Below are 46306 nucleotides of genomic sequence, written 5' to 3' on the forward strand. Positions count from 1 at the left end.
CGCCACCGGCGTCAACGATCAGGACCTGCAGGCCCCACCGGCCGGCGACGGCCACCATCTGGCGCGGCGCGTTCGGCGGCAGCTGGGCTTCGTACGGCGTGGCGCAGTGGGAGTCGATGATGCCCCGCTGGGTGTCGACTGCTCGTAGGAGGCGTGGTCGAGGTGGTCCACCGGCCCCACCGTGGTGACCAGGTCATGCGCGTAGTCCACATTGCCGAAGGCCCGCCAGGCCACCTCGTGGTAGTCGTGCACGTCACAGTCGGCGTCGACGACGACGATCAGCTTCGACAGCGACAGCAGGCCGGCCCCCCAGACCGCGTTCATGACCTTCTGCGCGTGCTTGGGGAAGCGCTTCTCGATCGACACGATCGCGCAGTTGTGGAAGACCCCGGCCTCGGGCAGGTCGTAGTCGACGATCTCAGGGATCATCATCCGGATCAGTGGCAGGAAGATCCGCTCGGTGGCCTTGCCCATCGGCCCGTCCTCCTGGGGGGGACGCCCGACCACGATGCTCTGGAAGACGGGGTCGCGCTGCATCGTCATCACGTCGATGTGCAGGGCGGGGAACGGCTCGATCGGGGTGTAGAAGCCGGTGTGGTCGCCGAAGGGGCCCTCGGGGATCCGCTCCCCCGGCTCCAGCCAGCCTTCCAGCACGACCTGGGCGTTCGCCGGGACCTGGAGCGGAACGGTCAGGCAGTCGACCATCTCGACCCGCTCCCGGCGCAGGAACCCGGCGAAAAGGTACTCGTCGATGTCGGCCGGCAGCGGCGCCGAGGAGGCGTAGGTCACGGCCGGATCACAGCCGAACGCGATGGCGACCGGCAGCCGCTCACCGCGCCGCTCGGCGACCGCGTGGTGCGCGTTGGAGTCCTTGTGGATCTGCCAGTGCATCCCCACCGTGCGGGAGTCGTGCTGCTGCAACCGGTACATCCCGAGGTTGCGCGCGCCGGTCTCCGGATGCTTCGTGTGGGTCAGCCCCAGGTTCAGGAACGGCCCGCCGTCACGGGGCCAGGCGTGCACGCCCGGCAGCAGGTCCAGATCGACGTCCGACCCCTTGAGGACGACCTCCTGGCAGGGAGCCGTCCGGACCTTGCGGGGCGGCAGCGAGGTGAGCTGGGCCGCCTTGCCCAGAGCCGAGCGCAGGCCACCGAGCCCCACCGGCAGCTCGGGCCGCAGCAGCTCGCCGATGCGGGTGCCGATGTCGTCCAGGCGCTCGACGCCGAGCGCCGCCGCCATCCGTGCCTCGGTGCCGAAGAGGTTGATGGCCAGCGGCATGTCGGCGCCCTTGGGCTTCTCGAACAGCAGCGCGGGCCCGCCGGCACGGACGACCCTGGTGACGATCTCCGTCACCTCCAGGCGGGGGTCGACGGGAACCCGCACTCGGCGCAGATCGCCGCCGCGGTCGAGATGCGTCAGAAACGCGCGGAGATCCGCCCAGGCCATGACGTCCATCTTTGCAGCGTCGACCGGGAGCCGCCGGACGTACCCTGTCTGGAGACGCTTCAAGCGCCTGACGCGCCCCCCTTCGCGGCGAGTGAACATCGCCTTCGCCGACCGCTGGGACACGACATCCGGCCGGGAGGCACACTAGGGGCACACCAGGCGTCCATCTCAGGCCGCATGGATCCGGGACAGAACCGGCCGAACCTCGATGCGCGGTTGGGGGGCCACGGTCAGTGACCGGGGCTCGGAGCCGTCACCGAGCCGGGGCCACGCGCTGCCTGCGGCGGCCGGGTGAAACCGGCAGATCTTCGACCATGGGCACGCCGCGCGGCGATGCCACGGGGAGCCGAGCCGCGTACGCGGTCACGGCGTGAGGGAGAGGAGCGGTCGACCTGTGCTTGGTCTCGCGCTGACATTCCTGGTCATCGGTGTCTGGGCGTTCTCGGTCATCGACGTGATCGGCACACCCGCCCAGGCCGTGCGGGTCGTGCCCAAGCCGATCTGGTTGATCGCGCTGATCGTCTTCTTCTTCTTCGGCTCGGTCTGCTGGTTTCTGTTCGGTCGGCCGAGGGCCGCCTATGGCGTTCCCGGCTACGAACGCCACCGCGCGTCGGACCACCCGGCGTTCGGGGGCCGCGGGCCGTGGGGAACCGAGCGGCGAACCGCCGGCTACAGCCGCTCCGGGCTCTCCCGGGCCGAGATGCGTCGCCAGTCGATCCGCCCCGTCGGGCCTGACGACGACCCCGAGTTCCTGCGCGAGCTCTCCGACCGCATTCGTGGCGGGGACACCGAGCCCCCCAACGCACGGGGCTGAAACCCGGCAGGTGGGCGGCGCCCCCTCGGCGCCTCTCGGCCACCGCCCTGCTGCCCTTGCTGCCGGGCAGGAGTTGAGGATCGCGGTCGTTCTGGAGCCCGTCACAGCCTGGCATCGATCAAGATCGCTGGTCGGTGGACGGGGAGATTCACACTCCATGAACCTGACCGGGCCTTCGGTAGCCCGGCAGCCCCGCTTGGCGAGTCGCAAGTGCGAAGGATTTTGGTTGTTCCGACGACCGAAATCCTTTACTCTTGCGGGTCATCGGGCGAATCTCTGCCCCTTTTGCCGCTCTTGATGTGAATTGCCGGCGCTGCGCGATGGTGCGGGATCCCCCGGTGGGTGGCCGTGGAGCCCGAAGATCTGGGGTCAGACGCCCGCGTAGGAGTGCAGGCCGTTGATGACCAGGTTGACCAGGTAGTAGTCGACGAACAGGGCGCTGAACGCCAGCAGCGAGACCGCCGCGGCCCGCCGCCCACGCCACCCGGCCGTCGCCCGCGCATGCAGGTAGGCCGCGTAGATGACCCAGGTGATGAAGGACCAGGTCTCCTTCGGGTCCCAGCCCCAGTAACGCCCCCACGCCGCCTCCGCCCAGATGGCTCCGGCGATGATGGCGAACGTCCAGATCGGGAACGCGAAGGCGATGACCCGGTAGGTGATCGTGTCGAGCGTCGCCGAGGAGGGCAGCCGCATCACGATGCCACCACGGCTGCGCATCGCGCGCGACGTGTCGGCCCGGCCGGAAGCGACCTCGGCCAGGCGAGTCTCCCAGCGATCCTTGAGCAGGAACAGCACCGTCGTCACAGCGGACAACAGAAAGACACCGCTGGCGACGATAGCCCCGGCCACGTGGATCTTGAGCCAGTACGAGTTCAGCGCCGGGACGAGCGGGCCCGCGGCCACGTAGAGAACCGTCCCGGCGAAGCCCATCGAGAGCACGACCGGGACCATTACGAAGACCCCGAGCCACCGGACCGACTGGCGGGCCATCAGGACGAGGAACCCGGTCACCGTGATGAGGCAGATCATGGACGAGAACTCGTACATGTTGCCCCAGGGGACCCGGCTGGCCGCGATCCCCCGCGTGACCACCGAGCCGAGGTGCGCCGCCCAGCCGACGATCGTCAGGACGACCGCGATCCGGCCGATCCACGTCGACAGCCCGGAGGCGGCGGGGTCCTCGTCGACCGCCCCGCGACGCCGGGACAGGGAGCCCCCGTCGGCCCCGTCGAGCGCACCACCCGCCTTCAGGCCGGGCCTGCCGTCGCCGGACGAACCGGGGGTCAGGACGTCGCTCCCACCGCCGGTGGAGGCCGCGCCGACCAGGACCGCCTGCTTCGTCACAGCGGACGTCGGGCCGGCGACCTCCACCGATCCGGCGCCGTCGTCCTTCGCGGCCGCCTCCTCGGCGGTGGCGGGCCCGGCGGCCCGGCCCAGCCGGCTGAACGCGAACTCGGCGGCATAGCCGAGCATTCCGACTGCGTAGACGGCCATCGAGGTCCCGAACAGCACATCGGAAAGATTCGCCATGCCTTCATTGACCGGCATCAAGGCTCCCGTTCGCTGGTGGTGCTGGTTGCCGCGTCCGTCCCGGCCGCGTCGGTTCCGGCCGTACCGGTTCCAGCCGTGCCGGTCTCGCCCGGCACGGCATCGGCCCCGGCGGCGTCATCCCGCGCGGTGCGGTCTTTCGCGGTGTGATCCTTCGCGGTCTCGTCCCGCACGTTCTCGTCCGGCGCTGTCTCGTCCGGCGAGTCCGGCGCGGACTCACCCTGCGCCGTCTCGTCCTGCGCCGTCTCGTCCTGCGCCGTGTCGTCACGGATCGCCTGGGCGACGGTGGCCAGCTCGGTGGCGAAGCCCTGGGCGTCCGAGCGGGACAGCCCGCCGATCTCCACGGTGCAGCCGCCGCCGGCCAGCGGCGTCGCCCGCACCCACACCCGCCGCCGCCGCACCCGCAGGCTCGCGATCAGGCCGGCGATGATCGCTATGGCTGCTCCCAGCACCAGCCCCTTGTAGGGGTCGGACTTGGTCTGGAAGGTGGCGAACTCCCGCACGCCGTCCACCTCGAGAGACAGCCCGCCCGGCAGGCCGGTCAGCGTCCGCTGCTTCGGGTTGTTGGGCGCGACGACCTGGGCGATCAGGTTCTCGCCGGCCGGCCCGGTCATCGTGAACTGGGTCATGTCCCGGGTGTCGACGGTGTAGACGTTCTGCGGGATGCCCTCGTTGAGGTGCAGGTTGCCGACGAATCCGGTGATGGTGAGCCCCGGGGCGCGGGCGGCCGGGTAGGTCGAGACGTAGCCGTGGCCCGGGTCGAGCACCGTCGTCGGGGTGAACACGCCGCTGAACGCGAGCTGCTGCGGCTCCTTGAGCGCGCCGGTCGCGGGCAGCCCCGTGTCGGGAATCTTCACCGTGCAGGTCGAGGTGAACATGCCGTCGCGGGGGGTGCACGGCACGTACGACTCCCAGACGACCTCGCCGGACTTGTCACGCAGGACGAAGTGCGGCGCGTACCCGTGGCCGACCAGATAGATCTTCGCGTTGCCGATCTTCAGCGGATGGTTGACCCGCACCGTCGCGGTCTTCTTCGGAGAGTCGAGGTCCGCCGCATACGTGACGTCGGCTCTGAAGTCCGCCGGCTGGCCGTTGTCCTGGTACGTCGCCTCGAAGGTGTCGAGAGTCATCGAGAACGGCGGCAGATCCACCGGATCGACCAGCGCGCCGCCGCTGTAGGTGTCGTAGGCGATCAGCGTGTTGGCGAACCCGTTGCCGGTGATGACCAGGACGGAGCCCTGGTAGCCGAACCAGGAGCCGAGTCCCACACCGGCCAGCATCGCGACCAGCGCGAGGTGGAACACCAGGTTGCCGGTCTCGCGCAGAAAGCCCTTCTCCGCGGCCGCGGAGTGGTCGGGGCTTCCGTCGGGACGTCGGGCGTCAGCACCGGCGACCGCGACCCGGAAGCGGCGTTTACCCAGCACAACGCGGGCACGCGCCACCGCCTCGGCGGCGTCGAGCGAACTCGTCCAGGAGCTGCCGCCGGGCAGCCGACCCGGGCGGGCCGGCGCCTTCGGTGGTGCGGTGAACAGCGCCCGGGCATGCCAGATCACCCGTGACCACAGGCAGCCGATCAGCGAGATGAACAGCAGCAGATAGATGGCGGAGAACCAGGGCGAGCCGAAGACCCCGAACGCGGAGACCCGCTCCAGCCACGGAGCGATGGTGGGATGGTCGGCGATGTACTGCTCGACCCTCATCGGGTTGATGTTGCGCTGCGGGAAGAGCGACCCCCACACTGCGGCGAACGCCAGCAGGAACAGCAGCACCAGCGCCGTGCGCATGCTGGTGAGCTGGCGCCAGGAGCGCACGAGCAGCGCCACCGCGCCGGACCGGGTCCGCAGTCCCGCGGCGGCACCGGCGCCCGCCGCACCCGCACCCGCACCCGCACCCGCCGTGTCCACAGCCCAGGGGTTCCCAGCCGCCACGCCGCCGGCCGCCGGAGCGCCCGCGGCCGAAGCGCCTGGCGGGGCCGTGCCGGGCGGCGCCCACGGACTGCCCGCCGTGTCGGATGCGTCCGGTGTTCCGGTGGACGCGTCCGACACGGCGGGCGGACTGTCCACACCGGGCGACGGCGTGCTTCGCGGGTCCCTCGGGGCCGGCGGGTCGAACGCCTCCGGTGCTTCCAGCACCGTCGGGTCGTCTGGCATCAGCCCGTCGACGTGTCCGGACGGGGCGGTGGGGCGTGCGGTCACAGCGGGGTCTCCGAGAATCCGGGCGCGTACGGACGCAGCTGGTCGACGAGGTCGGTCCAGGCTCCGGTGAGCTGAAGCGCTCCGACCGCGATCAGCAGGGCGCCGCCGGCCAGCGCGAGAAGCCGGGCATGGCGGCGAACCACCAGCAGTGCTCCTGCGGCGCGGCGGAAGGCGAGTCCGACGACGAGAAACGGCACGCCGAGGCCCAGGCAGTACATGGCGGAGAGGAAGGCCCCGCGCTCGGCGGTGGCACTCGTCGCGGCCAGGCCGAGCACGGCGGTTAGGGTCGGGCCGATACAGGGCGCCCAGCCGAGGCCGAACATCACCCCGAGAGCGGGGGCGCCGAGAAGCCCGGGCGAGGGCAGACGGTGGAACCGCCATTCGCGGTTGGCCCACGACATCCGCGAGAACACGCCGGCGAACCCGAGCCCCATCACGATCGTCACCGCGCCGAGCACCTGGCTCAGGCCCACCTGATGGACCTTCAGCCACTGGCCGAGGCCGCCGAACGCGACCCCGTAGGTCACGAACACGATGCTGAAACCGAGGACGAACAATCCGGTGCCCGCCGTCACCCGGCCGGCTCGGCGGATGTCACCGACCCATCGCGGCCACCGGGACGGGTCGGCGCGGCCCGCACCGGCCACCGCCGACGTGCCTGCCGGCACCGATGTCTGGCTGCCGGCCCCGTCGACCGCCGCTACCGTGGCGGCCGCCGAGCCCTCCGCGGCCGCAGAGACCCCCGCGGCCACCGGAACCGGCACCGTGCTCGCCGGCACCGTGCTCGCCGGCACCGTGCTCGCCGGCACCGTGCTCGCCGGCGCGGCTCGATCATCCGGCGCGGCTCGCCGCTGGAGGTCCTCACCCGACAGGCCGGTGATGAAGGACAGGTAGCCGGGCACCAGGGGCAGGACGCAGGGCGACAGGAAGGACAACAGCCCGGCCGCGACGGCGACGGGTGCCGCGATCAGCAGCGGTCCGTCCGAGACGACGTCCACGACACCCATCGGGAGGTCAGGCCTCCGTCCGGAGCTGCGCGAGGATCTTGGTGAGGTCCTCGGGCACGACACCGCCGGTGAAACGCGCGGCGATGCGGCCCTCGGCGTCGAGTACGAGGGTCGACGGCAGCCCGATGGAGATCGGCCACCCCGCGGCGAGCGTGCCCAGCCGGTCGATGACGCTGTGGTAGGTGACCTTGAAGTCGCGGACGAACGCCCTGGCGCTGGCAGGCTCCTCCTTCTCGTCCACCCCCACGAAGGCGACATCGGGATTGTCGGCTGCCAGGGTCACCAGGTGCGGGGTCTCGGCCCGGCACGGCGCGCACCAGGAGGCCCAGAAGTTCAGCACGACGGGTTTGCCGCGCAGGGAAGCGAGGTCGAGCTGGTCGCCGTCGAGGGTCTCACCGGCGAGCTTCGGCGCGGCCCGGCGCTGAGCCGGGGCCACGAAGTCCTGCCCGGGGGCCTGTTGGACGAATCCGTAGCCCCCACCGCCGGTGGCGTCCACCTTGTTCGCGTCGGTGGAGCAGGCCGCCAGCCCGCCACCGGCGAGCAGCACGGCGGCGACGGCACCAGCCACCGTGGCGCGTGCCCGTCTTGTGTCCCGCACCCAGCCGAGGATGAGCCCGCTCCCTTCAACCCGCCGGAGTTCTACGACCAACTGTAGAACTACGTCTCCCAGAGTAGGTGCCCCGGAGGCCGCATGGGCCGGGGCTTCGCCGTCCGACCCGGGGCCGTCCGTCCCGGGACCTTCGTCGCTCCCCGCCGCCGGACCGGCACCGAGGCCGCCGCGACGCCACTGTGCGTGGGACTTCGCCCACTGGGGCGTGGGGCTTTGCCCGCCGGGCCGGCGCGATCCTGGTCAGCCTGAGGTCAGGCTGAGGCCACCGGCGCGTGGTCGATGACGAACGAGGCTGTGACATCCATCCCGGTACGTCCGGGTGACAGTGCGGTGGCGAGCCGGCGCCGGAGCTCGGCCGCGTCGGTGTGATGGCCGCTGGGGCCCATGCGAGCCAGCTCGACCAGTTCGTCCGCGGCCAGGTGGAGGGTGAAGGTCAGCGTCTCGGACGTCGGCTGGGCGAAGTGGCCGGCCAGCTCCGCCGCCAGGCGGTCCCGCTTGCCCGGGTGGATGCCGACCAGCCCGAGTGCGTCACGCAGCTCCACCAGATGATCGTCGCCAGGGGTCACCAGGAGCAGCGCGCCGCCGGGCCGCAGCAGCCGGCGCATCTCCGGCAGATTGCGCGGCGCGAACACGTCGAGCAGGACGTCGACGGAGGCGTCGGGCAGCGGCCAGCGGTCCGCGACGTCGAACGCGACCGCGCCGATGCGCGGGTGGGCCCGGGCCGCCCGGCGCAGCGCGAACTTCGAGACGTCCGCGGCGAGCCCGAGCCGGTCAGGACAGTCGTCCACGATCGCCGCGAGGTGGTGCGCCGTTCCCGCGCCGATCTCGAGTGCCAGCTCGGGGCCAGCCGCTGCCCCCGCCGCAGGCCCGGTGGGGCGGGCGGGGCTCGTGCCGTGGGTCAGCCGGGCGAGCTGGGTGAGCCGGGCGGTGAGGGGCGCGAAGTGGCCACGGCCCAGGAAGTCCGCCCGGGCACGGACCATCTCCGCGGTGTCCCCGATGACCCGCCTGGCCCGGCCGGTCCGCAGGTTCAGGTAGCCGGACCGCTCGACGTCAAAGGAGTGGCCTTCGGCGCAACGGAGCGCTCCAGGCGCCCCGGACCCGCCGGATGAGGGCAGGCCCGGTACGCCAGCCCGGCCCAGTGCTCCCGCCGGACCCGGGGCTCCCGCCGGACCGTCGGCGCCCGCCGGGCTGGGAGCGCCGGCGAACGGGCTCGCGCAGACCGGGCACCGCAGGCACCACAACGCTGAGTGGATCACCGCCGAGGCGAACCGGCCGTCAGGCGCCGACGGAGCCGGCCGCGTTACCCGTGGGCCCGTTGGGCTCGGCGTAGTCCACCCGGACGAGCTGATCGCCCCGGTAGACCGCGGAGGTGACGCTCGCCAGGGCGCACTGCCGCCGGTCCGGGCGATGCCACAGGTGCTGGCCCTCCAGCGCGCGCCGGGCGGTCCACACCGGCAGCTGATGGCTGACCAGGACCACGTGCCGCCCTGGGAAGGCGTCCCGCCACTCGGCGACGCTGGCCAGCATCCGCTGCGCGATCTCCGTGTACGGCTCACCCCAGGACGGCTTCAGCGGGTTGCGCAGCAGCTTCCACATCCGGGGGTGGCGCAGGACGGCGGGCCCGGCCTCGAACGACCGGCCCTCGAAAGCGTTGCGGCTCTCGATCAGCCGCGGGTCGATCTGGAGCTCCACCCCGTGGGCTTCCGCGATCGGCGTGGCGGTCTGCCGGGCCCGTTCGAGCGGACTCGCGACGACCACCGCGACGTCCAGCGCGGCGAGGTGCTCCGCGGTGACCTTGGCCTGCCGCTCACCGGTCTCGGAGAGCCGGTAGCCGGGCAGCCGGCCGTAGAGCACCTTCTCGGGGTTGAAGACCTCCCCGTGCCGGACGAGATGGACCGTGGTGAGCTCCGGCCCGCTCACGCGGCACCGCCACCGGCCGGCTCCGAGCCGACGGCGACCGCCGCGGCGGCCCGGGCGGCCGCCGGGGCCGCGGCGGCTATCCGTTCGACCGCCTCGTCGTCGTGGGCCGCCGAGAGGAACCACGCCTCGAACGCCGACGGCGGAAGGTAGATGCCCTCGTCGAGCATCGTGTGGAAGAAGGCCGCGTAGCGCTCGCTCGCCTGCTCCTTCGCCCCCGCGTAGTCCACGACCGCTGCCGCCTCGGTGAAGAACACGCTGAACAGGGATCCGGCGCTGTTGACCAGGTGCGGGACGCCCTGCTCGGTGAGGGCGGTGGAGACGATGCCGGCCACATCGGCCGCCCGCGCGTCGACGGTCGCGTAGACCTCGTCGGTGCAGGCGCGCAGCGTGGCGAGCCCGGCGGCCACCGCCAGCGGGTTTCCGGAAAGAGTGCCCGCCTGGTAGACGGGCCCGGCGGGGGCGAGCCGCGCCATCACGTCGGCCCGGCCGCCGAACGCCGCGGCGGGCAGGCCGCCGCCCATCACCTTGCCGAAGGTGAACAGGTCCGGCTCCCAGCCCTGCTGGGCGCCCTCCAGCCCCCACCAGCCGTCCCGGGAGAGCCGGAATCCCGTCATGACCTCGTCGAACACCAGCAGGGCGCCGTATTCGTCGCACAGGCGCCGCAGACCGGCGTTGAAACCGGGCAGCGGCGGGACGACGCCCATGTTCGCGGCGACGGCCTCGGTGATCACTGCCGCGATGGTGTCGCCGCGCTCGGCGAACGTCGCCTTGACCAGTTCGAGATCGTTGTACGGCAGGACGATGGTGTCGGCGGTGGAGGCCCCGGTGACGCCCGGGGTGTCAGGCAGGCCGAGGGTCGCCACGCCGGATCCCGCGGCGGCGAGCAGCGCGTCGACGTGGCCGTGATAGCAGCCCGCGAACTTGACGACCGTGGACCGGCCGGTGAATCCCCTGGCCAGCCGGATCGCACTCATCGTCGCCTCGGTGCCCGAGTTGACCAGGCGCACCTGCTCGACGGGCCGGATCCGCTCGACGATGAGTTCGGCGAGCTCCACCTCGCCCGGGGTCGGGGTGCCGAAGCTGGTCCCCCGGGCCGCGGCCGTGGTGATCGCCGCGACGACATCCGGATGGGCGTGGCCGAGGATCATCGGCCCCCAGGAGCAGACCAGGTCGATGTAGGACCGGCCGTCGGCGTCGACGAGCCGCGCCCCCTGGCCGCCGACCATGAATCGGGGAGTGCCACCGACAGCGCGGAACGCGCGTACCGGAGAGTTCACTCCACCGGGAACAACCCGCTGGGCGCGCTCGAACAGATCCTCGGACGCCGGTGCGGCAGATGGAACCACCATGCTCCGATCCTCGCAGGTCTCGCCGGCCGGCACGCGTCCGGCGCGGCAACCGAATCCGGTACGACCCGGCCGCGCCCGCCCAGCGGCCGGCCTGCCTCCGAAAGCAGCGGGTGCGTGCACGCCGGCCCGATCCGCCGGTGAGGGCAGCGAGACCTGTGACGGGGCTGGCTTACCCGAAGGCCGCCGGCGGACGGGGGTCTGCCCCGGCCGCCCACCGGCGGCGGCTCATGACGGCCAGGGCGCACCCGCGCTCCACGCGCCGAGGGAGCCGCGCGGATGACGCCGCGTGGGTTCCGCGACAGGCAGCCCTGGTCCGGTAACGGCCAGGAGCCTTGCCCGGCCGCTGGGTCGATGATATTCCGCCGCGCCGAACCCGGCTGAACGACGATGCCGCGCCCCGCCAGGCGAATGCGCTGGCAGAGCCGACCGCGGACGACGATACGGCCCGCCGGACAGTGATCGACAGGCATGGCTGTCCTAAGCGGCCTTCCTCACAGGAGCCACCCTGTAGGAGCTGGCTGCTTTCACCGGCGGCGGTTCCGTGGGCCGCCCCGGTTCACGGAACCGCCGCCGGAGCCTCCGCCTCCGCCCGCGCCCGCGCCCGCACCGGAGTCTCCGCCCGCGGCGGTCAGACGCGCCCGGCGAGGGTGTACCCGGCCTCCGCGACGGCGGCGCCGACCGCTGCGTCGTCGATCTCGCCAGTGCTGGTCACGATCACCCGGCCGCTGGCGACCTCGATGTCGACCGAGCTCACCGCCGGCAGCTGGGAGATCTCCTCGCTGACGGCCGCGGCGCAGTGGCCGCAGGTCATCCCGGTGACGTTGTAGGTGGTCACGATGCTGGTGACGGACATGGCGACGCCTCCCGTGATGTGCTCGCGTGCCCCGGACGATTCCGCACGGGACCGCGGGTTGCCGACGGGGAAAACCCTACGCCCATACCCTCCCCCCGTAGGGTATCGACCGGGGGTTGGCCCGGACACACGGCGCGTCGGCACCCGCTGGCGGTGCGCCTCAGCCCTCTTCCGCTGCCGCCGCCGCTTCCAAGCAAGGAGTGAGGATTCTGGCTGCTGCAGCAACCGAAATCCTCACTCCTTGCGGATTGCCAAGCGACTCCGCGTCCCGTTTGCACCTGTTGATGCCCTGGTGGACGCCGGAGCTCGGACGGACCTCAGCCCCGGCTCGCGAGCAGGCCCGCGACCTCCGTCGCCCAGTAGGTGAGGATGACGTCCGCGCCGGCCCGGTGGATCGAGGTCAGCGTCTCCAGGATGGTCCGTTCACGGTCGAGCCACCCGTTGGCCGCCGCCGCCTCGACCATCGCGTACTCCCCGGAGACCTGGTAGGCGGCGACGGGGACATCCACGGTGTCGGCGACAGCCCGAAGGATGTCCAGGTACGCCAGCGCCGGCTTCACCATCACGGCGTCCGCGCCCTCGGCCAGGTCCAGCGCCACCTCGCGCAGCGCCTCGCCGACCGACCGTGCGGGATCCTGCTGGTAGCCGGCGCGGTCACCGAACTGGGGGGCGCACAGGGCCGCCTCCCGGAAGGGGCCGTAGAAGCCGGAGGCGTACTTCGCCGAGTAGGCCATGATCGGGATGTCGGTGTGCCCACCACCGTCGAGCGCGGCCCGGATCGCCGCGACCTGGCCGTCCATCATGCCGCTGGGGGCGACCATCTCGACGCCGGCCGCGGCCTGGGCGAGCGCGATCTGGCCGTAGCGCTCGAGCGTCGCGTCGTTGTCGACGTCGCCCGCAGCGGTGAGCAGGCCGCAGTGCCCGTGGTCGGTGTACTCGTCCAGACAGAGATCGGCCATGATCACAATGTCGCCGCCGACCTCGGACACCAGATCGGCGAGGGCGAGCTGGACGATGCCGGCCGGGTCGTCGGCGGCGGAGCCGCGGGCGTCCTTGTGCTCGGGCACGCCGAACAGGATGATCCCGCCGACGCCAGCCGAGACCGCCTCCGCGGCGGCCTTGCGCAGCGTCGAGCGGGTGTGCTGGACGACCCCGGGCATCGACGAGATCGGAACCGGCTCGGTCACACCCTCCCGGACGAACATCGGCAGGATCAGGTCGGCCGGGTGCAGGCGCACATCGGCCACCATCCGGCGCAGGGCCGCTCCGCGGCGCAGCCGCCGCGGGCGTGCCGCCGGGAAGCCGGCGGGAAGACCCGCGGGCGGGCGCCCGGGTGTGCTGCCGGTGCTGCCGGTGCTGCCGAAGCCGCCGGTGCCGCTCACCGCCGGGAGCCTCGCCTCGGCTTGGGCAGCCGCGCGGCCAACGGGCCGACCTTCCCGAGCTCCTCCCGGTGCTCGGCGGCGAAGTCCGCCAGCGCGGTCACCAGCGCCGGCACGGACGCCTCAGCGGCCTGGACGTCCACCCGCAGCCCGAGCTCCTGCGCGGTGGCGGCGGTCGCCGGGCCGATGACCGCGATGACCGTCGTCTCGTGCGGCTTGCCGGCGATGCCGACCAGGTTGCGCACCGTGGAGGACGACGTGAACACGACCGCGTCGACCCTGCCCCCCTTGAGGGCCTCCCGGATCGGCGCCGGCGGCGGGGCCGCCCGCACGGTGCGGTAGGCGGTCACCTCGTCGACCTGCCAGCCGCGGTCCTTCACCCCGGCGACCAGGGTGTCGGTGGCGATGTCGGCACGCGGCAGCAGCACCCGGTCGAGCAGGTCCAGCGACTCGTCGAACTCGGGCCAGTCCTCGAGCAGGCCCTCGCTGGACTGCTGGCCGGAGGGGATGAGGTCGGGCCGGATACCGAAGGCACGCAGCGCGTCCGCGGTCGCCTCACCGATCGCGGCCACCTTGACGCCGGCGAACGCCCGCGCGTCGAGGCTGCGCTCCTCGACCTTCTCCTGCACGGCCTTCACCGCGTTGACCGAGGTGAAGGCAACCCACTGGTAGCGGCCGGAGACCAGGCCGGTGATCGCCCGTTCCATGGGGGCGGCGGTACGCGGCGGTTCCACGGCGATCGTGGGCACCTCCAGCGGGCTCGCGCCGTGGGCACGCAGCGAGTCGGAGAGGATCGCCGCCTGTTCCTTCGTACGGGGCACCAGCACCGTCCAGCCGAACAGCGCGCGGGTCTCCCACCAGGACAGCTTCGGGCGGGACCCGACCACCTGGCCGATCGAGATGACGACCTCGCTCGGCGGGGTCGCGGTAGCGTTCAGCATCGGGGCGGCGTCCGCCTCGATGCGGTCCAGCGTCGAGGCGACGGTGCGCTGGTCGGTGGTCGTTCCGTCCACGGTGACCGCGACCGGGGTGTCACCTGGGCGCCCGTGCTCGACCAGCGCGGTGGCCACCTTGCCGATCTCGGCGGGTGAGGCGGTGACGATCAGCGTGCCGGGTGCCCCGGCCAGTGCGCCCCAGTCGACGTCTCCCGGCGTGCTGGGCACACCGAGGCCGCCGAAACCGGTCGGGGCACCGAGCCCGAGCGGTGCGCCGAAGCCGCCACCGACTCCCAGCGGGCCGCCTCCGAGGCCCGACATCGGCCGCGCGCCGACGCCGAGGCGGGAGGTGCCGAACGGGGGCGGCGTGAGCGGCCCGACCGGCTCGCTGCCCCCGAACGGGGAGCCGCTGTTCACCGAACCCGAGGACGAGAAGACACCCGACGTGCTCGCGAAGGTCACCGGCGAGCCCGGCGCCACACCGGCGTAGGTCGCCACCGCGGCCGACGTGGAGACACCCGGGACGACCCGGTAGGGAATCTTGGCCTTGGCCAGCGACTGCGCGTCCGCGGCGCCGATCCGCGTCAGCCACGGGTCGGACGCGTACAGCCGGACGACCTTCTCCCCGGCCCGCGCCCGGCTCACGACCGCGGCGGTCGCGGCCTCGGCGTCCCGGACCGGCTTGGGAGCGTCGAGGTCGCCGATCTTCAGGACCTCCGCCGACAACGACTCGATCACGGCCGACGGTACGTCCGGGTCCGCGACCACCACGTCGGCGGCGGCGAGAGTCTCCACGGCAAGGACCGTGAGCAGCCCCGGATCATGGGGTCCGGCGCCCACCAGGGCGACCGGGGACACGGGCTTCTTGGTACGTCGGGTGGCCATGCTCAGCTTGTTCCCATCAGCGTCTGTGCTCCGGCGGACAACATCTCGTCCGCGAGGCGCTGCCCGAGCGCCTCCGGGTCGACGGCAGAACCGGTGAGTTCGCACCGCAGGACCCTGCTGCCATCCGGCGCCGCGACCACCGCCCGCAGGCGGAGGTCACCCACGGCGGGCGCACCATCGCCGCCTGTGGTCGGGCTCGAGCCGGTACTCGGGAGGACCCGGCCCAGGGCACCCACCGGAGCGGTACAACCGGCTTCGATGCCCGCCAGGAAAGCACGCTCGGCTCTGACCGCGACAGAGGACGGTGCGTCGTCGAGCACAAACCGTAGCAGCTCCGCGAGCCCCCCATCGATCGCCTGGCTCAGATCTGGTCCGCTCCGGACGTAGGATTGTCCGCTTTCCGCCAGCCCGCCACCAGCCGACCCACCACCAGCCGACCCACCGCCCGCCGGCCGACCACCAGCCGACCCACCACCCGTCAAAGCACTACCCGCCAACGGAGCCACGGCGGTGCCCGCCGTCCGGACGCACTCGATCGCCAGCGCACCCTGGCCGGGGGCGGGCAGGATCACCTCGGAGGGGATGATCTCGGTCACGGCGTCGAGGCGGTCGAGCCGGGCGAGGCCCGCGTGCGCGAGGATGACGGCGTCCACCTCCCCGTCGATGGCCTTCTTGATCCGGGTGTCGACGTTCCCCCGGATAGGGACGACGTCGAAACCGAGCCCCATGGCGCGCAGCTGCGCCGCCCGGCGCGGCGCCCCGGTGCCGATACGCGCGTTCGGGCCCAGCTTGACCAGCCCGCGGCCGCTGGGCGAGACGAGGACGTCCCGGGTGTCGACCCGGGGTGGGACGGCGGCGAGCACGAGCCCGTCCGGGGTGGCGGTCGGGAGATCCTTGAGCGAGTGGACGGCGAGATCGATCTCGCCGGACAACAGCGCCTCACGAAGCGCGCTCACAAAGACGCCCGTGCCACCGATCTGGCTGATCGCCCCCTGCGACCTGTCACCGTCAGTCACGATCGGGACCAGTTCCACCTGGCAGCCGAGCCGGGCCCGCAGTGCCTCGGCCACGTGCCCCGACTGGGCGAGGGCCAGCGCGGAGCGCCTGGTGCCCAGGCGCAGCGGGCGACGTGTGAGCCAGGCGAACGACCGGGCGTGCGATCGGGCGTCGGGCTCTCGGGTGTCTGTCACGTTCTCTCCACCAGATCCAGGTCAGGTGCGGAGACAATGGCCGGCACGTCCCGTGGAAGGTCGAACAGCTCGCGCAGCGCCTCGGCGTAGCTGTCACCGCCCGGCGCCTCCGCGAGCTGCTGCACCCGCACAGTGGGCGCGTGCAGCAGCTTGTCGACGACTCTGCGCACCGTGCCGGAGACCATGTCCCACTCACGGTTGTCAAGATCGGGCAGGCGGGTGCGCAGCCGGTCGAGCTCGTCGCGCACCACAGCCGCCGCGTGTGCCCGAAGCGCCACCACGGTCGGGGCGACCCGCTCCGCGCGCCGCCGGTCGAGGAACCCGCCCACCTCGGCGGCGACCAGGGCTCGGACGGCCTCCACGTCATGGGAGACCTGCGCCCCGTCCAGGGCGACCCTCAGTGCCTCGATGTCGATCAGGGTGACCCCGGGAAGTTCCCGAACCGCGGGGTCGATGTCCCGGGGAAGCGCGAGGTCGAGGAAGACCAGCGGGCGGCCGCCGCGGTCCTCGACGGCCGCGCGGACCTGGTCGTGGCTCACCACGTGCCCGGACGCCCCGGTCGACGAGATGACCAGGTCCGCCCGACCGATCTCGTGGGCGATGTCGCTCAGCCCGACCGCGCGGGCGTCATGGGTCTGGGCCACCCGCGCCGCGTGGGCGGCCGTCCGGTTCGCGACGACGACCTCGCCGGCGCCGGCACGGCGCACGGTCTGCGTCGCCAGCGAGCCGACCGCGCCCGCGCCGATGATCAGAACCCGGGCTCCGGCGAGCGGTTCCGCGTCGGCGAGCTCGACCGGTGCGGTGAGCTCGGGTCGCAGCAGGTCCGCGACGGCGTCGGCGGGATCGGTGCCGATGCCCGAGACGGGCACGGCGAGCACGTCGGGCCGACGGGCCTGCAGGTCGAAGGCCGCCATCCGGACACCCACCGAGACGATCGAGGCTCCCGCCGCGTCGATGGATGTCTCGCTGTGGGCCCGCTTACCCACCCGCAGCGCGTTCTGGAACAGCGCGCCGAGCGCCCCGCTCGTCACCTCGGCCGCCTGGGCCGCCCGGAAGGCCACCCGGACCTGGCCGAGGATCTGGGCCTCGCCGACGAGCATCGAGTCCAGGCCGCACACCACCGAGAAAAGGTGGCTGACCGCACGTGCCTCGTGATGGACGTACAGATGCGCCGCGAGATCGTTCATGGGCACGCCGCACACCCGGCTGAGCTGGTCCGAGATGTCGGCCAGCCCACCGTGGAAGGTCTCCACCTCCGCGTAGATCTCGGTGCGGTTGCAGGTGGAGAGGATGACCGCCTCGCTCACGTGATCAGCGGCCACCAGGTCGTGGAGCACCTTCGGCGTCTCGTCGGCGGAGACGGCGGCCAGCTCCAGCAGCGACGTCGGCGCGGTCCGGTGGTTGAGGCCCACCGCGAGCAGACTCATTCGGCCTCACTCCCGCCGGCGACCACGGGCAGGGACACCCGCGACGGCCGCGCAGCCGGCGTCGCCTGCGCAGCCTGGGTCGGCTGCGTAACCTGCGACGACTGCGTAACCGGCGACGGCTGCGTAACCTGCGACGGCTGCGCAGCCTGCTCCGGCGCCACCCGTGACGGCGGTGACAGCACCCGACGAGTCATCCCCACGACCTCACCAGCCTCGTCATCCACGATTCCGCCCGGCCCCGGCTCACCACCGACGGCCCGCACCCCCGGCCGGGGGGGCAGGCCTGGTGACGGACGTTTACGTGCTTCGTGAAAGGAGAGAATCTGCAGCTCCAGGGCAAGGTCGACCTTACGCACATCCACTCCCTCGGGCACCGAAAGCACCGTAGGGGCGAAATTCAGGATGCTGGTCACGCCCGCTGCGACGAGTCGATCGCAGACACCCTGGGCCGCCGCCACCGGCGTACAGATCACGCCGATGGTCACCTGGCAGTCCTCGATGACCGCTTCCAGCTCGTCGGCCGGACGGACGACGACCGCACCGACCCGCTCGCCCACCCGGGACGGATCGGCATCCACCAGGGCCGCGATCCGGAACCCGCGGGCGTGGAAGCCGCCGTACCCGGCCAGTGCATGCCCGAGGTTACCCACGCCCACGAGCACCACCGAGCGGTCTTCGGTCAGGCCGAGCTCGGCCGAAATGCACTCCAGCAGGATGCCGACCTCGTACCCGACCCCGCGGGTGCCGAAGGATCCGAGCTGGGAGAGGTCCTTGCGGACCTTGGCCGAGGTGACCCCGGCAGCGGCGGCCAACGTGTCCGACGACACCGTCTCCACGCCACGCTCGCCGAGCCCGGTCAGCACACGCAGGTAGAGCGGCAGCCGGGCCACCGTCGCCTCGGGCATCGGCGATCTGCCCGCCAGCCGCCCGGTACCCCGCCGTGGTGAACCCATCCGCGGCTCCCGACATCCCTCGACAGTGCGGACGGATCGCCGTGCCGCTGGGCACCGACCAGATCCGCGTGCCGACGCATTCCGCCTGCCGACACCCGAGCCTGCCGACACCCGACCGGGCGTGCACGCCCGGCCGGACGTCCACGCTCGACCCGGCGGCTACCACGGCCGACGACCGCGTCTGCGGACGCATCGATTCTACGACTTCGTGAAGTGATTCACGATGTTCTCGGAGCCTTCGGTCCACCATCGCGATCGGACCCGCCCCGCTGCCGGGAGCCATCGGCCCGCCCGGCCCGCCCGGCCCGCCACGACCAGCGGTCACCCGCCAGGGCGCGACGCAACCGCTCCTCCTCGACCCGCCAGTACCCGTGTTCCCGGCCGTCGACGAGGATCACCGGTAGCCGGTCGCCATAGGCGTCGGCGGTCTCGGGGTCGGCATCGGCGTCCATCTCCCGCCAGCCGACACCGAGCTCGGCGCTCACTTTCGCAATCACCACTCGCGCGTCATCACACAGATGACAGCCCGCCCGGGTCACCAGGACGATCCGAATGCCGGACTCCCCCGCTCCGCCTCCCTCACCGGGAGCGGAGCCGACCGCGGAGCCGTCCTGGGGAGTCTGTGGGCTTCGACTGTGGTTCCGTTCGGACATCTGTGCACGGACGTCGATCACCTCAGCGACGATAGTGCTTCGACGCCGTCCGGTTACCTACCATCGGGTGACGATCCACTGCCCGGCGGCAATCAGGCGCGCCGACGGTGCCAGGTCTGGCGCGGATGGAGACCCGGCTACACTCAGCTACCCGGCGGCTATGGTGGTGACGGTGACCAGGCCGTTTCCGGCATCAGCTCGGCCCGCGAAACCGTCTCCGCCCGCGAACCGTCTCCGCCCGCGACGTCCACGCTCGGGAGCCCGCATGTGCGCCACGACGTGCCTCACTCCCAGCGGGCTACTCGCCGGCAGCCCACTGGCCGGTGGGCCACGCGCCGGCAACCCATCGGCCCGTCGTCTGCTCGGCCTGCTGCCACTGCTCGGCGCGGCCGTGGCCATGGCCCGGGCGACCGCCGGGAACACCACCAGCGTCGAGCCATCCGACCTGCTCGCCCAGGCTTCCGACGCCCGCGGTGAGGAACTGGCCGGCCCGCGGGGGGAGGACGACCTCGTCCGGCGGGCCCGCCGCGGGGAGCGGGAGGCGTTCGGGCTCATCTACGACCAGCACGCCGACCTCGTCTTCCGCTATGCCTACTACCGCGTCGGCGGCAACCGCGCGGTCGCCGAGGACGTGGTGTCCGAGACGTTTCTCCGGGCCCTGACCCGGATCTCGAGCTTCGAGTGGCAGGGGCGCGAGATCGGCGCCTGGCTGATCACCATCGCCCGCAACCACATCGTCGACCTGGCCCGCTCAGGCCGCGCCCGGTTGGAGTTCCCGACCTCCGACCTGCTGGCGACCGCCGACGAGCGGGTGGGCTCGGGCACGGTGGTCCCCGGGCCGGAGGACACCGTGCTGTCCGCCATCGAGCTGCGGGAGCTGCTCCAGGCGCTGAGCTCGCTGGGCACCGAGCAGCGGGAGTGCGTCACGCTCCGGTTCCTCGAGGGGCTCTCCGTGCGCGAGACCGCGCTGGCGATGAACAAGAAGGAGGGCGCGGTGCGAGCGCTGCAGCTGCGGGCCGTACGTACCCTCGCCCGACAGCTGCCCGCGCCCCGCGGGGACTGACCCGCACGGTCAGCCGTTCCGTCCGTGGGCCGTCGCACGTCGTAGGCTGACTGCGCCGCTCGACGAGCCCGGACGGCCGGAGGCACTGCCAGCCGGAGGCCCGGAGGCAATGCCAGCCGGAGGCACTGCCAGGGGCAGCCGCGGGCGAGGCGCGGCGGGCCGGGCCGGAGGCCACTGGCGACGGTGATCGGACGGGGGCGGAGATGACATGAGGGTGCGACGACGCAAGGACCACCTGGATGGCCGGGAGGCGGCCGAGGTCGCGGCCACCGCCGCGTTGAAGGTCGCCGCCGAGGAAGTGGCGAAGGCTCCGCCGGACGAGTCCGCGGCGGCGTTCTTCGACGTCGACAACACCATGATGGCCGGCGCCTCGATCTTCTACTTCGCGCGCGGGCTTGCGGCCCGCGACTTCTTCGACTCGCGGGACCTGCTGAAGTTCGGGTGGCAGCACATCAGTTACCGGCTGCGCGGGCTGGAGGACCCGAACGGGATGCGGGACGCCCGCGAGGCCGCCCTTGCCTTCGTCGCCGGGCGCAACGTCACCGACATCGTCCGCTATGGCGAGGAGATCTACGACGAGCGGATGGCGCAGCAGATCTACTCGGGAACGCACGCGCTCGCCCAGCAGCACCTCGACGCCGGGCAGCGGGTCTGGCTCGTGACCGCGACGCCGGTCGAACTGGCCTCGATCATCGCCCGGCGCCTCAGCCTGACCGGCGCACTCGGCACCGTCAGCGAGGTGGCGGACGGCTGCTACACCGGGCACCTGGTCGGCGAGCCGCTGCACGGGCCGGCCAAGGGGGCGGCGGTGCGGGCACTGGCCGAACGCGAGGGCCTGGACCTGTCGCGGTGCTGGGCCTACTCGGACTCGATCAACGATCTTCCGATGCTCTCCCTGGTCGGCCATCCGGTGGCGATCAACCCGGACCCGGACCTGCGCGCCGTCGCCAAGGAACGGGACTGGCTGATCAAGGATTTCCGCACCGCGCGCAAGGCCGCCCGGATCGGCATCCCGACCGCGGCCGGGCTGGGTGCTCTCGGTGGCGGTGTCGCGGCCGGAATGGCTCTGCGCCGCCGCTACGGCGGAACCTGAACGGGACTCGCGGACCTCGGCTGACCCGAATTCCGGGATTCGGGTCAGAAGAACACTGACCGACGCTGCATCAGCAGGCCGTACAACGTGTGCTGAATCGTCTCGCGAATGCGGTCGTTGAGCTCGAAGACGAGCATCGGGTCCTCGGCCGCCGCGGCGGTGTACTGGCTCGTGTCCACCGGCTCACCGAACTCGATGATCCATTTACTCGGCAGCGGGAGCAGGCCGAGCAGACCCAGCCACGGAAACGTCGGCGTGATCGGCACGTAGGGCAGCCCCAGCACCCTCGCGAGGGTCCGGGCGTTACCGACCATCGGATAGATCTCCTCCGCGCCGACCACGGTGCAGGGAATGATCGGCGCACCGGAACGCAGCGCCGCCGAGACGAAACCACCGCGGCCGAAGCGCTGGAGCTTGTAACGCTCGCTGAACGGCTTGCCGATGCCTTTGAAGCCCTCCGGCCACACCCCGACGAGATGACCCGCGCCCAGCAGGCGTTCGGCGTCCGCGTGGCAGGCCAGCGTGTTGCCGGTCTTTCGGGCCAGCGGAGCCAGGAACGGAACGGCGAAGACCAGGTCGGCGGCCAGCATCCGCAGGTGGCGGTGGGCCGGGTGATGGTCGAGGACCGCCAAGGCGGTCATCAGCGCGTCCAGCGGAAGCGTCCCGGAGTGGTTCGACACGACGAGCGCCCCGCCCCGGTCCGGAATGTTCTCCAGGCCGCGGGTCTCGACCCGGAAATAGCTGCGGTAGATCGGGCGCAGCAGCGGCGCCACGACATGCTCGGTGAGATCGACGTCGAATCCGTGCTCGTCGACCGTGTAGTCCCCGGTGATCCGGCGGCGGAGGAAGGCCAGCAGTTCGGCCAGGACCCGCTCCAGCTCACCGGCATCGGCCGGCGGATCGCCGGAACCCGCCCCGGCGCCGGCGCCGGTCTCGGTGCCGCTCTCCGCCTCGGCCTCGGCGCCGGCCTCCGCACCGGCCTCAGCCTCGGTCTCGGCCGAGCTCGTCCCGGCGTTGCCCTCGTCGGGCTCCTCGCCGGTACCGACCACGCTTAGGCCGACCGCGCCGCCCCTGCCGTTCGAGTCGGACCGCCCGTTCGAGTCGGTCCGTCCGTGCGGTGTCAACGGCATCTCCGCCCCTCTCACCGGTCGCGGGCGTGCGGTCATCGAGACGTTCCCGCGGGCCGGTGGCCGGCCAGCAGGCCGCGAAGGCCGTGTTCGACCCGCTCGACGAGTTCGTGGTCGATGGTGAACCGCAGCTCCCGGTCATGCACGAAGCTGTCGAACGTCGCGACGGTCGAGTACCGCGGAACGTACCCGAACACTTCCTTGAGCTTCGTGGTGTCCACCGCGCGCCCGTGCGCGAGAAAGCCGAGCTGCTCGGACGAGAAGTCGACGAGCCGCAGGCGGCGCGCGATGTTGCCCAGTGACCCGATCGCCGGAAAGGGAATCGGCAGCGGCGGACGCCCGGCCCGCCTGATCGCCTGCGACAGCAGGAGCACGCCGTCACCGGCGACGTTGAAAGTTCCCGCGTGGTCCTCCCGGGTGGCCTTCATCAGGACGGCCATCGCGTCCTCGGCGTGCAGCAGCTGGATGCGGGGATCGAAGCCGAGAACGGTCGGAACCACCGGCAGGTCGAGATAACGGGCGAGCGGGGAGTCGACTCCCGGGCCGAGCACGTTCGCCAGCCGAAGCACCGTCACGGCGATATCGGGCCGCCGGCGACCGAAGCCGCGAACATAGCCCTCGACCTCGACCGCGTCCTTGGCGTACCCGCCACCGGGAAAGCCGCGCGGCTCCATCTCCTCGGTGAACAGCGCCGGATCCCGCGGGGACGAGCCGTAGATCGACGTCGTGGACTTGACCACCAGCTTCCGCACCCCGGGCGCCTTCTGGCAGGCCGCGAGAAGCTGCATCGTCCCGATGACGTTGATCTCCTTCATCGCCGCGCGCCCGCCGGCGCCCAGCGGCGTGGCGAGCACGCTCAGATGCAGGACGGTGTCGATCGCCGCAGTGGAGATCACCTTCGCGATCAGGGGATTGCGGATGTCCACCCGGACGAACTGGGTCCGCCCCAGATCCTCCGCCGGCGCGATCGTGTCGACACCGACCACGTCGACGATTTCGGGATCAGCGGCCAGCGCCAGTGCCATCTCGGCGCCCAGCGGGCGTGACACCCCCGTCACAAGCACGCGACGTGGCCTCATGGACGCCTCCCGCGCAAAGCTCCCCAAGTCGACCGGCGGACGGACTTGCGGGGCCATCGTACGCCGGATGCGACCCCGCCAGCTGCACAGCGTCACAAAAAACTTCCAGATCAATACCTAGAGTAGCCAGATGTCGATCCCGTCCCCGCGGCGCCCTCGTCCGACCACTGACGTCAGAGCTTGGGACGGCGTCGAGATGAGGCGCCGCTGATGCCGCTGACGCCGCTGGGGTCGGCGGGGTCGGCGGATCACCGCCGGCCGCGGGCCGCGACCGCGGCGGGACGCGGACCGTTGCGGGGCACCTGGGCGACCACGACCGCGTCACCGCGCCGCAGCCGCAGCACCTCCGCCGCCCGACCGCAGTTCACCGCGATCATGACCTGGCGCAGCGCGTCCTCACAGAGCGCCGGCTCGCCGGGCGCGACCTCGCCGTAGGTGTGGGTGAACGGCATGGTGAGCTTCCGGGCGTCCGCCCGGACCTCCACCGGATCGCCGAGCAGCACCCCGGCGGCCTCGAGCTCGGACCGGGTCATGTTGAGCGAGAGGTTCCCGAAGTGGTCCACCGAGACCACCTCGCCGTGGACGTGGTCGTCGTCGACATGGCATCCGCGCGGCTCCACGACCACCAGTTCGTCGGGGTCGAGCCGGGGGCCGACATCGGCAGGGGACAGCCCGACCGCCAGTCGGGCCGCGACCGGCGCATACACGTCCCGACCACGGAACACCGCCGTCGGCAGGGGCAGCCACAGGTCCGGGTTGGAGATCTCGTAGGCCTCCTCGACCCCGCCGAGCAGCTCCCAGCCCAGCGAGGCGACCCCGTTGTCGGGCACGACGAACAGCGAGCCCTCAGCGGTGCGCACGACGATGCCACGCGTGTATCCGCTGGCATCGAGCTGCTCGACGACGACGAGATGGATTCCGGACGGGAGGTAGCCGACCGCACCCACCAAAGTCACCGCCGCCTGGCCGACGTCCTGCGGCTCGATGGAGTGGCACAGGTCCAGCACCCGCGCCTCGGGCGCGTGCCTGGCGATGATCCCATGGCAGACACCGACGCAGGCGCCGTCCACTCCGTAGTCCGACATGAACGTGATCCACCCGCTGGCCATAGGACCCCCTGCGCCCGGCCGGCGCCGTTGCCGGCCACGCGACCAGGGTGCCATACGGTCACCACATCGGCACGAACGAGCACACGGAGTGAAACAGCCTCGTTACACGGCTGCCGGCCGCCCGCGAGTCGCTCCGCGACACCAGGCGGAGGGCGACGACCAGAGGGCGACGGCAGGGGGGCGACAGCAGCCCCGCCCGGGGGCGCGCCAAGCGACCGCCGGGACCACCGAGACCGGCACCGCCCGGCGGCCGCGGGCCGCCCGCGGGTCGGTTGCCGGCCTGGGTCGCCCCCCGCGAGTGCTACTTCTTGTTGCGGCGCTGGACCCGTGTCCGCTTGAGCAGCTTGCGGTGCTTCTTCTTGGCCATACGCTTGCGACGCTTCTTGATTACGGAACCCACGTACCCGACCGATCTGTTGAAGATGTTTTTCCGAGCGAGCCTACCCGTCGAAACCGTGTGGCCCGGCAACCGGTGCACGGTACCAGTGCCGGCGATGCCGGCCTGGCAACCACCGATTCGCCGTCAGGACGCACCGAGCTCGCGGGAGCGGGCGCACGCGGCCTCCACCGCGTCCAGCACGGCGGCACGCACGGCGGCGCGGTCGAACTCCCGCAGGGCCGCGATGGTGGTCCCGCCCGGGGAGGTGACCGCCTCACGCAGCAGCGACGGATGCTCCGCACCGGACGCACCGGAACCGTCCCCCGCACCGCCGCGGGCCATCAGCGCGGACCCGGCGGCGGTCTGCACCACCAGCTCGGCCGCCAGTGCCCGTGGGAGGCCCAGCAGCACCCCGCCCTCGATCATCGCCTCGATCAGGTAGAAGAAGTAGGCCGGACCGCTGCCGGACAACGCTGTCACCGCGTCGAGCTGGCTCTCGCTCACCCTGACCACCCGGCCGACCGGGCGGAGCATCTCCTCGACGGTCAGCAGGTGCTCGTCACCCGCGCCCGGCCCGGCGCACAGGGCCGACATCGCCTCGTTCACGAGCAGCGGCGTGTTCGTCATGACCCGCACGACGGGTGTGCCCGCCGGCAGACGCTGCGCGACGAAGGACGACGACACCCCGGCCGCGACGGAGACCACCAGCGTGCCGGGCTTGATGTGCGCGCTTATCTGGTCCAGGACGCTTCCCATGTCCTGCGGCTTGACGGCCAGCACGACGGTTCCGGCCGCCGCGACGGCCGCCGGCGGGTCAAGCACCTCGACGCCGTACTCCGCGGCGACCTGCGCGGCCCGGCCCGGATCGCGCTCCGCGGCGAGCACCTCGGACGGCGCGCGCCCGGCCCCCAGCAGCCCGGACATCAGCGCACCGCCAAGGCGCCCGACCCCGACGATCGCCAGAACGCTACTGCCCTGCACCACCACTCACTCCCCTTCACCACCGATCCGCCACCGCCCGTGGCGGCCACCGCTGCTGAAGGCTATGACCTCGGCGGACGGGCGCGGCCTACCAGTCGCCTCCGGCTCCGGGAATCGGTCCGAACAGCGGATCAGGCTGGGCCGACTCCCGCTCGGAGCGCCCGGCACGCGCGTCCCGACCGTCCCGCGCGCCGGCCGGTTGACGGCCCGCCGGGTACTCGTGGTCCGGGCCCTGCGCCGGTCCAGGGTGGCGATCCCGGCCTGGTCCGGGCCCGGGACGTCCCGCAGGGGGCCGCCCACCCGAGTCGTGCCCGCTGACCGGCCCGTGGGCGTGGCCGGGGCCCTGACCGCTGACCGGCCCATGCGCGAACGCCCGCCCGTGGTGCCCCGGGTCGTGGCCGGGCCGTGGCGTCGGTGTGGGCCGGCGGACCGGGTCGGCTCGCGGATCGGTGAGCGCCGGCAGCTGGAGGTTCATCGTCTCCCCGACGACGGACGCCGCCGCCCGCGGGTCCCCCGCCGTGGCGCGGTCGTCCGGACCGTGCCGTCCGGTGGACGGGTAGGCGGCCCAGTCCGGAACGGGCGTCGGTTCCATCGCGGCGGTGCGGACGGCACCGACCGCCGGACCGTGCTCGTACACCGCGGGCCCGTCCGGTCGGTCGTAGGTGACGTCGCCCGGTTGCGGTCGACCGAACCCGGAGGCCACCGGCAGGCCCGTGGCACCTCGCCACCCGCCCTGGGCCGGCAGCGGGTCCCGGTCGCGTTGTGGGTACCCCTCGTCCACCCAGTCGACGTCCCCGTCCGAGCGGTACATCGCCGCGACCGGCTCCCGGTCCCACTCCCGGTCCCGCGGGTCCGGCAATTCCAACGACTCGGGAATTTCAGCTAGCTCAGGCAGTTCCGACAGATCCCGGGCATGCGCGCCGGGTGTGTGTCCGGAACGGTCCGCCCCGGAGTCCGCGCGGGCCGCGTCGGCCGGCGAAGGGCCCGCCATGCCGTCCTGTGGCCGGGCCGGCCCGCGCGGGGTGTCGGACCACTTCGGCCGGCGCGCCTGGATGGGCTTCTCCACGAAGCGGTTCGAGAGATAGGCGGCGATCGTCGTGCCCACCGCCGCGACGAACACCCCGGGCCACAGTCCGATCCGCGGGACGACCTGGCCCGCGGAGGCGGAGATGAACGGGTAGTGCCACAGGTAGATGCTGTAGGTGATCTTTCCGAGCCAGGCCATCTTCGGCGCGCCGATCAGTTTGACCCAACGGGCGTCCCGGTTGACGTCACACCCGAGGATCAGGATCGCCCCGAGCACCGCGGTCGGCACGTAGGCGGCGTAGTCGATCCAGTTGGGGTAGTACTCCTCCTTGCTCGGGCCGGCGAAGCACAGGACCAGCATCGCGATCCCGGCCGGCAGGCCGAGGACGGCCAGCCGGCGACCGGTCGTCCAGCGCCGCACGGCGGCCGTGGTCACCGCGGACGCGGCCCCGCGCGCCGGGCGCTCCCGCCCCTTCCCCTCGCCGCCGGCGGAGTCACCGGCCGACCCGGCCAGGGCGCGCAGGCGGTTGTCCCGCCAGATCGCGAGCATGCAGCCGATGAGCAGCGGCGCGATGTGCGTGTCCAGGCCGAAGTAGACGCGGGTGCGGACGGCCCCGCTCGCGGCGCAGACATACGTCCAGCCCAGCACGAGCCCGACCGAGGCGACCAGGAACATCAGCAGGTACGGCCGCAGTCTGCGGGAGCGCATGAAGAGCAGGAACGCCCCCGGCCAGACCAGGTAGAACTGCTCCTCCATCGACAGCGACCAGACGTGCGGCAGCCATCGGCCGCCGGCCTCCGGGTTAACCAGCCGGTACCAGTTGTTGACGTTGAAAAAGGTGCTGATCGCGGTTTTGAAGAAGTCGTCGCGGTACGGGATGTCATCCCATTTGAAGGCAACCGTGACGGCCAGGCCCACCAGGAGGTAGAACCACATCCCCGGCATGAGGCGGAAGGATCGGCGCACCAGGAACTTGCCGATGGCGATCGTGCCCGTTCGGGCCTGCTCGGCGAGCAGCAGGGTCGTGATCAGGAAGCCGCTCAGCACGCAGAACATGTCCACGGCGACGTTGCTGGCGCGGATCGCGCCCATGTGCCCCGCGAGAATGATGTAGATGCAGACCACGCGGAGGCCGTCGAGCGCCGGGTTGTAGGCGAACTTGGCCGCGGCCAGCGCCTCCGCCTCGGTCGGCCCATGTCGCGACGACTCTCCGGCTGCGGAACGTCGCGTGACCGCGGAACGCTCGGGCTTCGGAGGTCCGTCGGTCCTCGGCCGAGAACCAGCTCTCACGATCGCGCGTCTCCTCGTCCAGCCAGGGACACCACGGCGAACCCGGCATGGGCGCCTGGCGATCCCTGGTCCGTCGTCTGTCCACGGCCGGCATCGGCGCCTGGCCCCGCGGACAGGGCACGGCCGAGCTCGACTGTCGTATGACTACGTCAGCGAACCGACCAGAACCCCACGAACCTGCTAGACGATAGCGGACAGGTTTTATCAGACTTTCATTGCGTACCGGACAGCGGCACCTATGGCTTTCTGATGAACTCGATCAGGACCCCGCGCCACCTATGGGCCATAACCAGGCCAGGAGCACCGGGGGGTGGGACAGATCGGGCCATTCTCACGCCACGTCAGGGTGGCGCACATACCCAATCGGCGTCACGGTGAGCGATGCGCGCTCAGCCGGGCGGGGGACGCCGTCAGTGCCGGAACGGTCGCGGTGTCGGAAGACCGACCACTCACAGCACCCGCGTCACGGCACCCGCGTCACGGCACCCGCGCGACGACCAGCATCGTGCGGAACGGCTCGATGACACGACCGTCGGGAAACGACCGGAGCAGCGAGCGACGTTCGGCGGCGAGGAAGTCGTCCAGCCGGTCCCCGATCGCGGCGACGAACGACTTCGAACGCAGCCAGGTCTCGTAGAGATCCACGTCGATCTCCCGGAACCACCGGCAGGTCACGGTGACGACCTCGGTGAACAGCCCGGTCCAGCGCAGCTCCTCCGCGAAGGGCCGGTTGCGGTAGTCCCTGGTGTAGCCCGGGCTCATGGCCTCCAGCCGGTCCTGCTGGCGCTGGTACCAGTGGAACTCGCCGGCGTCGACGTCGTTCCACCACACGGCCAGCGAGCCGCCCGGGCGCAGCACCCGGGCCGCCTCCGCCGCCGCCACCGGGACCCGCATCCAGTGCCAGGCCTGGGCGTAGCTGACCAGATCGACGGTGGCGTTCCGCAACGGCAGTGCCTCACCGTCGCCACGCACCACGGGCAGGCCGGGGTTGTGCCGGCGAAGGCGGTCGAGCATCACCGGGCCGGGCTCGACGGGCAGCACCCGGGCCCCGCGGGCCAGCAGCGCCCGGGTCGCGATACCTGTGCCGGCCCCCACATCGACCACCCGGGCGCCGGCGACGGGCCGGCCGGCCAGCATCTCCAGATCGACGAAGAGCTGGTCCGGGTAGCCGGGCCGGGCCTGGTCGTAGGCATCCGCCAATGGGTCGAAGAGTGATCCGGGGCTCACCCCCCGATAGTGGACCGCCGCGGCGGGTCATCGCCAACAACGCAGGCACGACCACGACCACATCGTTGCCCCGGGCCCGGACCGGCGTCACGGGGCCGGCGTAACCGGACCGATGTCGACCGGCCGGCGTCAACCGGCCGGCGTCACCTCGGCGGGGGCGGCGAGGTTGAGCCGGGTGAACGCGAGCGCCTCCGCGAGGTCCGCCTCCCGCTGGTCACGCGACTCCGCCCGCCTGGTGTTGATCTCGACCACGACCGTTCCCGCGAAGCCGTTGACCGCCAGCCGCTCCAGCAGCTCGGCACACGGCTGCGTGCCACGGCCGGGCACCAGGTGCTCGTCCTTGGCCAGCCCGGTCCCGTCCGCCATGTGGATGTGCGCGAGCCGGTCACCCAGGTCGTCCGCCATGGCCAGGGCATCCGACCGGGAGACGCTGGTGTGGGAGAGGTCGAGCGTGACATGCCGGTAGCCGTCGTCGATCGGCGACCAGTCGGGCGCGTAGGCGGAGACCTCACGGCCACGGGCCCGCAGCGGGAACATGTTCTCCACCGCGAAACGGATGTCGGTCTCGCCGGCCATCCGATCGATCCCCGCGACGAACTCACGGGCGTAGTCCCGCTGCCAGCGAAACGGCGGGTGGACGACGACCGTCGGCGTCTCGAGGGACTCGGCCACCGAGCGCGCCCGCTGGAGCTTCGCCCAGGGGTCACTCCCCCAGACACGTTGCGTCAGCAGGAGGCACGGTGCGTGAATGGCCAGGATCGGGATGCCGTGGTAGTCACGCAGCTGACGCAGTGCCTGCGGGTCCTGGCTGACGGGATCCGTCCAGACCATGATCTCGACGCCGTCATAGCCCAGGCGGGCGGCCATCTCGAACGCGGTCGCCGTCGACTCCGGGTAGGTCGACGCCGTCGACAGCGCCACCAGGCCACCGGCCAGCGGCCTGGCCGCAGGCACCTGGGGGGCCACAGCTGCGGCGGCCTCCTGACGCGGGGTCACCACCAGACCCGGCAGTGGCGTGGTCGGCGTGGTCGGTGCGGCCTCCACCGACGCCACGGGCACCGACCGCCTCCTGGCACCGCTTGGCTGCACGTGGACTCCCCTGTCGCAGCTTCGGGGCACGGTGACCAGCTCGGCCAGCCGATCATCTCGGCCAGCCGACCAGCGCAGCCAGCCAGGACGGCCGCTCACGGACCTGCCCCGGACCGGTAAGGAACCGGGCCCGCCTTCCAGGCTAGGCCATACTCCTCGGACCGCCTCCCCGGCCGGGCCACGAAGATCTGTTCGCGGGCCGTCGGCCTCTGCGGCACCGGCTGGGCCGGTCCCACACCTTGACGAAGGTCATACCCCGCCGACCGGCGGCAGGGCCCGTGGGCCGTCCAGACCGGAGGTCAGCTGGTCGAGCCGGCGCAGGATCACACCCTCCCGCAGCGCCCAGGGGCAGATCTCCACCTCGTCGAGGTTGAACAGGTCGAGAGCCTCGGACGCGACGACCGCGCCCGCGACCAGCTGGCCGGCCCGGGACGCGGACACCCCGGGCAGCGCCGCGCGCTCCTGCGCCGACATACGGCACACCCGGGCCGTGACCTCGGCGAGATCCGCCCGGCGCAGGGACCGCCGCACAAAGGTGCCGCGCCCGTAAGGCGCCGCGCCGGCGATCCTGGCCAGCGAGCGGAACGTCTTGGACGTCGCGACCGCCCGGGTCGGCTCGCCCACGTGGTAGAGGGACCCGACCACCGGGGCGATCTGCGCCCGGACGTAGCGCCGCAGGGCGTTGAGCTCCGAGCGCTTGGGTGGGTCGTTCTCGCCGAGCCAGTTCCTGGTCAGCCTGCTCGCACCGAGCGGCAGCGAGGCGACGACATCCGGATCCTCGTGCATGCCCGCGCCGATCTCCAGCGAGCCGCCGCCGATGTCCAGCGCGAGCAGGCGGCCCGCGCTCCAGCCGAACCATCTGCGCACCGCGAGGAACGTGAGCCGGGCCTCCGCCTCGCCGGGCAGCACCGTCACTGCGAGCCCGGTGTCGGCACGCACCCGCGCGAGCACGTCGTCGCCGTCCGGTGCCTCCCGGACCGCCGACGTGGCGAAGGCCACCAGGTCGACCACGTTCAGGTTCTGCGCGTGCGTCCGCAGCTCGTGGATGCAGGCGGTCAGCGCGCGTTCACCGTTGTCCGCCAGCCGGCCTTCACCGTCCAGGAGCTCGACGAGCCGCAACGGGATGCGCACGCTCGCGGCCGGCTGCGGCTGGCCGCCCCGGTGCGCGTCGACCACCAGCAGGTGCACGGTGTTCGACCCGATGTCGATGACACCGAGCCGCATCGGCTCGTCACGCTGGGAGGCGTGGACCTGCGCCGGCCGGCCGCTGCCCTCCGGATCGTTCCCGGCGGTACCCGCGGGCGAGCCCGGCCCGGCGGCGGCACGGGACGAGCCCGGCACGGCACCGACAACCGGCACGAGTGCGCGGTCCTGCATCACCGCCGGCGCCGGGTCCTGCACCGACACCGGTGCCGGGTCCTGCATGGGCGCCGGCGCCGAGCCCCAGCCGACCTCGGCGGGCTCGGGGGCGTCGACCTCGCCGCCACCCGGCCCGCGGCGGGACAACGCTGGCCTCAGCCGCACAGTCGATCACCGACCCGGTCCGGGCCGAAGCCGGCGGCCCGGCGGCAACCCACTCCGTTGTCAGCTTCGTGCACGACTTCGCCGCCGCAAACCACTGCGCCGCCGCGAGCGACTGCGCGGCCGCGAACAACCGCACTGTCGCGGATCACTGCGCGAAATACCATTCCGTGACACCCCACTCCGTGACCAAAAGCCACCAAATGGTCACCCCCTGCATATGGTGCTGCTGACGTCCCGTGACCAGTACGCCGCGCAGCCGGCCAGCCCCGAGATCCGACCGGCGTGGAATCTGGCCGACCCGCGCACATGTCAAGGTAGCGGCACGTTGACCAGGCACGTTGACCAGGCACATTGACCAGGCACATTGACCAGGCGTCGACGCCGGCCGTCAGACGCCGGGGGGAACGGCGGCTCAGGGCTCGAACTTGTAGCCCAGTCCGCGCACGGTCACCAGGTGGCGCGGGGCCCCGGGCTCCGCTTCGATCTTGGTCCGCAACCGCTTCACATGGACGTCCAGGGTCTTGGTGTCGCCGACATAGTCCGACCCCCACACCCGGTCGATCAGCTGGCCGCGGGTGAGCACCCGGCCCGCGTTGCGCAGGAACATCTCCAGCAGCTCGAACTCCTTGAGCGGCAGCGACACCTGGTTGCCGTCGACGGTGACGACGTGCCGTTCGACGTCCATGCGCACCCGGCCGACCTCCAGGGTGGTGTCGGACACCTCCTCGGTCTCGACCCGACGCCGCAGCACCGCGCGGATCCGGGCGACCAGCTCGCGCGCGGAGAACGGCTTGGTCACGTAGTCGTCCGCACCGAGCTCGAGCCCGACGACCTTGTCGATCTCACTGTCCCGAGCGGTCAGCATGATCACTGGAACGGTCGAACGGGCGCGCAGCGTCCGGCAGACCTCCGTGCCGGACAGCCCCGGAAGCATCAGATCGAGCAGGATGAGATCGGCGCCGCGCCGGTCGAACTCGGCCAGGGCACTCGGTCCGTCACCGACGACCGCGACCTCGAATCCCTCCCGCTCCAACATGAACGACAACGCATCGGAGAAGGACTCCTCGTCCTCGACCACGAGCAGCCTGGTCACCGTCACGCTCCCTGTCTTCCCGCGTCCCCGGGTTTCTCCGGGAACAAATGTCACGCCGCGCGATCGCGTCGGCTCAGATTCCGGCGCCGGGAACAGGGGGCACCGGAAAAGCTGCCGGGTGAATCCGGCCGAAGGTCACGCTCCGAAAAGGTTCAGTGTCCAGCATTGTGGGCTCCGTGTACGCCGAACCGGTCCGATCGGACCACGGCGGCCCCACTTCACCGTTCACCGTGACCCAGGTGCCGAGCCGGCACCCACGGCACCACTCACGGCGCCGCCTGTACGGTCTTCCGCCGCTCGGTCGTCGGCCGCCCGGCCGTCCGCCACGGCCGGATCGTCCGGCCCCGCCGGCAGCCGGAGCGTGAACGTCGAACCACGCCCCTCCGCGCTCCAAACACCCACCGACCCACCGTGATTGGTCGCTATGTGCTTCACGATCGCAAGTCCCAGACCGGTTCCGCCGGTAGCCCTGGAACGGGCCGGATCCGCGCGGTAGAAACGCTCGAAAACCCGCTCCAGATCCTTTTCCGCGATACCGATTCCCTCGTCCGCGACGGAGATCTCGACTATTTCCCCGACCTGCCGGACACCCAGCACCACCCGTGTTCCGCGCGGCGAGTAGCTGATGGCGTTGTCGAGCAGGTTCGCCACCGCGGTCACCAGCTGGCCCTCGTCGCCGCGCACCCGAAGCCCGCCGGCACCGATGACCGCGACCGAGATCTCGTGGGCCTGCGCGTTGTACCGGTTCCGGTCGACCGCCTCCGCGAGCACCACCGACACCGGCACCGGCGCCAGCTCCGGCATCGGTTCGGCGCCCTGCAGCCGGGACAGATCGATGATCTCCTGGACCAGGCGGGCCAGGCGGGCGGACTCGTGCGTCATCCGCGAGGCGAAGCGACGCACGGCGACCGGGTCCTCGCTGGCCTCGCTGACCGCCTCGGCGAGCAGATGCAGTGCCCCGACGGGCGTCTTGAGCTCATGGCTGACGTTGGCGACGAAGTCACGCCGCACGGCCTCCACCCGCCGCGAGTCGGTGATGTCGTCCAGCAGAACCGACACGTACCCGCTGTCACCGAGCGGCCTGGCATAGGCCCAGACCGCGAGTGCGGTCTGGTCGGGCCGGGCCCGGGTCAGCGGCGGCTCGGGCACCGGCGGAAGATCCAGCTGGCGGTTGCGTTCCGCGCCGGCGAGCCGGCAGGCCGTCACCAGATCGGCCACGTCCGGGACGCCGAGCTGGTCCCCGGCGACGACGCCCATCCGCCGGGCGGCCGAGTTGACCAGCACGACGACATTGGTGTTGTTCACCACAACCAGCCCGGAGGGCAGCCCGGCGATCACCTGCCGGACCAGCGCGGCCGGCAACGAGTGCGGGCCGGTCGCCCCCGCGCGCGCCGCGGCACCGCCAGCGTGACGGTCGTCCGGGTCGGGTCGGGTCGCGGTCACCTTGCCGACCCCGCCATGCCGCCCAGCCGCGCCGTGCCGGTCCGCTTCATCGTTCCGCCACCCCACAACATGACCGTTTCACGAGGTCGAGTCCCACCATCAGGGATGCCCACCCGGGCACACGGAGCACAACTGCCGCGAAACAAGAGGTGACCAGCAGTCATCGCGACGCCCGACCTGTCCACCACGTGCCGAATGCTAGGCCTCGCCAGGTCGTTTGTGCTTTGTCATGAGTTGATTCACTGCCGATGGTCGCCAGCTGTTCATCCGGCCTATCGTCGATGTTCACCGTGCGGCGAGGGCTGCGCATCATCGTCGGACGTCAGCCCCCGAGGCCCACCGACCAACTGTGATCGAATGGTGCTCCGGACCTCGCCTAGTTGTAAGGAGCCGTCTGTGCGGGACGTCTTCCAGGAAGAACTGGACAGCATCAACCGGTCACTGATCGAGATGACCAACCTGGTCGCGTCCGCGATGGCCCGGGCCACCACGTCTCTTCTGGACGCTGACCTTCAGCTCGCCGAGAACGTCATCAGCGCCGACGAGACCGTCGACCTGCTCCGCAACGAGATCGAGGAACGCGCCTTCGACGTGATGGCGCGCCAGGCCCCGGTCGCGACCGACCTGCGCACGATGGTCACCACGCTGCGCATCGTCGCCGACCTGGAGCGGATGGGCGACCTCGCCCTGCACGTCGCCAAGGTCGCCCGCCGGCGCTACCCGGGGCGTGCGGTTCCGCCCGAGCTGCACTCCACGATTCTGCAGATGGGCCAGGTCGCCCAGCGGATCGTCGCCAAGGCCGGATCCGTGATCGCCAGCCGTGACACCGAGCTCGCGAAGGAGCTGGAGGCCGACGACGACGCGATGGACGGGCTGCATCGCGCCCTGTTCCACGTGCTCATCGAGAAGCCCTGGCCGCACGGCATGGAAGCCGCCATCGACATCACCCTGTGCGGGCGCTACTACGAGCGGTACGCGGACCACGCCGTGTCGGTCGCCCGGCGAGTGATCTACCTCGTCACGGGAGAAATGACGGCCTGACCGGCTTCGGCCGGGCCGGCCCCGGGTCGACCCCGGCCCGGCCCGGCCAACGCGGCCGGTCCAGCCGGCACGGCTGAGCTGACCGGCCCCGTAGGACAGGCCAGCTCTCGCGCGTCCGGTGGGGCGCTACTTCTTCCTGCCCTGCGCCGCGACCGCGGCGGCGGCCGCCTCGGCCGCCGCCGGGTCGAGGTAGCCCGAGTCCACCACCTTCAGCTCCTCGTCCAGCTCATAGCGCAGCGGGATGCCGGTGGGGATGTTCAGACCCGCGATGTCGGCGTCGGAGATCCCGTCCAGGTGCTTCACCAGCGCCCGCAGCGAGTTGCCGTGCGCGGCGACCAGCACCGTGCGCCCGGCGCGCAGGTCGGGGACGATCGTGTCGTACCAGTAGGGCAGCATCCGGACGACCACGTCCTGCAGGCATTCGGTGAGCGGCACGACATCCGGTGCCAGGTCGGCGTAACGCTCGTCGACACCGCTGACCTGCCCGGGCTCGATGACCGGCGGGGGCGTGTCGTAGGAACGGCGCCAGAGCATGAACTGCTCCTCGCCGTACTTCTCCAGGGTCTCGGCCTTGTTCAGCCCCTGCAGGCCGCCGTAGTGCCGTTCGTTCAGGCGCCAGCTGCGCCGGACCGGGACCCAGTTCCGGCCGGCCGCGTCCAGGGCGAGCCACGCGGTGCGGATCGCGCGGATGAGCAGGGAGGTGTGGACGACATCCGGCAGGACACCGGCCTCGCGGAGCAGCTCACCGCCCCGTGTCGCCTCCTGCAGGCCCTTGTCGGACAGATCGACGTCCACCCAGCCGGTGAACAGGTTCTCGCGGTTCCAGGTGCTCTCGCCGTGGCGGAGCAGGACGAGCGTCGGCATAAGTGAATCCTGCCCGCTCGGCACACTCCTCGGCCAGTGACCCCCACTCACGGCGAGTGCGCCGGCCGCCACGAGATGTACGGGCTGGCGCCACGGGCGGAGGGTGCGGGCGCTACGGGCGGCGGTCCGGAGTGCGCCCGGCCTGGGCGTCCACCCGGCCCGGAAAAGCAGTGACCCCCGGGTGCTCCACCCCGCCCAGGATGGGAGGGATGGGCCGTCGGGACTGATCGACGGCACCCGGGGGTCCGGTGTCTGCCTGGTACTCGCCGGTGCCGGTGCCCGAGGGCCACCCGGCAAGAGGGTGAGGACCACGAGACCGGCTAGCGGACAGTCACCTCACGAGTCCTATGTGCATACAAAGCTTGGACCACCTCCCTTCTCGTGTACCGGGAACGCTACGCGCGCAGCGGGGGCCGCCGCAAACTGTTTTTTCGAAATGATCGCCGCCGTCGCGCTCCGTGGTGGTGCTCCGTGGTGGTGCTCCGTGGTGGTGCTCCGTGATCGCGCTCGCGCCCCGGGGGCCCGACCGCTGCGCCCCGACCGCTGCTGTGATCGGACTTAGACTCGAGATATGACAGCCCACGTCGACGACTGGCACACCCGGTTGCGCGCGAGCGGTCACCGGCTCACCCCGCAGCGCCAGCTCGTGTTGGAGGCCGTGGCGAAGCTGGGGCATGCCACGCCGGAGGCGATCGTCCACGAGGTCCGGCAGACGGCGAGCGCGATCAACATCTCGACCGTCTACCGCACGCTCGACCTGCTGGAGGAGCTCGAGCTCGTCTCACACGCGCACCTCGGGCACGGCGCGCCGACCTACCACGTCACCGGGGTCGATCCACATGTGCACCTGGTGTGCGGCAGCTGCGGGGCGGTTCGGGAGATCTCGCCCGACCGGCTGGCCGCCGTCGTCAGTGAGCTGCGATCGGAGCTGGGCTTCGTCGTCGACATGGCCCATCTGACCCTGGCGGGCCGGTGCGCGGAGTGCACAGCCCTCGGCCGGCGTTGAACGGGTCATGAGTACCGACACCCAGGACCTCCGTCCGGCCCCGGCCCCGTCCCCGCTGCTCGGGCGTCCCGGGGCCGTCGCCGCCCCCGAGCCGGACACGGCCGTCGCGGCGCACTACGGTGATCCGCTGCGGGAGCAGCGGCTGGCCGCCACCGGGGCCGCGCTGGTCGACCGCTCCAACCGCGAAGTGGTGCGGATCACCGGCGCGGACCGGCTGACCTGGCTGCACAGTGTCACCTCGCAGCACCTGTCCCAGCTCGCGCCGATGCATGGCACCGAGGCGCTGGTGCTGTCGCCGCACGGCCACGTCGAACATCACCTCGTGCTGGCCGATGACGGCATCGCCACCTGGATCGACGTCGAACCCACGACCGCCCCTCGGCTGCTGGCGTTCCTGCAGTCGATGCGCTTCCTGATGCGGGTCGAACCGGTCGACGTCACCGCCGAGGTCGCGGTGCTCTCCCTGACCGGTCCGCGCGCCGACGAGGTCGCGGCGGCGGTGTTCGGGCCGGCGGCCCTGCCAGCGCCGCTGGCCGGTACCGGCACCGGCGGTGCCACCGGTGCCGTCCCGCGCACGAGTGCGGGAGTGGTGACGTCAGGCCCCTACCCGGTCAGCCACGCGGCGCCGGCGGGCACGCAGGCTGCGCCGGATGAGCAGAGTGCGCCGGACGCGCCGGCGGGTGGCCGGCTTCCACTGATTCGCCGGATGCCGCACGGGCTGGACCTGCTCGTCGCCCGCTCCGATCTCGCCGCGACCGCCGACCGGCTGACATCCGCCGGCGCGGCTCTCATCGGCCTGAGCGCGTTCGAGGCCCAGCGGATCGCGAGCCGCCAGCCCCGGCTGAACCGGGAGACCGACCACCGCACGATCCCGCACGAGGTCGGCTGGCTGGCGTCCGCCGTGCACCTGGACAAGGGCTGCTACCGCGGTCAGGAAACCGTCGCGCGGGTCCACAACCTCGGCCGGCCGCCGCGCCGCCTGGTGCTCCTGCACCTGGACGGCACGGTCGCCGCCCAGGGCTGCCCGGTCACCGCGGCCGGGCGGACCGTCGGGTTCGTCGGCTCGTCCGAGATGCATCACGAGCTGGGCCCGATCGCGCTGGCCGTGGTGAAGCGGTCCGTCGCGCTCGACGTCCCGCTCGTCGTGACCGATCAGGACGGGGCTCAGGTCGCGGCGGCGATCGACCCCGACGCCGAGCCGGAGCAGCCGAGTCGCCCGGCCGGGCGACTGCACGGGCCGGGCAGCGACGGCTGACCACTCTCCGGCAGGGGCCCGGTCTGACGGCGCCCGCAGCCGTGCACGCGCCGGCAACCACGGTCGTGAGCACGGCCCCGGCCGGGGCTGCGGCTGCGCGGGCCGCCGGTCGCAGGCGGCTGGCGCTGGCGGCGACGGCGCTCCACCCCCGGCCAACGGCCCGAGCCGCGGAACTGGCTCGGGCGCCAGCAGAGGATGGCACGCCGTCGCCGCTCAGGCGGTACGGGCGAGCAGCTGGTCCAGCTCCCGGGCCAGCGGGTCGGCCGAGTGCCGCCGCAGCCGGCGGCGGACCTCGTCGGCCCGCCGGCTGTTCCGCTTCGAGCGCGTCGCCTCCAGCATCGGCACCGCGTCCTTCGCGAGCTCGCAGCCGAGGTCGAGGTTGCCCAGGTCGATCTGGACCGCGGAACGCCGCAGCAGATAGGTGGCGCGGTCACGGGTCCGCTGGTGGGAGTGGATCGCCAGCGACCGTTCCAGCCAGCGATCGGCGTGCACGAGGTGGCCGAGGTCGATGTAGCAGCTTCCGACCTGGGCCTGGTACTCGGCCTCGTCGAAGTAGGCGGACCAGGCCGGGTCCTCGGCACGCGCCTCGAGGAACGCCGCCTCCGCGCAGGCGAGCGCCTGGGCGCAGGCGCTGGACTCGCCGAGCGCCGCGTGGGCACGTGCCCGGCGCATCTGCAGCATCGCCGCGACCCGCCCCGGCGCCCGCCGCGCGCTCGCGACCGCGGCCTCCGCCAGGTCCACGGCCTCCCGTGGCCGGGCGAAGTCGACGCACTGCAGGGACATGTTCTTCAGGACGTTCGCCCCGAGCAGCCGGTCTCCCGCGGCGTGCGCGGCGTGCAACGCGGTGACCCAGTACCGCTGCGCCGCCGTCTGGAAGCCCGCGTCGAACGAGACCCAGCCCGCGAACCGGGCGAGCTCGGCGGCGACCAGATGCAGATGACGGCCGATCGCCTCGGTGTAGGAGCCGCGGGCGAGCAGGTCGGCGACCACACCGAGCTCGGCGTCGACCAGGCGGCGAACACTCTCGCCGCCGAGCCGCTCGTCCATCACCCGCAGACCCGGGATGTTGTGCTCGATGCGGTTGACGATCTGCTCGTCCACCCGGCCGCCCGCGAGCGCCGCCTGCATGCGGGCCGGTTCCAGGCCGAGCCACTCCGCGGACAGGGAGGCGACACCGGTACCGGTGATCGTGAGGAAGCCACGCCGGTCGGTCAGCGCGTCCTCGACGACGTCCATGAGAGCGGTGACGCTGCCCGAGGACGTCCACGGGTACTCGGTGCGTACGGCGTCACCGGTGGGCAGCCAGGCCGGCCACGGGTGGGATTCCAGCCGGTCGGCCGGCACGCCGAGCTCGGCCGCGAGCGCCAGCTGGGACACCCGGTCGGGGACGACCCCGCGGTGCTCCCACCGCCAGACTTTCTGGCGTTCCGCGGCCATGTTCGCGACGCCGAGATCTCGGGCGCGACGCGCGACGACGCGGGCAAGCCGTTGGTAGGACCACCCACGCTGCGCGCGAACGAAGGCAAGTGGATGAGTGCAGGCATGGGCGTTATCCGTCAGCATCGGCGCATCTCCTCTGAGTCCCTGACACAGTCGATTGCGTGACCAGCTCGCAACGCTATGTCGCGACATCTTTGTGACCCAGGGGTGTGGAGAGTGCGATGTGCGCAGAGAGGTCACACGCGGACCACTTCAGCGGTGTGATTGCACGCTTCCCGCATCAACCGCGTGCGACGATGCCCGGCATCGTCCCGCAGAAGCGAGATGCGGCCCATCATTGGACAAGTCCGACGAAGATCCCGCCGCCGGATGCGCCGGAAAAGTTCGGGCGACGCACCCGCGGCACCGCCAAGCTCCCCTACCGGGAGTGGCGTTCCGAGCAAACCGGTGCAGTTGTTCCCGCCAGCCGCGCAGCAAGCCGCCTGCGATACGAGAACGCCGCCTTTGCCCGAAATAAGCCTTCATCATCGAAGGCCCGACCAACAGGGGCAAAGGTCCATTCCCGAGCCCGCCGACAGACACTTTGAACAACGGACGATCTCCACAGTAACTCCGGAACACAAATTCCGGGCCGGAGGACCTCCGGGTCGCCGAGAGTCTTCGACAGGACAGGCCCCGGGCGACCAGGGTCCTCGGGATCTCACCTCGGGGCGGCCTGCCGGCCGGGCAACGCGGCGTTGCGACCCCGCAAGATCTGAGGATTTCGTCGCTGGAACGACCGAAATGCTCGGGTTTTGTCTGGAGGCAGCCGTGCGGCCCGGGTTAGCCCGCCAGCGGCGATCTCAGCCGCACCCGCCCACTCACCGATCTTGATCGGCTCGGTTCTGCCTGCTACGCGCTCCGGGACGACGAAGGTCGCAACTCTTCGAGCTGGCTACGAGTCAGGACGGCTGCCGAGCGGCGGGAACGGGAAGGGAGCGGCCGTCCGCCCCGAAGCACAGCAACGCCGAGGCGGGCGCGGTCACCGTCACGACCTCGTCCGGCACCACCGGGACGCTGACATCCACCCGCAGGCCGAGCATGCCCGCCGCGGACCGCACGAACATGGTCCGTTCCGCTCCGAGCCGCTCCGCCACGACAACCTGCCCGTGCAGGCTCAACCCGCTGTCCGGCGCGTCCGGACCGGCGCCGTGGGCCGCTCTGTCCGCCGCCCGACCGGCCGCGCCGGCCGCGCCAGCCGCACCGGCAGCACCACCGGCTCCACCGGCTCCACCGGCTCCACCGGCAGCCTGGCCGGCCGCTTCGCCCGCCGCCCGGCCTCCAGCACCGCCGGCCGGCTGACCTGTCACCTCACCGGTCGACACCGCCGGGGCACCCGGGCCGGTGGACGAGCCTGGGACATCCCGAGACGTCCCCGAGGAACCCCCGGATCGGACCAGCCGCAGGTGCTCCGGCCGAACGCCGACGGCGACCGCGGACGGCGGCGCCGCCACGGAGAAGCCCGGGCCGTTCAGACGGCCCTCGGCCCACGTGCCCTCGAGCACGTTCATCGGCGGACTGCCGACGAAGGTCGCCACGAAACGGGTGGCCGGCAGGTCGTAGATCTCGTCGGGCGTCGCGATCTGTTCGATGGCGCCCTGGTTCATGACCGCCACCCGGTCCCCGACGGCCATCGCCTCGGCCTGGTCGTGGGTGACGAAGACGGCCGTGGTGCCGAGCTGGCGCAGCAGGTCGACGATCTCCACCCGGAGCTCGACCCGCAGCTTCGCGTCGAGCCCGGACATCGGCTCGTCCAGCAGGACGACCCGGGCCCGGGTCGCCAGCGCCCGGCCGATGGCCACCCGCTGGCGCTGGCCGCCGGACATCTGGGCCGGCCGGCGGCGGGCCAGCTCCGCGATGCCGAGCATGCGCAGCGTCTCGTCGGCACGTGCCCGCGCCGCCGCGCGTGACATCCCGCGGCCGTAGCGCAGCGCCAGCACGAGATTGTCCAGCGCGGACAGGTGCGGATAGAGCGCGTAGTGCTGGAACACCATCGAGACGTCCCGCTGGTGCGGCGGCACGCCGAGCTGACTGCGTCCGTCGAAGCGCAGCTCGCCGGTGGTCGGCTGCTCGAGGCCGGCGAGGATGCGCAGCAGGGTCGACTTGCCCGAACCGGACGGGCCGAGCAGGGCGACGATCTCGCCCGCGGCGATCGTCAGGTCAACGCCTGCGAGCGCGCGCACGGAACCGAAGTCCCGGCCGATGCCGACCGCGTCGACCTGCGCGCCCGGGGTGGCGATGACCGCGTGTGTCGTCACTGGTTGAAGCTCTCCGCCTCTGCCTGGGCCGCTGCCAGGGTCTGGTCGATGTCCGCACCGCCCATGATGCGCACGACCTGGTTGTTGATGGCCTGCGGCAGCTCCGGGCCGCGGGCGCCGGCCCAGGACGGTGGCGCGACCAGCGACGGCGCCAGCTCGTTGAACGCGGCGAGCTGGGGGTACTGGCGGTAGAACGGCGCCAGCCGGGTCAGCGCGTCGGAGTCGACGGGCAGGTAGCTCAACGACTCGGTGCTCGCCGCGACGACGTCCGGGGCGAGCAGGGAGACGACCAGCTCGGTCGCCATCTCCCGCTGGCACCGGTCGGTGGCCAACACGGTCAGCGCGTTGCCGCGGGCGACCGGCGCCTGCTTGCCCGCGGGCAGCGTGGGGAACGGCACCGCACCGGCCCGGAAGCCACGCGCGCCCTGGTCCTGGATGAACTTCAGCCCGCCGGCGAGGGACTCGACCGTCATCACGGTCATCGCGGTCTCCTTGCGGTACCCGAAACGGAGCAGGCCCTGGTTCGTCGGATCGGTCGACTGTGGTCCGTAGGTGGCGGCCTTCGCGAGGAACTGCGCCGCCTCGCGGGCCTGCGGCGTGTCCAGCCGGGGCCGGCCGTCGTCGCCCTGGATCGGCGCGCCCTTGGAGCTGGCGAGGGTGTTCAGCACCCATTGCCCGAACTGCTGGCCGGTCGGGATGTCGATGGGCTGGACGTCCTGCCCGGACGTCGCGATCTTCTCGGCCGCGGCGAGCACGCCGGCGGTGGTCGTGAGCGAGCCGGGATCAACCCCGGCCTTCTCCAGGACGTCGAGGTTGTAGACCAGCGCCAGGGTCGAGACCTGCTGGGGTATCCCGATCTGGCGACCGCCGATCTGGCCGAGCCCGACCAGCCGCTGGTCGTAGGAGGCTCGCAGCAGCCGCGGCGACAGCTCCTGCGCACCGAGCCGCCCGGCGAACTCCGGCAGCAGGTCGAGGCCGGCGACCGCGACGTCGGCCCGCTGGCCGGCGGCGGAGTCCGCGCTCAGTTGCTGGGCCAGCCCGGCGTAGCTGGTGGCCGACGTGACGAGTTCCACCGTGAGCCCCGGATGTGCCTTCTCCATGGCGGCCTTGCCGGATTTGGCGACGTTCTCGAGGTTCTCGATCGTGTACAGCCGCAGGGTTCTGACCGCGGCGGCGCACTGCGGCGACGCCTTCGAGCCCGTCGCGTCGTCGACCCCGGTCGTCGCGGAACGCGCCGTCGGGCCGAGGCTCCGGGCCGGATCAGGCGATGCTGAGCCGCCTCCGCCGCAGGCGGCGAGGGTGAGCAGGGCGGCCGCCGCGATCGGCACCGCGCGTCGGCCGCAGCGAGTCCGGTCGCGCAGTGTCCGGCCGCGCAGTGTCCGGCCGCGCAGTGTCCGGTCCCGCATTGTCCGGCCGCGGAGAGCTCGGCCGCGGAGAGCTCGAATACCAGTGATCATGCCGCCTGCCCCGTGCCCGAGATCCCCGCCGACAGCCGCCGCTGGGCGACGACGAACACGAGCAGCGTCGGCAGGCTGATGATCAATGATCCCGCGGCGAGCTGGGCGAAGTCGGGAAACGCCGAGTTCTTCGTGGCGAGCCCGGCCAGCGCGAGCGGCGGGGTGGCGATGTCGGGCGACCGCGCGACCAGCAGCGGCCAGAGGTACTCGTTGAACGAGAGCAGGAAGCTGAACACGCTGACCGTGGCAATCGCCGGTGCGCAGAGCGGGACGATGACCAGCCGCAGGGTGCGCCAGGTGCCGAGCCCGTCCATCCGTGCCGCTTCCAGCACCGACGCGGGAATCGTCGTCATGTACTGACGCAGCAGGAAGATCGCGGCGGCATGACTCATGAACGGAAGGACCAGGCCGACCCGGGTGTCGGCGAACCCGAGCGCCGAAATCGTCACATAGTTGGGGACCGCCGTGACCTGCGGCGGGACGAGCAGGGTGGCAAGCACGACACCGAAGAGCACCGAACGGCCACGGAACGGCACCCAGGCGAACGCGTACGCCGCCGGGATCGCAGTGACCAGCTGCAGCGCCAGAATCGCCAGGCTGACCAGGACACCGGTGACGAGCGCCGGCCCCAGATCGGCCGCCGTCCAGGCGTTCTCGAACGAGTCGAAGCTGACCGACGACGGCAGCGGGTTGGACGAGAACGTGAGGGCGTTCTGTGGTGGGCCCAGGGCCGTGCGCAGCATCCACACGAACGGGAGCAGCGCGGCGGTGACGCCGACCGCGAGAAACGCGAACCGGGCCGTCGTCGACACCGCCCGCGCAGGGCGCAGCGGCGGGCTCACCACCGCACCGGTGCCCGCGCCCGAACCCACACTCGACCTCGCTCTCACCCTCGGCCTCGGCCTCGCGCCCGGACCCGCATCCCGGCCCGTCACGATCGGCGTCCTTCCGCCGCGGAGGCAGCGCCGGACGAACCCGCACCGGAGGTCGCGGGGACGGTGACAGCCGGTGCCGGCGCGCCGGCGTCGGTACCCGCCGCGGCGTCCTCCCGGGCCGTTCTGAGCCGGCGGCCCAGCAACGCGCCAGCGGCGCCGAGAAGCACCACTGCCACCAGCAGCAGGAGAGCAATCATCGACGCGTAGCCGATCCGGTAGGAGCCTTTGAAACCGACCTCATAGATGTAGTAGATGATCGTGGTGCTGGAGTCCAGCGGTCCGCCTTCGGTCAGCACCGCCACCGTCTCGAATGTCTGCAGCGTCAGCACGGTGACGAATACCGCCAGGAACACCGTCGTCGGAGCCAACAGCGGCAGGGTGATGTGGCGCAGCCGGGCCAGCCCACGGATCCCGTCCACATCCGCCGCCTCGTGGACGGACCGTGGAATCGCGGTGAGCCCCGCGAGGTAGACCACGAACACCAGGCTGGTCAGGCGCCAGCCACCGACGAGCGCGACCACCGGCAATGCCGTGGCCTTGTCGCCCAGCCAGTCCACCGGGTCGATACCGACGACCCCGACCAGGGTGTTCGCGAGTCCGTCCGGGTTGCTGTCGAAGATGTATTTGAAGACCACGGCCATCGCGACCATGTTCGCACTGGCCGGCAGAAACAGCGCGAAGCGGACCAGCGGGCGGCCCCGGGTGACCCGCTCCGCCGCCAGCGCCAGCAGCAGACCGAGCAGCACGGACGGAATTACCGTCAGCAGGCAGTAGACGAGGGTGTTACGGACAGCGCGCCCCAGATCCGGATCTGCCAGCGCTTCCCGCAGATTCGCCGTCCCGACCCAGTGGAAGTCGAGACCGGTCAGTTTCTTGTCGGTGCCTGCCACGAAGGCGGACACAAGTGCCGGCCCGATCACGAACACGCACAGCCCGACAAATGCCGGCGCGACCAGTGCGGCCGCCCGCCAGCCATCCCGTCCGGCTCCCGTACCCTCCGCCACGGTTATGCATCTTGGCCCCGGCCGGAGCGACACGCACGCACCGGGGTGTGTGGAAATCATGAACAGCCCGGGTCATTCCCGCCACAGCCTGGTGAGGCGCGGGCAGCACGGGCAGCGCCGGTGCCGGCGTGACGCTGCTCGCGGCATACGCCCACACCGCCAGGCCACCGCCGGCAACCACCGCCGACCCGCAACCAGCCCGCAACCAGCCCGCAACCGGATCACCGCCAGCCACCGCCGAGCCACCGCCAGCCCGCTGGCGGGCCCGCAACCAGGCCCGCGGTCGGGCCACCGTCGGGCGCCCGAACGCCGCCAGGCCACC

Annotated in this window: 38 protein-coding genes and 1 pseudogene; 7 read left to right on the top strand and 32 right to left on the bottom strand. The window is 71.9% G+C overall.

Annotation, left to right across the window (positions count from 1 at the left end):
- Positions 1–18: 18 nt before the first annotated feature.
- Entirely contained in the window at positions 19–1443 is a 1425-nt protein-coding gene (locus FREUN1FDRAFT_RS20245) for a menaquinone biosynthesis decarboxylase (protein ID WP_006542024.1), read from the bottom strand.
- 394 nt (positions 1444–1837) lie between these two features.
- Between FREUN1FDRAFT_RS20245 and FREUN1FDRAFT_RS20250 the strand changes: the two genes are divergently transcribed.
- Positions 1838–2257 (top strand): PLD nuclease N-terminal domain-containing protein, encoded by a 420-nt coding sequence (locus FREUN1FDRAFT_RS20250; RefSeq protein WP_006542025.1) that lies wholly within the window; start codon positions 1838–1840, stop codon positions 2255–2257.
- 369 nt (positions 2258–2626) lie between these two features.
- Here FREUN1FDRAFT_RS20250 and ccsB read toward each other — a convergent pair whose 3' ends face one another.
- The 14 genes from ccsB to FREUN1FDRAFT_RS46550 form a co-directional block, all read right to left on the bottom strand.
- A complete protein-coding gene (gene ccsB / locus FREUN1FDRAFT_RS20255) occupies positions 2627–3805 on the bottom strand; it encodes a c-type cytochrome biogenesis protein CcsB (protein WP_006542026.1) in 1179 nt (392 codons plus the stop codon).
- Positions 3805–6000, bottom strand: coding sequence for a cytochrome c biogenesis protein ResB (locus FREUN1FDRAFT_RS20260; RefSeq protein WP_006542027.1), 2196 nt, complete (start codon positions 5998–6000; stop codon positions 3805–3807). Before FREUN1FDRAFT_RS20260 ends, ccsB begins: the two co-directional genes overlap by 1 nt.
- A complete protein-coding gene (locus FREUN1FDRAFT_RS20265; RefSeq protein WP_006542028.1) occupies positions 5997–7007 on the bottom strand; it encodes a cytochrome c biogenesis CcdA family protein in 1011 nt (336 codons plus the stop codon). The genes FREUN1FDRAFT_RS20260 and FREUN1FDRAFT_RS20265 overlap by 4 nt, the downstream gene beginning before the upstream one ends.
- A 7-nt stretch (positions 7008–7014) precedes the next feature.
- Entirely contained in the window at positions 7015–7575 is a 561-nt protein-coding gene (locus tag FREUN1FDRAFT_RS20270) for a TlpA disulfide reductase family protein (RefSeq protein WP_006542029.1), read from the bottom strand.
- 293 nt (positions 7576–7868) lie between these two features.
- A complete protein-coding gene (locus FREUN1FDRAFT_RS20275) occupies positions 7869–8873 on the bottom strand; it encodes a methyltransferase domain-containing protein (RefSeq protein WP_006542031.1) in 1005 nt (334 codons plus the stop codon).
- Between the two features lie 19 nt (positions 8874–8892).
- On the bottom strand, positions 8893–9537 hold the full coding sequence (locus FREUN1FDRAFT_RS20280) for a histidine phosphatase family protein (protein ID WP_006542032.1): 645 nt from the start codon (positions 9535–9537) through the stop codon (positions 8893–8895).
- The gene (gene hemL, locus FREUN1FDRAFT_RS20285) at positions 9534–10886 is read right to left on the bottom strand and encodes a glutamate-1-semialdehyde 2,1-aminomutase (protein WP_006542033.1); all 1353 of its coding nucleotides are present in this window, start codon (positions 10884–10886) and stop codon (positions 9534–9536) included. The genes FREUN1FDRAFT_RS20280 and hemL overlap by 4 nt, the downstream gene beginning before the upstream one ends.
- 628 nt (positions 10887–11514) lie before the next feature.
- Entirely contained in the window at positions 11515–11739 is a 225-nt protein-coding gene (locus FREUN1FDRAFT_RS20290; protein ID WP_006542034.1) for a heavy-metal-associated domain-containing protein, read from the bottom strand.
- Positions 11740–12056: 317 nt separating this feature from the next.
- Positions 12057–13121 (bottom strand): porphobilinogen synthase, encoded by a 1065-nt coding sequence (gene hemB, locus FREUN1FDRAFT_RS20295; RefSeq protein WP_006542035.1) that lies wholly within the window; start codon positions 13119–13121, stop codon positions 12057–12059.
- Positions 13118–14938, bottom strand: coding sequence for a uroporphyrinogen-III synthase (locus tag FREUN1FDRAFT_RS20300; RefSeq protein ID WP_006542036.1), 1821 nt, complete (start codon positions 14936–14938; stop codon positions 13118–13120). The genes hemB and FREUN1FDRAFT_RS20300 overlap by 4 nt, the downstream gene beginning before the upstream one ends.
- Positions 14939–14940: 2 nt before the next feature.
- Entirely contained in the window at positions 14941–16128 is a 1188-nt protein-coding gene (gene hemC / locus FREUN1FDRAFT_RS20305; protein ID WP_006542037.1) for a hydroxymethylbilane synthase, read from the bottom strand.
- The gene (locus tag FREUN1FDRAFT_RS20310) at positions 16125–17555 is read right to left on the bottom strand and encodes a glutamyl-tRNA reductase (protein ID WP_006542038.1); all 1431 of its coding nucleotides are present in this window, start codon (positions 17553–17555) and stop codon (positions 16125–16127) included. Before FREUN1FDRAFT_RS20310 ends, hemC begins: the two co-directional genes overlap by 4 nt.
- Positions 17552–18508: a redox-sensing transcriptional repressor Rex gene (locus FREUN1FDRAFT_RS20315; protein ID WP_006542039.1), complete on the bottom strand. Its 957-nt coding sequence runs from the start codon at positions 18506–18508 to the stop codon at positions 17552–17554. The genes FREUN1FDRAFT_RS20310 and FREUN1FDRAFT_RS20315 overlap by 4 nt, the downstream gene beginning before the upstream one ends.
- A gap of 218 nt (positions 18509–18726) precedes the next feature.
- Positions 18727–19047 (bottom strand): glutaredoxin family protein, encoded by a 321-nt coding sequence (locus FREUN1FDRAFT_RS46550; RefSeq protein WP_255348221.1) that lies wholly within the window; start codon positions 19045–19047, stop codon positions 18727–18729.
- Between the two features lie 379 nt (positions 19048–19426).
- On the opposite strand from FREUN1FDRAFT_RS46550, the gene FREUN1FDRAFT_RS20325 reads away from it, so the two are divergent.
- Both FREUN1FDRAFT_RS20325 and FREUN1FDRAFT_RS20330 read left to right on the top strand, forming a co-directional pair.
- Positions 19427–20224, top strand: coding sequence for a sigma-70 family RNA polymerase sigma factor (locus tag FREUN1FDRAFT_RS20325; RefSeq protein ID WP_006542041.1), 798 nt, complete (start codon positions 19427–19429; stop codon positions 20222–20224).
- 208 nt (positions 20225–20432) lie between these two features.
- A complete protein-coding gene (locus FREUN1FDRAFT_RS20330) occupies positions 20433–21317 on the top strand; it encodes an HAD family phosphatase (protein WP_006542042.1) in 885 nt (294 codons plus the stop codon).
- A gap of 44 nt (positions 21318–21361) precedes the next feature.
- On the opposite strand, the gene FREUN1FDRAFT_RS20335 is transcribed toward FREUN1FDRAFT_RS20330, so the two are convergent.
- From FREUN1FDRAFT_RS20335 to FREUN1FDRAFT_RS20380, 11 genes are all read right to left on the bottom strand, one after another.
- Positions 21362–22447: a lysophospholipid acyltransferase family protein gene (locus FREUN1FDRAFT_RS20335; protein WP_006542043.1), complete on the bottom strand. Its 1086-nt coding sequence runs from the start codon at positions 22445–22447 to the stop codon at positions 21362–21364.
- Between the two features lie 32 nt (positions 22448–22479).
- Positions 22480–23523 carry an NAD-dependent epimerase/dehydratase family protein gene (locus FREUN1FDRAFT_RS20340; RefSeq protein ID WP_006542044.1) on the bottom strand — a complete coding sequence of 348 codons (1044 nt, stop codon included), beginning with the start codon at positions 23521–23523 and terminating at the stop codon, positions 22480–22482.
- Positions 23524–23771: 248 nt separating this feature from the next.
- Positions 23772–24608: an S-adenosyl-l-methionine hydroxide adenosyltransferase family protein gene (locus FREUN1FDRAFT_RS20345; RefSeq protein ID WP_157475066.1), complete on the bottom strand. Its 837-nt coding sequence runs from the start codon at positions 24606–24608 to the stop codon at positions 23772–23774.
- Between the two features lie 325 nt (positions 24609–24933).
- The gene (locus tag FREUN1FDRAFT_RS41685) at positions 24934–25032 is read right to left on the bottom strand and encodes a 30S ribosomal protein bS22 (protein WP_003948845.1); all 99 of its coding nucleotides are present in this window, start codon (positions 25030–25032) and stop codon (positions 24934–24936) included.
- 123 nt (positions 25033–25155) lie between these two features.
- Entirely contained in the window at positions 25156–25992 is an 837-nt protein-coding gene (proC, locus tag FREUN1FDRAFT_RS20350) for a pyrroline-5-carboxylate reductase (protein WP_035952611.1), read from the bottom strand.
- An 88-nt stretch (positions 25993–26080) separates the two neighbouring features.
- Positions 26081–28309, bottom strand: a complete 2229-nt coding sequence (locus FREUN1FDRAFT_RS20355; RefSeq protein WP_006542047.1) for an acyltransferase family protein — start codon at positions 28307–28309, stop codon at positions 26081–26083.
- A gap of 477 nt (positions 28310–28786) precedes the next feature.
- Positions 28787–29536: a class I SAM-dependent methyltransferase gene (locus FREUN1FDRAFT_RS20360; RefSeq protein ID WP_006542048.1), complete on the bottom strand. Its 750-nt coding sequence runs from the start codon at positions 29534–29536 to the stop codon at positions 28787–28789.
- 129 nt (positions 29537–29665) lie between these two features.
- The gene (locus FREUN1FDRAFT_RS20365; RefSeq protein WP_006542049.1) at positions 29666–30595 is read right to left on the bottom strand and encodes a sugar phosphate isomerase/epimerase; all 930 of its coding nucleotides are present in this window, start codon (positions 30593–30595) and stop codon (positions 29666–29668) included.
- Between the two features lie 279 nt (positions 30596–30874).
- Positions 30875–32149, bottom strand: coding sequence for a Ppx/GppA family phosphatase (locus tag FREUN1FDRAFT_RS20370; RefSeq protein WP_232295298.1), 1275 nt, complete (start codon positions 32147–32149; stop codon positions 30875–30877).
- Positions 32150–32561: 412 nt separating this feature from the next.
- Positions 32562–33242 (bottom strand): response regulator transcription factor, encoded by a 681-nt coding sequence (locus tag FREUN1FDRAFT_RS20375; RefSeq protein WP_006542051.1) that lies wholly within the window; start codon positions 33240–33242, stop codon positions 32562–32564.
- A 225-nt stretch (positions 33243–33467) separates the two neighbouring features.
- Complete coding sequence (locus FREUN1FDRAFT_RS20380) at positions 33468–34685, bottom strand: cell wall metabolism sensor histidine kinase WalK (protein WP_006542052.1); 1218 nt, start codon at positions 34683–34685, stop codon at positions 33468–33470.
- 396 nt (positions 34686–35081) lie between these two features.
- Between FREUN1FDRAFT_RS20380 and phoU the strand changes: the two genes are divergently transcribed.
- Positions 35082–35726 carry a phosphate signaling complex protein PhoU gene (phoU, locus tag FREUN1FDRAFT_RS20385; RefSeq protein ID WP_006542053.1) on the top strand — a complete coding sequence of 215 codons (645 nt, stop codon included), beginning with the start codon at positions 35082–35084 and terminating at the stop codon, positions 35724–35726.
- Positions 35727–35852: 126 nt separating this feature from the next.
- Here the strand turns inward: phoU and FREUN1FDRAFT_RS20390 are convergent, their stop codons facing one another.
- The gene (locus tag FREUN1FDRAFT_RS20390) at positions 35853–36590 is read right to left on the bottom strand and encodes a phosphoglyceromutase (RefSeq protein ID WP_006542054.1); all 738 of its coding nucleotides are present in this window, start codon (positions 36588–36590) and stop codon (positions 35853–35855) included.
- 571 nt (positions 36591–37161) lie between these two features.
- Between FREUN1FDRAFT_RS20390 and FREUN1FDRAFT_RS20395 the strand changes: the two genes are divergently transcribed.
- Both FREUN1FDRAFT_RS20395 and FREUN1FDRAFT_RS20400 read left to right on the top strand, forming a co-directional pair.
- On the top strand, positions 37162–37596 hold the full coding sequence (locus FREUN1FDRAFT_RS20395) for a Fur family transcriptional regulator (protein WP_006542055.1): 435 nt from the start codon (positions 37162–37164) through the stop codon (positions 37594–37596).
- 7 nt (positions 37597–37603) lie between these two features.
- Positions 37604–38851 (top strand): folate-binding protein YgfZ, encoded by a 1248-nt coding sequence (locus FREUN1FDRAFT_RS20400; protein ID WP_006542056.1) that lies wholly within the window; start codon positions 37604–37606, stop codon positions 38849–38851.
- Between the two features lie 213 nt (positions 38852–39064).
- On the opposite strand, the gene FREUN1FDRAFT_RS20405 is transcribed toward FREUN1FDRAFT_RS20400, so the two are convergent.
- The 5 genes from FREUN1FDRAFT_RS20405 to FREUN1FDRAFT_RS20425 all read right to left on the bottom strand — a co-directional run bounded on the left by FREUN1FDRAFT_RS20405 (position 39065) and on the right by FREUN1FDRAFT_RS20425 (position 45984).
- Positions 39065–40414, bottom strand: a complete 1350-nt coding sequence (locus FREUN1FDRAFT_RS20405) for a hypothetical protein (protein WP_006542057.1) — start codon at positions 40412–40414, stop codon at positions 39065–39067.
- Positions 40415–41232: 818 nt separating this feature from the next.
- Positions 41233–42588 (bottom strand): ABC transporter ATP-binding protein, encoded by a 1356-nt coding sequence (locus tag FREUN1FDRAFT_RS20410; RefSeq protein ID WP_006542058.1) that lies wholly within the window; start codon positions 42586–42588, stop codon positions 41233–41235.
- Positions 42585–43994, bottom strand: coding sequence for an extracellular solute-binding protein (locus FREUN1FDRAFT_RS20415; protein WP_006542059.1), 1410 nt, complete (start codon positions 43992–43994; stop codon positions 42585–42587). Before FREUN1FDRAFT_RS20415 ends, FREUN1FDRAFT_RS20410 begins: the two co-directional genes overlap by 4 nt.
- Before the next feature lie 47 nt (positions 43995–44041).
- Positions 44042–44917, bottom strand: a complete 876-nt coding sequence (locus tag FREUN1FDRAFT_RS20420; protein ID WP_006542060.1) for a carbohydrate ABC transporter permease — start codon at positions 44915–44917, stop codon at positions 44042–44044.
- Positions 44918–44976: 59 nt separating this feature from the next.
- Entirely contained in the window at positions 44977–45984 is a 1008-nt protein-coding gene (locus FREUN1FDRAFT_RS20425) for a carbohydrate ABC transporter permease (protein ID WP_035952595.1), read from the bottom strand.
- Positions 45985–46112: 128 nt separating this feature from the next.
- Between FREUN1FDRAFT_RS20425 and FREUN1FDRAFT_RS46555 the strand changes: the two are divergent.
- A pseudogene (locus tag FREUN1FDRAFT_RS46555) lies at positions 46113–46306 on the top strand (hypothetical protein); the annotation flags it as partial.

Origin of the sequence: Parafrankia sp. EUN1f, assembly GCF_000177675.1 — a bacterium.
Lineage (GTDB): Bacteria > Actinomycetota > Actinomycetes > Frankiales > Frankiaceae > Parafrankia.

What these genes read in the sequence shown, in the direction of transcription:
- FREUN1FDRAFT_RS20345 (WP_157475066.1), bottom strand. Translation starts at nt 24,608, where the DNA reads ATGTCGGACTACGGAGTGGACGGCGCCTGCGTCGGTGTCTGCCATGGG.
- hemL (WP_006542033.1), bottom strand. Translation starts at nt 10,886, where the DNA reads ATGGTGGTTCCATCTGCCGCACCGGCGTCCGAGGATCTGTTCGAGCGC.
- FREUN1FDRAFT_RS20325 (WP_006542041.1), top strand. Translation starts at nt 19,427, where the DNA reads ATGTGCGCCACGACGTGCCTCACTCCCAGCGGGCTACTCGCCGGCAGC.
- FREUN1FDRAFT_RS20340 (WP_006542044.1), bottom strand. Translation starts at nt 23,523, where the DNA reads ATGAGGCCACGTCGCGTGCTTGTGACGGGGGTGTCACGCCCGCTGGGC.
- FREUN1FDRAFT_RS20300 (WP_006542036.1), bottom strand. Translation starts at nt 14,938, where the DNA reads ATGGCCACCCGACGTACCAAGAAGCCCGTGTCCCCGGTCGCCCTGGTG.
- FREUN1FDRAFT_RS20400 (WP_006542056.1), top strand. Translation starts at nt 37,604, where the DNA reads ATGAGTACCGACACCCAGGACCTCCGTCCGGCCCCGGCCCCGTCCCCG.
- FREUN1FDRAFT_RS20310 (WP_006542038.1), bottom strand. Translation starts at nt 17,555, where the DNA reads ATGAGTCTGCTCGCGGTGGGCCTCAACCACCGGACCGCGCCGACGTCG.
- FREUN1FDRAFT_RS20245 (WP_006542024.1), bottom strand. Translation starts at nt 1,443, where the DNA reads ATGGCCTGGGCGGATCTCCGCGCGTTTCTGACGCATCTCGACCGCGGC.
- FREUN1FDRAFT_RS20405 (WP_006542057.1), bottom strand. Translation starts at nt 40,414, where the DNA reads ATGCTGACGGATAACGCCCATGCCTGCACTCATCCACTTGCCTTCGTT.
- ccsB (WP_006542026.1), bottom strand. Translation starts at nt 3,805, where the DNA reads ATGCCGGTCAATGAAGGCATGGCGAATCTTTCCGATGTGCTGTTCGGG.
- FREUN1FDRAFT_RS20315 (WP_006542039.1), bottom strand. Translation starts at nt 18,508, where the DNA reads ATGGGTTCACCACGGCGGGGTACCGGGCGGCTGGCGGGCAGATCGCCG.
- FREUN1FDRAFT_RS20330 (WP_006542042.1), top strand. Translation starts at nt 20,433, where the DNA reads ATGAGGGTGCGACGACGCAAGGACCACCTGGATGGCCGGGAGGCGGCC.
- FREUN1FDRAFT_RS20390 (WP_006542054.1), bottom strand. Translation starts at nt 36,590, where the DNA reads ATGCCGACGCTCGTCCTGCTCCGCCACGGCGAGAGCACCTGGAACCGC.
- FREUN1FDRAFT_RS20265 (WP_006542028.1), bottom strand. Translation starts at nt 7,007, where the DNA reads ATGGGTGTCGTGGACGTCGTCTCGGACGGACCGCTGCTGATCGCGGCA.
- FREUN1FDRAFT_RS20395 (WP_006542055.1), top strand. Translation starts at nt 37,162, where the DNA reads ATGACAGCCCACGTCGACGACTGGCACACCCGGTTGCGCGCGAGCGGT.
- FREUN1FDRAFT_RS20335 (WP_006542043.1), bottom strand. Translation starts at nt 22,447, where the DNA reads ATGCCGTTGACACCGCACGGACGGACCGACTCGAACGGGCGGTCCGAC.
- FREUN1FDRAFT_RS20415 (WP_006542059.1), bottom strand. Translation starts at nt 43,994, where the DNA reads ATGCGGGACCGGACACTGCGCGGCCGGACACTGCGCGGCCGGACACTG.
- FREUN1FDRAFT_RS20290 (WP_006542034.1), bottom strand. Translation starts at nt 11,739, where the DNA reads ATGTCCGTCACCAGCATCGTGACCACCTACAACGTCACCGGGATGACC.